This is a genomic window from Arthrobacter sp. AIWTK1, from assembly GCF_056680535.1.
Genome location: NZ_CM155287.1, coordinates 3,977,001 through 4,031,351 on the forward strand (window position 1 = coordinate 3,977,001; position 54,351 = coordinate 4,031,351).

Annotated in this window: 61 protein-coding genes and 1 pseudogene (2 of these 62 running past the window's edge); 29 read left to right on the forward strand and 33 right to left on the reverse strand. The window is 65.2% G+C overall.

Annotated features, from left to right (window positions below):
- Positions 1-81, forward strand: partial view of a hypothetical protein gene (locus AC1MDG_RS18275; protein WP_479805797.1) — the final stretch only. 237 nt of this gene lie to the left of the window's left edge; the window shows 81 of its 318 coding nt (coding positions 238-318); its start codon lies beyond the left edge, outside the window; its stop codon occupies positions 79-81.
- Positions 82-90: 9 nt separating this feature from the next.
- Here the strand turns inward: AC1MDG_RS18275 and AC1MDG_RS18280 are convergent, their stop codons facing one another.
- Entirely contained in the window at positions 91-1,011 is a 921-nt protein-coding gene (locus AC1MDG_RS18280; protein WP_479805798.1) for a DUF817 domain-containing protein, read from the reverse strand.
- Positions 1,012-1,092: 81 nt separating this feature from the next.
- Positions 1,093-1,866 carry an oxygenase MpaB family protein gene (locus AC1MDG_RS18285; protein WP_479805800.1) on the reverse strand — a complete coding sequence of 258 codons (774 nt, stop codon included), beginning with the start codon at positions 1,864-1,866 and terminating at the stop codon, positions 1,093-1,095.
- A gap of 65 nt (positions 1,867-1,931) precedes the next feature.
- Between AC1MDG_RS18285 and AC1MDG_RS18290 the strand changes: the two genes are divergently transcribed.
- The gene (locus AC1MDG_RS18290) at positions 1,932-2,408 is read left to right on the forward strand and encodes an NUDIX hydrolase (RefSeq protein WP_479805802.1); all 477 of its coding nucleotides are present in this window, start codon (positions 1,932-1,934) and stop codon (positions 2,406-2,408) included.
- A gap of 58 nt (positions 2,409-2,466) precedes the next feature.
- Here AC1MDG_RS18290 and AC1MDG_RS18295 read toward each other — a convergent pair whose 3' ends face one another.
- Both AC1MDG_RS18295 and AC1MDG_RS18300 read right to left on the reverse strand, forming a co-directional pair.
- A complete protein-coding gene (locus tag AC1MDG_RS18295) occupies positions 2,467-2,826 on the reverse strand; it encodes a TfoX/Sxy family protein (RefSeq protein ID WP_479805804.1) in 360 nt (119 codons plus the stop codon).
- A gap of 40 nt (positions 2,827-2,866) precedes the next feature.
- Positions 2,867-3,913: a hypothetical protein gene (locus AC1MDG_RS18300; protein ID WP_479805806.1), complete on the reverse strand. Its 1,047-nt coding sequence runs from the start codon at positions 3,911-3,913 to the stop codon at positions 2,867-2,869.
- 179 nt (positions 3,914-4,092) lie between these two features.
- Here AC1MDG_RS18300 and AC1MDG_RS18305 point away from each other — a divergent pair, with 179 nt between their 5' ends.
- Entirely contained in the window at positions 4,093-5,967 is a 1,875-nt protein-coding gene (locus tag AC1MDG_RS18305; protein ID WP_479805808.1) for a Na+/H+ antiporter, read from the forward strand.
- Between the two features lie 74 nt (positions 5,968-6,041).
- Here AC1MDG_RS18305 and AC1MDG_RS18310 read toward each other — a convergent pair whose 3' ends face one another.
- Complete coding sequence (locus tag AC1MDG_RS18310) at positions 6,042-6,818, reverse strand: ETEC_3214 domain-containing protein (RefSeq protein WP_479805809.1); 777 nt, start codon at positions 6,816-6,818, stop codon at positions 6,042-6,044.
- 294 nt (positions 6,819-7,112) lie between these two features.
- On the opposite strand from AC1MDG_RS18310, the gene AC1MDG_RS18315 reads away from it, so the two are divergent.
- Complete coding sequence (locus AC1MDG_RS18315; protein WP_479805811.1) at positions 7,113-7,685, forward strand: MOSC domain-containing protein; 573 nt, start codon at positions 7,113-7,115, stop codon at positions 7,683-7,685.
- Positions 7,686-7,756: 71 nt separating this feature from the next.
- On the opposite strand, the gene AC1MDG_RS18320 is transcribed toward AC1MDG_RS18315, so the two are convergent.
- From AC1MDG_RS18320 to AC1MDG_RS18335, 4 genes are all read right to left on the reverse strand, one after another.
- The gene (locus tag AC1MDG_RS18320; protein WP_479805813.1) at positions 7,757-8,020 is read right to left on the reverse strand and encodes a hypothetical protein; all 264 of its coding nucleotides are present in this window, start codon (positions 8,018-8,020) and stop codon (positions 7,757-7,759) included.
- Positions 8,017-8,820 (reverse strand): putative hydro-lyase, encoded by an 804-nt coding sequence (locus tag AC1MDG_RS18325; protein ID WP_479805815.1) that lies wholly within the window; start codon positions 8,818-8,820, stop codon positions 8,017-8,019. The genes AC1MDG_RS18320 and AC1MDG_RS18325 overlap by 4 nt, the downstream gene beginning before the upstream one ends.
- Entirely contained in the window at positions 8,817-10,178 is a 1,362-nt protein-coding gene (locus AC1MDG_RS18330; RefSeq protein ID WP_390251460.1) for an MFS transporter, read from the reverse strand. The genes AC1MDG_RS18325 and AC1MDG_RS18330 overlap by 4 nt, the downstream gene beginning before the upstream one ends.
- Before the next feature lie 371 nt (positions 10,179-10,549).
- Complete coding sequence (locus tag AC1MDG_RS18335; protein WP_479805817.1) at positions 10,550-11,146, reverse strand: adenylate kinase; 597 nt, start codon at positions 11,144-11,146, stop codon at positions 10,550-10,552.
- A 194-nt stretch (positions 11,147-11,340) separates the two neighbouring features.
- On the opposite strand from AC1MDG_RS18335, the gene AC1MDG_RS18340 reads away from it, so the two are divergent.
- Entirely contained in the window at positions 11,341-11,514 is a 174-nt protein-coding gene (locus AC1MDG_RS18340) for a CsbD family protein (RefSeq protein ID WP_043484246.1), read from the forward strand.
- Between the two features lie 123 nt (positions 11,515-11,637).
- Positions 11,638-11,886 carry a hypothetical protein gene (locus AC1MDG_RS18345; protein WP_479805819.1) on the forward strand — a complete coding sequence of 83 codons (249 nt, stop codon included), beginning with the start codon at positions 11,638-11,640 and terminating at the stop codon, positions 11,884-11,886.
- Positions 11,887-11,993: 107 nt separating this feature from the next.
- Here AC1MDG_RS18345 and AC1MDG_RS18350 read toward each other — a convergent pair whose 3' ends face one another.
- Positions 11,994-13,199 carry an acyl-CoA dehydrogenase family protein gene (locus AC1MDG_RS18350; protein WP_479805821.1) on the reverse strand — a complete coding sequence of 402 codons (1,206 nt, stop codon included), beginning with the start codon at positions 13,197-13,199 and terminating at the stop codon, positions 11,994-11,996.
- A 117-nt stretch (positions 13,200-13,316) separates the two neighbouring features.
- Positions 13,317-14,225 (reverse strand): LysR substrate-binding domain-containing protein, encoded by a 909-nt coding sequence (locus AC1MDG_RS18355; protein ID WP_209742352.1) that lies wholly within the window; start codon positions 14,223-14,225, stop codon positions 13,317-13,319.
- A 174-nt stretch (positions 14,226-14,399) separates the two neighbouring features.
- Between AC1MDG_RS18355 and AC1MDG_RS18360 the strand changes: the two genes are divergently transcribed.
- The 7 genes from AC1MDG_RS18360 (at position 14,400) to AC1MDG_RS18390 (ending at position 21,249) form a co-directional block, all read left to right on the forward strand.
- A complete protein-coding gene (locus tag AC1MDG_RS18360) occupies positions 14,400-15,650 on the forward strand; it encodes a CaiB/BaiF CoA transferase family protein (RefSeq protein WP_479805823.1) in 1,251 nt (416 codons plus the stop codon).
- The gene (locus AC1MDG_RS18365; protein WP_479805825.1) at positions 15,643-16,107 is read left to right on the forward strand and encodes an acyl-CoA thioesterase; all 465 of its coding nucleotides are present in this window, start codon (positions 15,643-15,645) and stop codon (positions 16,105-16,107) included. The genes AC1MDG_RS18360 and AC1MDG_RS18365 overlap by 8 nt, the downstream gene beginning before the upstream one ends.
- Entirely contained in the window at positions 16,104-17,300 is a 1,197-nt protein-coding gene (locus AC1MDG_RS18370; protein WP_479805827.1) for an acyl-CoA dehydrogenase family protein, read from the forward strand. The genes AC1MDG_RS18365 and AC1MDG_RS18370 overlap by 4 nt, the downstream gene beginning before the upstream one ends.
- Before the next feature lie 62 nt (positions 17,301-17,362).
- Positions 17,363-18,139 carry a 3-oxoacyl-ACP reductase FabG gene (gene fabG / locus AC1MDG_RS18375; protein ID WP_479805829.1) on the forward strand — a complete coding sequence of 259 codons (777 nt, stop codon included), beginning with the start codon at positions 17,363-17,365 and terminating at the stop codon, positions 18,137-18,139.
- On the forward strand, positions 18,139-19,332 hold the full coding sequence (locus tag AC1MDG_RS18380) for a thiolase family protein (protein WP_479805831.1): 1,194 nt from the start codon (positions 18,139-18,141) through the stop codon (positions 19,330-19,332). Before fabG ends, AC1MDG_RS18380 begins: the two co-directional genes overlap by 1 nt.
- Positions 19,333-19,785, forward strand: a complete 453-nt coding sequence (locus AC1MDG_RS18385) for a MaoC family dehydratase (protein ID WP_390251442.1) — start codon at positions 19,333-19,335, stop codon at positions 19,783-19,785.
- 87 nt (positions 19,786-19,872) lie between these two features.
- Positions 19,873-21,249 (forward strand): MFS transporter, encoded by a 1,377-nt coding sequence (locus AC1MDG_RS18390; RefSeq protein ID WP_479805832.1) that lies wholly within the window; start codon positions 19,873-19,875, stop codon positions 21,247-21,249.
- A gap of 170 nt (positions 21,250-21,419) precedes the next feature.
- Here AC1MDG_RS18390 and AC1MDG_RS18395 read toward each other — a convergent pair.
- From AC1MDG_RS18395 to AC1MDG_RS18420, 6 genes and pseudogenes are all read right to left on the reverse strand, one after another.
- Positions 21,420-22,740 (reverse strand): annotated as a pseudogene (locus AC1MDG_RS18395) (mannitol dehydrogenase family protein).
- A gap of 3 nt (positions 22,741-22,743) precedes the next feature.
- Positions 22,744-23,754: a carbohydrate kinase family protein gene (locus tag AC1MDG_RS18400; RefSeq protein ID WP_479805833.1), complete on the reverse strand. Its 1,011-nt coding sequence runs from the start codon at positions 23,752-23,754 to the stop codon at positions 22,744-22,746.
- Between the two features lie 2 nt (positions 23,755-23,756).
- Positions 23,757-24,818: an NAD(P)-dependent alcohol dehydrogenase gene (locus AC1MDG_RS18405; RefSeq protein ID WP_479805835.1), complete on the reverse strand. Its 1,062-nt coding sequence runs from the start codon at positions 24,816-24,818 to the stop codon at positions 23,757-23,759.
- Positions 24,819-24,853: 35 nt separating this feature from the next.
- Positions 24,854-25,771, reverse strand: a complete 918-nt coding sequence (locus AC1MDG_RS18410; protein ID WP_043484256.1) for a carbohydrate ABC transporter permease — start codon at positions 25,769-25,771, stop codon at positions 24,854-24,856.
- Positions 25,768-26,736, reverse strand: a complete 969-nt coding sequence (locus AC1MDG_RS18415; RefSeq protein WP_479805837.1) for a carbohydrate ABC transporter permease — start codon at positions 26,734-26,736, stop codon at positions 25,768-25,770. The genes AC1MDG_RS18410 and AC1MDG_RS18415 overlap by 4 nt, the downstream gene beginning before the upstream one ends.
- A gap of 26 nt (positions 26,737-26,762) precedes the next feature.
- Positions 26,763-28,109 (reverse strand): ABC transporter substrate-binding protein, encoded by a 1,347-nt coding sequence (locus AC1MDG_RS18420; RefSeq protein ID WP_479805839.1) that lies wholly within the window; start codon positions 28,107-28,109, stop codon positions 26,763-26,765.
- A gap of 287 nt (positions 28,110-28,396) precedes the next feature.
- Here AC1MDG_RS18420 and AC1MDG_RS18425 point away from each other — a divergent pair, with 287 nt between their 5' ends.
- The 4 genes from AC1MDG_RS18425 to AC1MDG_RS18440 all read left to right on the forward strand — a co-directional run bounded on the left by AC1MDG_RS18425 (position 28,397) and on the right by AC1MDG_RS18440 (position 31,070).
- Positions 28,397-29,320 (forward strand): AraC family transcriptional regulator, encoded by a 924-nt coding sequence (locus AC1MDG_RS18425; protein WP_479805840.1) that lies wholly within the window; start codon positions 28,397-28,399, stop codon positions 29,318-29,320.
- Positions 29,321-29,490: 170 nt separating this feature from the next.
- Positions 29,491-29,790: a DUF4193 domain-containing protein gene (locus tag AC1MDG_RS18430; RefSeq protein ID WP_043484261.1), complete on the forward strand. Its 300-nt coding sequence runs from the start codon at positions 29,491-29,493 to the stop codon at positions 29,788-29,790.
- Between the two features lie 60 nt (positions 29,791-29,850).
- A complete protein-coding gene (locus AC1MDG_RS18435) occupies positions 29,851-30,234 on the forward strand; it encodes an RNA-binding S4 domain-containing protein (protein ID WP_011693407.1) in 384 nt (127 codons plus the stop codon).
- A gap of 389 nt (positions 30,235-30,623) precedes the next feature.
- Positions 30,624-31,070: a hypothetical protein gene (locus AC1MDG_RS18440; protein WP_479805843.1), complete on the forward strand. Its 447-nt coding sequence runs from the start codon at positions 30,624-30,626 to the stop codon at positions 31,068-31,070.
- A 3-nt stretch (positions 31,071-31,073) separates the two neighbouring features.
- Here AC1MDG_RS18440 and AC1MDG_RS18445 read toward each other — a convergent pair whose 3' ends face one another.
- Positions 31,074-31,859: an alpha/beta fold hydrolase gene (locus AC1MDG_RS18445; protein ID WP_479805845.1), complete on the reverse strand. Its 786-nt coding sequence runs from the start codon at positions 31,857-31,859 to the stop codon at positions 31,074-31,076.
- Between the two features lie 153 nt (positions 31,860-32,012).
- Between AC1MDG_RS18445 and AC1MDG_RS18450 the strand changes: the two genes are divergently transcribed.
- The gene (locus tag AC1MDG_RS18450) at positions 32,013-32,405 is read left to right on the forward strand and encodes a VOC family protein (RefSeq protein WP_479805847.1); all 393 of its coding nucleotides are present in this window, start codon (positions 32,013-32,015) and stop codon (positions 32,403-32,405) included.
- Here the strand turns inward: AC1MDG_RS18450 and AC1MDG_RS18455 are convergent.
- Positions 32,402-33,175: a GOLPH3/VPS74 family protein gene (locus tag AC1MDG_RS18455; RefSeq protein WP_479805849.1), complete on the reverse strand. Its 774-nt coding sequence runs from the start codon at positions 33,173-33,175 to the stop codon at positions 32,402-32,404. The two genes, AC1MDG_RS18450 and AC1MDG_RS18455, sit on opposite strands and share 4 nt — an antisense overlap.
- Positions 33,176-33,283: 108 nt before the next feature.
- On the opposite strand from AC1MDG_RS18455, the gene AC1MDG_RS18460 reads away from it, so the two are divergent.
- The 4 genes from AC1MDG_RS18460 (at position 33,284) to AC1MDG_RS18475 (ending at position 35,515) form a co-directional block, all read left to right on the forward strand.
- Positions 33,284-33,412, forward strand: coding sequence for a hypothetical protein (locus AC1MDG_RS18460; RefSeq protein ID WP_479805851.1), 129 nt, complete (start codon positions 33,284-33,286; stop codon positions 33,410-33,412).
- A gap of 48 nt (positions 33,413-33,460) precedes the next feature.
- The gene (locus tag AC1MDG_RS18465; protein WP_479805853.1) at positions 33,461-34,516 is read left to right on the forward strand and encodes an iron-containing redox enzyme family protein; all 1,056 of its coding nucleotides are present in this window, start codon (positions 33,461-33,463) and stop codon (positions 34,514-34,516) included.
- Positions 34,517-34,533: 17 nt separating this feature from the next.
- Positions 34,534-34,764, forward strand: coding sequence for a CDGSH iron-sulfur domain-containing protein (locus tag AC1MDG_RS18470; RefSeq protein ID WP_479805855.1), 231 nt, complete (start codon positions 34,534-34,536; stop codon positions 34,762-34,764).
- 226 nt (positions 34,765-34,990) lie between these two features.
- Positions 34,991-35,515 (forward strand): flavodoxin domain-containing protein, encoded by a 525-nt coding sequence (locus tag AC1MDG_RS18475; RefSeq protein ID WP_479805857.1) that lies wholly within the window; start codon positions 34,991-34,993, stop codon positions 35,513-35,515.
- Between the two features lie 65 nt (positions 35,516-35,580).
- Here AC1MDG_RS18475 and AC1MDG_RS18480 read toward each other — a convergent pair whose 3' ends face one another.
- The 4 genes from AC1MDG_RS18480 to AC1MDG_RS18495 form a co-directional block, all read right to left on the reverse strand.
- Complete coding sequence (locus AC1MDG_RS18480) at positions 35,581-36,459, reverse strand: NAD(P)-dependent oxidoreductase (protein ID WP_479805859.1); 879 nt, start codon at positions 36,457-36,459, stop codon at positions 35,581-35,583.
- Between the two features lie 34 nt (positions 36,460-36,493).
- On the reverse strand, positions 36,494-38,413 hold the full coding sequence (locus tag AC1MDG_RS18485; protein WP_479805861.1) for a TRAP transporter large permease: 1,920 nt from the start codon (positions 38,411-38,413) through the stop codon (positions 36,494-36,496).
- Positions 38,414-38,497: 84 nt separating this feature from the next.
- Positions 38,498-39,529, reverse strand: coding sequence for a DctP family TRAP transporter solute-binding subunit (locus AC1MDG_RS18490; RefSeq protein WP_479805863.1), 1,032 nt, complete (start codon positions 39,527-39,529; stop codon positions 38,498-38,500).
- A gap of 92 nt (positions 39,530-39,621) precedes the next feature.
- A complete protein-coding gene (locus AC1MDG_RS18495; RefSeq protein ID WP_479805865.1) occupies positions 39,622-40,974 on the reverse strand; it encodes an NAD(P)H-dependent oxidoreductase in 1,353 nt (450 codons plus the stop codon).
- 250 nt (positions 40,975-41,224) lie between these two features.
- Between AC1MDG_RS18495 and AC1MDG_RS18500 the strand changes: the two genes are divergently transcribed.
- Complete coding sequence (locus AC1MDG_RS18500) at positions 41,225-42,259, forward strand: LacI family DNA-binding transcriptional regulator (protein ID WP_479805867.1); 1,035 nt, start codon at positions 41,225-41,227, stop codon at positions 42,257-42,259.
- 9 nt (positions 42,260-42,268) lie between these two features.
- Entirely contained in the window at positions 42,269-42,580 is a 312-nt protein-coding gene (locus AC1MDG_RS18505) for a putative quinol monooxygenase (RefSeq protein ID WP_479805869.1), read from the forward strand.
- 97 nt (positions 42,581-42,677) lie between these two features.
- Here AC1MDG_RS18505 and AC1MDG_RS18510 read toward each other — a convergent pair whose 3' ends face one another.
- From AC1MDG_RS18510 to AC1MDG_RS18525, 4 genes are all read right to left on the reverse strand, one after another.
- Entirely contained in the window at positions 42,678-43,460 is a 783-nt protein-coding gene (locus tag AC1MDG_RS18510; RefSeq protein ID WP_479805871.1) for a hypothetical protein, read from the reverse strand.
- A gap of 172 nt (positions 43,461-43,632) precedes the next feature.
- Positions 43,633-45,120 carry an HNH endonuclease signature motif containing protein gene (locus tag AC1MDG_RS18515; protein ID WP_479809136.1) on the reverse strand — a complete coding sequence of 496 codons (1,488 nt, stop codon included), beginning with the start codon at positions 45,118-45,120 and terminating at the stop codon, positions 43,633-43,635.
- A gap of 94 nt (positions 45,121-45,214) precedes the next feature.
- Complete coding sequence (locus AC1MDG_RS18520; RefSeq protein WP_479805872.1) at positions 45,215-46,090, reverse strand: aminoglycoside phosphotransferase family protein; 876 nt, start codon at positions 46,088-46,090, stop codon at positions 45,215-45,217.
- Positions 46,091-46,280: 190 nt separating this feature from the next.
- The gene (locus AC1MDG_RS18525; RefSeq protein ID WP_479805874.1) at positions 46,281-47,138 is read right to left on the reverse strand and encodes an amidohydrolase family protein; all 858 of its coding nucleotides are present in this window, start codon (positions 47,136-47,138) and stop codon (positions 46,281-46,283) included.
- A 75-nt stretch (positions 47,139-47,213) separates the two neighbouring features.
- Between AC1MDG_RS18525 and AC1MDG_RS18530 the strand changes: the two genes are divergently transcribed.
- Together AC1MDG_RS18530 and AC1MDG_RS18535 are read left to right on the forward strand one after the other, a co-directional pair.
- Positions 47,214-47,960 (forward strand): GntR family transcriptional regulator, encoded by a 747-nt coding sequence (locus tag AC1MDG_RS18530; protein WP_479805876.1) that lies wholly within the window; start codon positions 47,214-47,216, stop codon positions 47,958-47,960.
- 3 nt (positions 47,961-47,963) lie between these two features.
- The gene (locus AC1MDG_RS18535; RefSeq protein WP_479805878.1) at positions 47,964-49,235 is read left to right on the forward strand and encodes an SLC13 family permease; all 1,272 of its coding nucleotides are present in this window, start codon (positions 47,964-47,966) and stop codon (positions 49,233-49,235) included.
- A gap of 74 nt (positions 49,236-49,309) precedes the next feature.
- Here the strand turns inward: AC1MDG_RS18535 and AC1MDG_RS18540 are convergent, their stop codons facing one another.
- From AC1MDG_RS18540 to AC1MDG_RS18550, 3 genes are all read right to left on the reverse strand, one after another.
- Positions 49,310-49,636 carry a helix-turn-helix transcriptional regulator gene (locus tag AC1MDG_RS18540; protein WP_479805880.1) on the reverse strand — a complete coding sequence of 109 codons (327 nt, stop codon included), beginning with the start codon at positions 49,634-49,636 and terminating at the stop codon, positions 49,310-49,312.
- The gene (locus AC1MDG_RS18545) at positions 49,633-50,661 is read right to left on the reverse strand and encodes a TerC family protein (RefSeq protein ID WP_479805882.1); all 1,029 of its coding nucleotides are present in this window, start codon (positions 50,659-50,661) and stop codon (positions 49,633-49,635) included. Before AC1MDG_RS18545 ends, AC1MDG_RS18540 begins: the two co-directional genes overlap by 4 nt.
- 182 nt (positions 50,662-50,843) lie before the next feature.
- Complete coding sequence (locus tag AC1MDG_RS18550; RefSeq protein ID WP_479805884.1) at positions 50,844-51,140, reverse strand: hypothetical protein; 297 nt, start codon at positions 51,138-51,140, stop codon at positions 50,844-50,846.
- Between the two features lie 148 nt (positions 51,141-51,288).
- Here AC1MDG_RS18550 and AC1MDG_RS18555 point away from each other — a divergent pair, with 148 nt between their 5' ends.
- The gene (locus tag AC1MDG_RS18555) at positions 51,289-51,828 is read left to right on the forward strand and encodes a TspO/MBR family protein (RefSeq protein WP_479805886.1); all 540 of its coding nucleotides are present in this window, start codon (positions 51,289-51,291) and stop codon (positions 51,826-51,828) included.
- Positions 51,829-51,874: 46 nt separating this feature from the next.
- On the forward strand, positions 51,875-52,612 hold the full coding sequence (locus tag AC1MDG_RS18560) for a VOC family protein (protein ID WP_479805888.1): 738 nt from the start codon (positions 51,875-51,877) through the stop codon (positions 52,610-52,612).
- 6 nt (positions 52,613-52,618) lie between these two features.
- Here AC1MDG_RS18560 and AC1MDG_RS18565 read toward each other — a convergent pair whose 3' ends face one another.
- Complete coding sequence (locus AC1MDG_RS18565) at positions 52,619-53,365, reverse strand: GOLPH3/VPS74 family protein (protein WP_479805890.1); 747 nt, start codon at positions 53,363-53,365, stop codon at positions 52,619-52,621.
- A gap of 172 nt (positions 53,366-53,537) precedes the next feature.
- On the opposite strand from AC1MDG_RS18565, the gene AC1MDG_RS18570 reads away from it, so the two are divergent.
- Positions 53,538-53,786 (forward strand): hypothetical protein, encoded by a 249-nt coding sequence (locus AC1MDG_RS18570; RefSeq protein WP_479805892.1) that lies wholly within the window; start codon positions 53,538-53,540, stop codon positions 53,784-53,786.
- A gap of 36 nt (positions 53,787-53,822) precedes the next feature.
- Here AC1MDG_RS18570 and AC1MDG_RS18575 read toward each other — a convergent pair whose 3' ends face one another.
- On the reverse strand, positions 53,823-54,128 hold the full coding sequence (locus tag AC1MDG_RS18575) for a hypothetical protein (protein WP_479805894.1): 306 nt from the start codon (positions 54,126-54,128) through the stop codon (positions 53,823-53,825).
- Positions 54,129-54,256: 128 nt separating this feature from the next.
- On the reverse strand, positions 54,257-54,351 hold the 3' portion of the coding sequence (locus AC1MDG_RS18580; RefSeq protein ID WP_479805896.1) for an ATP-binding protein. 1,924 nt of this gene lie beyond the right edge of the window; the window shows 95 of its 2,019 coding nt (coding positions 1,925-2,019); its start codon lies off the right edge, out of view; its stop codon occupies positions 54,257-54,259.

A 54,351-nucleotide genomic window follows, 5' to 3' on the forward strand; every position in this document is an offset into this window, starting at 1 on the left:
TCCTCACCGTCCGAAGCGCAGGCCACCGCGGACGGGCTGGACACCTTCTTCGGCAAGGTGTTCTCCAATGCCGGGCTGTAGGGCCCGCCCTCAAAATGGAGTCCGTGTGCCCTCTCCACCCGGAACCAGATGCAGATTGGTTTCACCGGTGGCATCCTCCGTCGTCTCCGGCGGCTCGGGCTTGTACACCCAGGCCACCAGTACCACCGAGATGATCATCAGCAGGAACCACGAAACCAGTTTGTCGAGCGACACCATGTGCCACCCGTCCACCTGGCTGGGGTAGAGCCAGGCCCCCGACCAGGTGGCGATGTTCTCGGCAATCCAGATGAACAGCGCCACCAGCAGGAACGCCAGGACCAGCGGCATCCGGAATGTCCGGCGGAACACGCGGAAGTGCATGACGCACCGTCCGAAGACGATCACGACGGCTGCCAGAAGCACCCAGCGCGCGTCCCAGATGTAGTGATGGGTGAAGAAGTTCACGTAGATTGCCGCGGCAACGATCGCCGTGATCCACCGCCGCGGGTACCGGGCGAAGCGCAGGTCGAAGAGCCGGTAGACACGCACCATGTACGAACCGACGGCCGCGTACATGAAGCCGCTGAAGAGCGGGACCGCCCCGATGCGCAGGAACCCTTCGGCCTCATAGGACCACGAGCCGACGTCGGTCTTGAACAGCTCCATCACCGTCCCCACAATGTGGAACAGAACAATAACCCTCAGCTCGCGGACAGTTTCCAGGCGAGTGGCCACCATCAGGATCTGGATGGCGACGGCGGCGAGGGTCAGGAAGTCGTTCCTGGCCAAACCGGCGTCGTCCGGGTACCAAAGGCGTGCCGCCAGAAGCACGGCGAGGAGCGCGGCCCCGAAGATGCACGCCCAGCCCTGCTTGAGGCCGAAAACCACAAACTCGGTGAGCCTGGAGCGGGCGCCACCGGCAGGGCCCTTGTCCAGGAATTGGTGAGCACGCTCATCGATCAAGAGCTCTACGGACGTGAAACTCCGCACTGATACCTCGTTCCCCCGCCACGAGTGGCAACATTGGTTTTCTCCGCCGGACGTGGGCCCGGCCACGGGCCCTTACAGAATCTATGCCGTGCCGAGCCGGCCCAGGCAGTAGTCCTTGGGCCAGTGTCGGACCCGCCGCGGCAGCCGCGGATAGACCACCGAGGACCACCGCATGGTGCGGTCGAACCAGCGGCCGTGCCGTTCGCTCCAGGGCAGTCCGACCCCCCGCCGAAGCTGGTCCGGCAGGAGGCCTGCGGTGATGAAGCGCGCCAGCGGCATGACCACGCGCTGCCAAAGCCGGGGATCACGCGGATAGAGCAGGCTGCGCGCCACCCCTGACGTCACGTCGTCGGCCTCCAGCCCCTGCAGACACCCCTCCCAGTAGCTGCCGAACGCCTCGCGGTCCGCGGGCCACAGGTCGGCGGGAAGCTGCAGTGCCGTGCCGAGCCTCGCGTAGTCCCGGTACATGAAGTCTGCGGCTTCGTCGTCCAGCGCACCGTAGATTCTTTCGTAGACCGTGACGGCGGTGTCGTACAGGGTTGCCACCACCCAGAGCTGGGCGTGCGCATCGAAGGCGCTGTAGCCAGCGGAGCCGGCGTCGGGCTTGCGGCGGACGGGGCCGTGGGCGCGGTTCACGCTGCGGCGCACTGCTGCCACCTGGGCCTCGGTCCCGTACACCACGGCATACACGTAGGTGAGGGTGGCGCGAAGCCGTTCGAGCGGGCGATCCGCGAAATTGCTGTGCTCGGCAACCCCGTGACCCACCGCCGGGTTCGCGATCTGCAGCAGGATAGCCCGCCCTGCCCCGGCCAGCAGAACGCCCTCTGCTCCCATGTCGGCAAGTCGACGCACCATGCCCACACACTACCCGAGAGCCCACCCTCGGCGGCGGCGGCGTTAGCCTTGGAACAGGAGGCGCCATGACGGTTCGAAGCGCAGGCATATTGCTGTACCGGTGGAACCCCGCGGCCCGGCTGGAGGTCTGGATAGCCCACATGGGCGGACCTTTCTGGGCCCGCAAGGACGAGCACGCGTGGTCCGTCCCGAAGGGCGAATACCCGGAGGATGAGGACGCCCTGACGGCGGCCCGGCGCGAGTTCGCAGAGGAAATGGGCACTCCTGCCCCGCCGGCCGACTACATCGAACTGGGCTCCTTCCGGCAGCCGTCAGGCAAGGTCATCACCGTATTCGCAGCCGAGTGGGATTTCCGGCCCGAACAGATCGCCAGCAACACGTTCCCGCTGGAATGGCCCAGGGGGTCCGGCATCATCAAGCACTACCCCGAGATCGACGACGCCCGCTGGTTCAACGAGCCGGAGGCGCGCAGCAAGCTCGTGAAAGGCCAGCTTCCCATCCTTGACACGCTCGTTCAGCGCCTCCGGGACAGCGCTTCCTGAGGGGACGCGGACTCACGGGGCAGCGTACGACGGCGGGACGTCCCGCCGTCGTCGTTCATTACTTTTTCGGCGTGGGACTCTTCGGCGCTTTGGGCGGCAGCCCGGCGACATAGGCGAGTGCCCGGGCCAGCCACGGCTCGATCTCTTCGGGCGGGCCCTGGACCGGGAGCCCCACATAGCCGCCCATGGGCCGTTCAGCCGAGATGAACGGGAGGGTTTCCCGGCTCGTCATCACCTCGTCGCGGTCAGCGTCAGCGAGCTTCAGGCCCAGGGTGGAGCCGTAAAGCCCCGCGAACATGTTTCCGTTGACGAAGGCGCCGAGGTTCCCGAACATCGGTTTGATGTCGATGCCCGGCAGCCCTGCCATCAGCGACCTGAACTGCTCTTTGTCAGCCTCAGTGGGCTTTGCCATTTCCATGAGGGCACCTTCCGGTCCGGGGCCATCATTATCGCCCCGTCTACTCCTTGAAAGGGACCCTTTCCCAGGACAGGACGCCGGGCCCGGGCGCGCTGTTTGCCGCCACGGTGAACCTCACGTAATTCGTGGCGTTGGCCGAGCCGTCCACGGTGATGCGCTGCAGGTCATCCGCAGCTTGCTGGCCATAGATCGTCAGCCAGGGCGAGCCTTCTGCAAGGGGCTGGTTTTCGGCGTAGACGTGGCTGTCGCCGTTGATGAGGTAGACCGGGCCGTCAAAGCGGTTCGTTTCCTCGGTAATCGTCCTGACGATCTCGCGGAAGCCCGAGACCGAGTCCGGGTTGGCGGTGGCCGCGTCGAGCAGTGAAGGGTCGAACATGTCCGCCTGCGTCATGAGGACCACAGCCCTGTCGTTGCGCCGGGTCGCGTCACTGAAGGTGTCCCGCACCTGTTCCAGGACGGCTTGCGTCCGGTGGTCCACCTCGGCCTGCTGCTCTGGGGTGACTGCCGTTTCGCCGATGCCGGTCCACGGCAGGAGCGAGTTGTTGCTGCCCTGGACGTTCACCACGGAAAATGCCACACGGTTCCTGGTGAAGCGGACATTCTCCGGCAGCCCAAGTGCTTCCTGGCTCGTGACGGGCATCGTCCGGCCGAGGGTTTTTCCCGGAGCGTCGAAGAAGACCTCCCGAAGCTTGTCCAGCCGCTCCAGGGGGTTGTACGCGCCGTTGTTCCCCCGGTGGCAGTCCACCCACTCGTTGTCGCCGGGCGTGTAGACCAGCGGATGTTCGAAGGAGTCGAACTCGGAGCGGATGTACGCGAAGTACTCGTCCGAACAAACGGACGACCCGTTCTTGATGTCGCCCACGTGGGCGACAAAATCCAGGCCGCGGTCGGCGTTGATGTCCTGGATGCGGGAAGGGAACTTTGCGATCTCGGCGTCGCCGTAGGGGATGTCGCCGATGACACCGAAGCTGAATGCCTGCTGGCTGGAAGGGTCATCGCTCGCGTGGGCGGCGGCAACCGACGGGGCTGCGATCCCGGTCAGGGACAAGAGTGCCACGACGGCGGTGACAGCGGTTTTCACGAGCACAGAGGTTCTCCTTGGTGCGGCTCAACGGGTTTCGGCTCAGGCGGTCACGCGCTGAACGAGGGTGCGTGAACAGCGTGCCCGCCACGGAATAACGCGCAAGGACCGCACGGTGTCGGTGCCGTGAACGGAAAGTGTGGCCACACCGTCCTGCCCCTTTTATCGCCTGAGAGAATGACCCCATGGAGATCGCCCTGGGACTGTTGGTTCTCGTGGCCGTTGTCTGCGCCGGCAGCGCGCTGGGCCGGAAGCTCAACGTGTCTGTTCCCCTGCTGCTGGTGCTGGCCGGCGTCGCGGGTTCCTTCCTCCCCTTCGTCCCCGCCATTGAGCTGAACCCGGAACTGGTCCTCGTCGGGCTGCTGCCGCCGTTGTTGTACGCGGCCGCGCTGCGGACCTCGCTCTTCGACTTCGGCTCCAACCGCCGCGCCATCGCGTTGCTTTCGGTGGGCTACGTCATCTTCGGAACGCTTGCCGTCGGTTTCGTGGTGTGGTGGCTGTTCCCGGAAATCCCGCTGGCCGCGGCGATCGCCCTCGGCGCCGTCGTCGCGCCGCCCGACGCCGTGGCCGCGACCGCCATTGCCCGGAAAGTGGGCATGCCCCGCCGGATCGTCACCATCCTTGAGGGCGAGTCCCTGGTCAACGACGCCACCGCTTTGGTCTGCCTCCGCGCCGCCATCGCGGCGATTGCCGGGTCCGTGTCTGCGGCCGGGATTGCCGGCGGCTTCCTGCTCGCGGCCGGCGGCGGGTTGGTGGTGGGCCTGGCAGCCGCCTATGTGCTGACCGAGCTCCGGAAGCGGATCCGGAACGTCGCGATCAACACCTCGACGTCGCTGATGGCCCCGTTCATCGCGTACCTCCCGGCCGAGGCGATCCACGCCTCCGGTGTGCTCGCCGTCGTCGTCACCGGGCTGGTGATGGGGACCAAGGCGCCGTCCATGCCCAACGGCGCGGCCCGGCTAAGCCAGCGCAGCAACTGGAACACGGTGCAGTTCCTGCTGGAAAACTCCGTGTTCCTGCTGATCGGCCTGCAGGTCCGGACCATCATCGAGGGCGTCCAGGACGATTCGCTGGGCGCCGGCCGGATCTGGGCCGGCTGCGCCGTGATCCTGCTGGCAGTGCTGCTGCTCCGGCCGGTGTGGGTGTTCCCGGCGACGTACCTGCCCCGGCTGATCCCGGCTGTGCGGCGGAACGATCCGGCGCCCCCGTGGCAGTTCGCGGCGATCGTGTCCTGGGCGGGGATGCGCGGGGTGGTGACGCTGGCCGCGGTGCTGGTGCTGCCTGCGGAACTCGAGCACCGTCCGGTGCTGATCCTGGCGGCCATGGTGGTGGTCGGCGGGACCCTGACACTGCAAGGCTTCACCCTGCCGGCGCTGGTCCGGCTGCTCGGCGTGCAGGGACCGGACCAGCGCGAGGATGCCCTGAACCAGGCCTCCCTGATGCAGTTGGCCACCGCTGCCGGGGTGCAGCGGCTGCAGGAACTGCGCACCGACAACGACCCGCCGGAAGTCGTGGCGATGCTTAAGCGGCGCACCCAGGAGCGCGGGCTGGCAGCCTGGGAGCGGCTGGGCCGGCCGACGTCGGAGGCCGCGACACCGAGCCAGCGTTACGCCCAGCTGCGGCTTGCCATGCTGGACGCTGAACGGGCGAAGGTGCTGGAGCTGCGGCGCGGCGGCGAGTACGCCCACGAGGTACTCAGCGAGGTTTTGGAGCGGCTGGACGTTGAGGAGTCCATGCTGGACGTCTCGCTGGATGAGGCGGACGCATCCGGGGAGGGCGGCGGGGAGGGCATCGCGCGTCCGGGCGGGGTCTGCGGCCACCTCGAATCCGCACACTCACCGGAGGTCCCGCGCGACCCCTTCTGCGGGGACTGCCGCCGGGAAGGTACGACGCCGGTCCACCTCAGGATGTGCCTGGCCTGCGGAAACGTGGGGTGCTGCGACTCCTCCCCCGGCACGCACGCGTCCAGGCACTTCGAGGCCACCGGCCACCCGGTGATGCGGAGCATCGAGCCGGGTGAGGACTGGCGCTGGTGCTACGAGGACGACCTGCTGGGGTGACGGTCCGGGTGCACTTACTAGGCTGCTTTGTAAGGAAGCACGTGAGTCTCCTGTCCCGGCCGAGCTGCACCTCATCAGCCGAATGTTCTGGTGCCGCTCTCGTTGAGGTACCGGGGTGGCAGGTCGAAGTGGTACGGAGAGGCGATGCCTATTATTGTTTCGAAATCCAAGAAACCGTCCTCCGGATAAGCCTCTGAGTAAAAATTGGGCGCCACGGAGTGTCTGTATGAGCGCACAGCATCCGGCGCCTCGCCCAGGGTTCCGGTAAATTCCTGGTTGTAACTTCCGTCTGCACGGGGCAGAGCGGTGGGTCCGCACGCTCCGTTGACGCCGTACGCGTAAGCGCGGTTGGAGCTCGCGGTTGCCGGAATTCGGACTGCCATTTCCGCGTTCAGTCGAACGCTGCTGCCAGTTGCGCCGGGAGAGTACTTTAGGCTGCCCGACGTGGTGATGACGGCGTCCAAAGAGTCCAGCGGTTTCGTCTGCAGCTGGAGGGTTCGGCCGTCGGGCGTATGGAAGGACGGCTGGAATTCTGGATTGCATGACAGGACCGAATAGACCATGGTTCGGTTGCTCTCAGGTGGCGTTAGAGTGCTGACCACAAACTGATCCTTCATGTAGAGACGCTCGGTTAGGACCGGCGTCGAGGTGCTGTGGACCCGGATGAGGGTGGGAGGACCGAGCTCGGAGTCGAACCGAGCGACGCTGTGTCCGGCGTTGAGCTCGCCCAGCATTTTGTAGTTTTTTTCGTTTGGCCAAAGGGTGTCCTTGGCTTGGGGCAGCCAAGCCAAGATGGCAATCAGCGAGGCAACGATCGCCGTAAGGCCGCCTCCTATTTCAAACAGGACCAATGCCTTCGATTTCCTCGCAACATTGCCACTCAGTTCTCGGGGAGGTCGCGAGGGCTTTGGTGGACCTGCGTCTGCTGTGGGATCTGCGGCGGCATTGGGGGGCTGCGTTGGGTTGGGCATCGGTGCACCTTTGGCTCTAGTTACAACCGAATATTCATTGATCAAATCGAGCGAGAAACTCCCCAGTACCTCCGAATCATGCTCCTGTTGGACTGCCGGGGCAAGATCCGGCCGGCCGGCTGGCATTCTCAGTTGGATCGGTGCGCCGGCCCGCCCGTCAGATAGTTTTGAGGCATGACGGCAAGCTACAGGTACAACGTTGAGGTTCTGCACCTTCTTGTGTCGCCGGCGCATGCCTACTTTGGCCGCGCACGCGAGGGGGTGGCGGACGTCCCCACCACCGACGCCGACCAAGTGGAGATGGTGGCCGGCAAGGGCATCGTGGGTGACAGGTTCTTCGGCAAGGCCGCCCACATGGACGCTGCCGTCACCCTTTTCGCCGTCGAGGCACTTGAGGCCATGGCCGTGGAGCTGGGGGCCGCACCATTTGATCCGCTGCTGACGCGGCGCAACGTGGTCCTTCGAGGCGCCCACTTGGCGCCGTTGCTGGGCGGGGAGTTTGCGCTGGAATCGCGCGGGGATGTGGTCCGGCTGAAGGCGGGGCGGCCCGCCAACCCCTGCGCCTGGATGGACCAGATGCTGGCGCCCGGCGCGCACAAGGCCATGCGCGGGCGGGGCGGCGTGCGCTGCCAGGTTATTTCAGGCGGCGTCCTGCACCGGGGACCGGCGGTGCTTGTCAGCCCCGTGCCCCTCGACCCCGAAAGTGCAGGCACTCCCACGCTGCTGCGAGCGTCGCGGCTGCCGTAGCAGGCCCCCAACGCAACGCAGGCGGACGACGGCGGGAGGTCCCGTCGTCGTCCGCTTGCCGTTTGGTGCCCTTACAGTCTGTGATGCTCCGGAGCTGCCCACCGGGCCTCACCGGTTTCGGCTTTGCTGGCCGGCAGGCCTACGTAACTCCAAACGCAGGGCCGGCCGGAATCGCTCGGGAAGAGCTGGCCTTCGAACAGTGAGATGCTCGCTCCTGCCGGGCTCTGCCAGACGCCGGTCAGTTCGCAGTGCGTGCCGGTGGCCTGACGCCGCGGCGCCGCCAGGTTGATGATCCTGCGGGCCCGCGCTTCGGCAACGGGAAGCCTCTTTTTCACGATGACGCTCCTGCCGGTTCCCGGTAGTTGCTTTCGGGAACATCGGTGATGAACATGTGCCCGGGGGCGTGGCTGATGGCAAAGGACGGCCTGGACGCCATCACGGCGCTCTGCGGGGTCACCCCGCAGGCCCAGAAGACCGGTACTTCGCCTGGCCGGATGTCCACCGCGTCGCCGAAGTCGGGCCGGTTGATGTCAGCGATGCCGAGGTCTTCAGGCGATCCGACGTGGACCGGGCTGCCGTGGACCTTCGGCACTTCCGACGTCACCCTGATGGCAGTTTCGACCAGCCCGGGCAGCATCGGGCGCATGGAGACCACCATCGGACCGTGGATGCGTCCCGCCGGGGTGCACTCAATGTTCGTGCGGTACATGGGCACGTTGCGGCCGGTTTCGGTGTGCCGCAGCGGGATGCCCTCGCCGGCGAGCGCGGCTTCGAAGGTGAAGCTGCAGCCGATGAGTACGCCCACCATGTCCTCCCGCCAGAGCGACGTCACGTCGGTGAGTTCGTCGGCAAGCTCGCCCTCCACCCACACCCGGTAGGCGGGGATGTCACTGCGGATGTCCGACCCCGCGGCGAGGACGCTCTCGTACCGTCCCGCCGGTATGATGTCGATGACGGGGCAGGCCTTGGGATTGAGCCGGCAGAACTCAAGGAATTCGTCGGCGTAGCCGGCCGGCACCGCAATCAGGTTCGCCTGGGTGTAGCCGTCGCTCCAACCGGAGGTGGGGGTGACCAGGCCGTTGCGGAATTTCAGGCGTGCATCGGAGGGCGCCATGAGGGCGGTGTCCTGGTTCATCGGGCCACGGCCTCAGCGGGTTCCACCGTGGACTGCAGGTACTCCTCGTCCTCGGCAACGTTGGAGTCCCGCCCCAGTGCCAGGCCCACCAGGGTCAACAGGCACGCGACGCTGAGGTACATGGCAACCGGGACCCAGCTGTGGAAAGTGCTCAGCAGCAGAGTGAACATGAACGGTGCAATGGCACCGCCGATGATTCCCGCGAACGTGTAGGCCAGCGAGCTGCCGGTGGAGCGAAGACGCGGCGAGAACTGTTCAACCACGAACGCTGCCTGTGGGCCGTACATGAACGAGTGGCAGAGCAGGCCCAGGACCGTTCCCACGATCAGCATGACCGGGGACCGTCCTTCGAGGACGATGAAGAACAAGTACGCCCACACCGCGGCGGCCACTGCTGCGATGCCATAGACCAACCGGCGGTTGATGCGGTCCGAGATGGCCCCGGCAAGCGGCATGGTGAACAGCTGGAGGGCGGAACCGATGAGCACAGCCACCAGGACCTGGCCGCGGTCGAAGCCGAGCTCCTGGATGCCGTAAGTGAGGGTGAAGACCGTGCACAGAGCGTAGGTGACATCCGGGCCGATCCGGCTGAGCATGGCCGCGATGAGGGGCCGGCGCTGGGTGGTCAGGACTTCCCGGATCGGGGCCTTGGGCTTGTCTCCCCTGGCTTCCATGGCCTTGAAGATGGGGGTGTCCTCAAGCTTGAGCCGGATCCAGAGCCCGAAGGCCACCAGCAGCGCCGAGATAAGGAACGCGATCCTCCAGCCGTAGTCCAGGAAGGCCTGCTCCGAGAGGGTCAGGGTCAGGACGGCGAGCGCGCCGTTGGCCATCAGGTTGCCGGCGGGCGGGCCGATCTGCGCGGCAGAGGCCCAGAATCCGCGGCGGTTGGGGTCACCGAATTCGCTGGAGAGCAGCACTGCCCCGCCCCATTCGCCGCCGACGCCGACGCCCTGGGCGAAGCGGAGGAAGACCAGGATGGCGGGGGCGATGACGCCGATGTTGTCGTACGTGGGCAGCAGGCCGATGAGGAACGTGGCGACGCCGATGAGCATCAGCGTGATGACCAGGATCTTCTTGCGGCCGATCTCGTCCCCGAGCCTGCCGAAGATGATGCCGCCGACGGGCCGGGAGATGTAGCCTACGGCGTAGGTGGAGAAGGCCAGCAGGGTTCCCGTGACCGGATCCGAGGCCGGGAAGAAGATCAGCGGGAAAACGATCGCGGCCGCGGCGGAGTAGACGGCGAAGTCGTAGAACTCCAGCGCGGTTCCTGTCAGGCTGGCGGCGAATGCCTTGTACATGCTCTTGCGCCCTATAACGGGTTTTGGGTCACCGGGAGCCATTACTGATGGAGTGGCCATGTGTATCCTCCGTGAAAAATGCGGATGTCATCCGTGTGCGGGCGGATGGTGCTGGGGCGCCTTCTCTGTCCGGGCTCGCGGAGTTGCAAGCGGGGCATGAGGGCGAATGTGCGACGACCGCGAGGGGGGCTGCGGATGTCGAGGTGATGAGCGATCGTTGGATCGTTGAACAATCCGAACTGTTGAACAATCTACGCGACGTAGATCACACCGTCAAGGGTTAATCGCGATTCCGCAGTAGCGGCGAAATGCCTGCCCCGAGGCCAAACGCAAGCGGTCGACGGCGGGAAGTCCCGCCGTCGACCACTTGCGTTTGGTGCCGCTTTCCCTACACGACAGGGTGCCCGGCTATGAAAGATTCCCGGCCCGGATCACCGGTCGCTCGCTGCCGAAACCCTGCTGGGGTTATGGATGGCGTCCATGACCCTGGCAGTGACTTCATCGATGCCGCCGACGCCGTCCACCCGGGTCAGGATGGTGCGCCGGGCGTATGCCGCCACCACGGGTTCGGTCTGCTGGTGGTACAGGTCCAGCCGGTGGCGGATAACGGCCTCGTTGTCGTCGCTGCGGCCGGTATCCCGGGCGCGGCCCAGGAGGCGCTTGACGAGTTCCTCATCGTCGGCGGTCAACTGCAGGACGACGTCCAGCGTCACCTCTCGCGCAGCCAGGATGCCGTCGAGGTAGTCGACCTGGGCGGCGGTGCGGGGATAGCCGTCCAGCAGGAAGCCGGTTTCGACGTCGTCCTGGCTGAGGCGGCTGCGCACCATCTCGTTGGTGACGCTGTCCGGCACGAAATCGCCGGCGTCCATGTACTTCCTGGCTTCGGTACCAAGCGGCGTACCGCCCTTCACATGGGCACGGAAGATGTCGCCCGTGGAGATCGCAGCAATACCCAGGCCTTCCGAAACGCGCTCCGCCTGCGTTCCTTTGCCCGAGCCGGGCGGGCCGATAATCAACATTCTCGTCATGCGGTTAACCCTTCGCTGTGCGTCGTTGAAAACGTGCCCCCATGCTAAGGCTTCAAAGGTTGCAACCAGGCTGCATCGGCAACTGAGCACCAATCAAATCAGCATGCTTACTATTTGGGGTAGATCGGGTTTACCATGAAGTTGTAGGCCACCGGCGGATCGCCGGCGGCAACCAAACCGGAGGGAGTAACACCATGGGTCTGGGAGACAAGATCGATAACGCTGCCGAGAAGCTTGGCGGCAAGGGCAAGGAAGCTGCCGGAGAAGCCAAGAACGATCCGGGCCTGAAGGCCGAAGGTCAGGCTGATCAAAGCAAAGCGGACCTGAAGCAGGCGGGCGAGAAGGTCAAGGACGCCTTCAAGGAGTAAAACCGTCAGCAAAGGAAGGGTGCCACTCCAGTGCGGGCGGCACCCTTCCTTGTCACCCCAGGCTGCAACGGGTACGGGCAGCAAGCATCCGGAGCAAATGTCCGGCTCTTGACAGGAAGTCCAGTGGATCCGACCACCGTTGCCGGGTACGCACTCATTTACGTGGCAGCAATAGCGGGGATAGTTGCCCTTTTGTTGCCCATCCTGATCCTGTTTCTCCTGCTCCTCCTGGTGACGGGAGCCATTGGAATTGTTCTTCTCATAGTGAAGACCCTCACGGTCGGACTCATCAGGGGCATCACCGCACTCTTCACAAGTTCGCGCGACCGACACCGGCCCAGGAGCCACGGCGATGAACTGGTGTCGCATTAGCCGCCAGACCGCTCGTCAACGCCCCAACCAGCCCCCTGGTGATAACCCGTCACACCGACACTGCGCGTGCGGTCCATGTGTACCGCGGTCAGAGCAGCCGCGGCCGGTCACCCTTGACGGAACGCAGAGATGCCCGTGATGCGTTGGCCCAGGATCAGCGTATGGACTTCGTCCGTACCTTCATAGGTGCGCACGGATTCGAGGTTGTTGGCATGCCGAAGCGGCGAGTAGTCCAGCGTGATGCCGTTGCCGCCGAGCAGAGTGCGGGCCTCCCGGCAGATGGCGATGGCCTCGCGGACATTGTTCAGCTTGCCGACTGAGATCTGGACCGGCTCCAAGGCGCCGGCGTCCTTGAGCCGCCCGGTGTGCAGGGCAAGAAGCGTGCCCTTCTGGATTTCCAGCAGCATATTGACGAGCTTCTCCTGCGTGAGCTGGTACCCGGAGAGGGGCTTGCCGAACTGCAGTCGCTCCTGCGAGTACGCGAGGGCGGTTTCGTACGAGTCCCTTGCCGCGCCCATGGCACCCCAGATGATGCCGTAGCGGGCTTCGTTGAGGCAGGAGAACGGGCCGCTCAGCCCCCGGGCGCGCGGAAGCAGCGCCGCGCCCGGGAGCCGGACGTCGTCCAGGGTGATGTCGCATTGGATGGAGGCACGCATCGACAGCTTCGAACCGATGGGTGTCGCGGTGAAACCGGGCGTGTCCGTGGGCACGATGAAGCCGCGGACGCCCTCACTGGTATTGGCCCAGATGACCGCGATCTGGGCCACAGAGGCAAGCCCAATCCAGCGTTTGGCGCCGTTGATGACCCAGCCGCCGCTTCCGTCGGGAACCGCGAAGGTAGCCATGCTGGACGGGTCGGAGCCGGCGCTAGGTTCGGTAAGCCCGAAGCAACCGATCCTTTCTCCCCGAGCCATCGCCGGGAGGTGCTCTTTCTTCTGCTCCTCGGACCCCCACTTGTGGATGGCACTCATAGCAAGGGAGCCCTGGACGCTAACGAAGGTCCGGAGTCCGGAATCCCCTGCTTCCAGTTCCATTGCGGCGAGACCGTATTCGACTGCGCTGCGGCCCGGGCAGCCGTAGCCCTCCAGATGCATCCCAAGGACCCCGAGGTTCCCGAGTTCGGGGACGAGTTCCAAGGGGAAGTGTGCATCCTCGTACCAGCCGGCCATATTGGGGCGGATGCGTTCGTTCACAAACTCCCGGACAGTGCTGCGCAGTTGCAGCTCAGCCGGACTGAGCAGGCTGTCCAGGTTCAGCACGTCGTCGTGCACCAGGGTGGTTTCGGATACGGTCACAGTGTGTTCTCCTGGCATGTGCTGGGCCGCTGGGGGCGGCGCTGGCTCTAAGGGCTGGCGATCTCCGACCACTGTGCCAGCTGGATTGCGTAAGATCCAATACCGTATTCTGCGACCACTGATGTCCTGGACGCATCAATAAGCGGCGTTGCCCGGCGACGGCAAGACGTCTTCCGAGAGTCGAAGGACCTCTCTCAGCGCCGGGCTGGTGTTGTCTTTTCGCCAAACCAGTCGCAGCTGGATGACATCGGCCGGGTCGTCCAATGGCAGGAAAGTGACCCCGGGGTGGCTGAAGTTTTCCGGGACAGACGAGACCGTCAGGGCAACGCCGATTTCGGCCGCCACGAGTGCCATGAGCGTGTGGGAATCCGGGGCGACCTGCACAATTTCGGCGGCGAATCCGGCCGCGCTTGACAGCCTCCGAAGATGGTCGTGGAGGATCGCCCCAGGGTGCTCTGGCAGGGTGACGAACGGCTGATCTGCAAGGTCCGCCATGTGCAGTGAAGCGCGGTCGCTCAGGGGATGGTTGTCATACAGGGCCACCACCAGCCGCTCGCTGGCCACGATCCGGGATTCCAGGACCGCCGGGATGAAGTTCCATCGCCCCAGACCTACTTCCATGGCGCCGCTCAAGACCTTGTCCATGGCCGGCAGGGCGAAGTTGGAGCTGGACAGTTCAAAATCGATTCCGGGATGCGTCTCCCGGACGCGCTTGGCGAGCTTGCCCACCATCACGTGTGAGGACACGCCGGCGAAAGCGACCCGCACCCGCCCGGTTTCGCCGCGGCCCACCGAGGCGACCGCGAGGGCCGAACGGCGGCAGGCTTCCAGTATGTCTCGGGCCGGCGCCAGCAACGCCTCCCCCTCCGGCGTGAGCCGGACCGTCCGGGTGCTCCGAATAAAGAGAGGCGCCTTAAGTTCGTGCTCCAGTCGCTGGATGGACCGGCTCAGGGGCGGCTGGGCCATGTGGAGCCGGAGCGCGGCCCTGCCGAAGTGCAACTCCTCAGCCAGGGCGAGGAAGATGCGAATCTGTTGTATTTCCATGGCCCCGGTCAGCTCCCGCTCAGGTCAACGTCATTGTTCATATGCCCAAGATACCCACCGCTGCGAAATAGGCATTGATGGCGGTGGGGTATCACTCCCACACCTAATGCGTATTGGACGCGAATCAATCCGCTTGCAAAGGTGGTGATGCAGACCACACACCGGAGGATTTAAATGACACAACCGAGCAGTGAAGCGGCGGCTGAAGGGCCCAATCGTCCTGCCGAAGGCGGAATCCGCCCAGGCGTTGACGTCCTGGGCCGCGAAGGCACCGGGCCCCTGGCCGGCGTCGTCGTCGCGGATTTCAGCCGGGTTTTGGCCGGCCCTTACGCCACCATGCTCTTGGCTGACATGGGCGCCACTGTGATCAAGGTCGAAGGCCTTGACGGCGACGACACCCGGACCTACATGCCCCCGGTCCGAGACGGCGAGGCCACCTTCTTCCTGGCGGTGAACCGCAACAAGCACTCCATCGCCCTGGACCTAAAAGATCCGCAGGACTTGGACGTGGCGCGTTCACTCATCCGCTCCGCCGACGTGATGATCGAGAACTTTAAGCCCGGCAACATGGCGCGGCTGGGTTTGGACTATGCCGCCGCCGCGGAGCTGAAGCCGGATATAATCTATGCCTCCATCACCGGGTTCGGCACCGGGTCCGGTGCGCACATTCCGGGATATGACTTACTCGTGCAGGCCGCCTCGGGGATGATGAGTCTGACTGGGGACCAGGACACGCAGCCTTACCGGGCCGGCATTGCCCTCTTTGACGTCATTACCGGCCTGCATGCGGCCATCGGCATCCTCGGGGCCCTGCACCATAAAGACCAGACCGGCGAGGGCCAGTTGGTGGAGCTGAACCTCCTGTCCTCGGCTTTGTCTGGCATGGTAAACCAGTCCGCGGCATACGTCACGGGTGGTGTGGTGCCGACCCGCATGGGTAATGAGCACCCCAGCATGTACCCGTACGCGCCGATGCAGACAGGCGACGGCATGCTCATCGTCGCGACCGGTAACGATGCCCAGTTCGTCCGGCTGTGCGGGGCGCTGGCGATCCCTGAAGTGGCCCGGGACCCGAAGTTCGCCAAGACCCGGCAACGCAATGCGCACCGTGATGAACTCCGGGACATCCTCCACGCGCGGCTGGCCACTCAGTCCGCCGCGCGGTGGTTCAGCGAGCTCTCTGCCGCCGGGCTGCCGTGCGCGCCGATCCAGGACGTAGGCGGCGGCATCGAGTTCGCCGAACAACTGGGACTGCAACCGGTGGTGTTGGCCGGCAGCGGGTCGCGAAAGATTCCGACGGTGCGGCATCCGGTCGAGTACTCCCGCACTCCCGTGGACTACGCGCTGGCCCCACCGGAGCTCAACGAAAGCTCCGAGTTGGTCCGCAACTGGCTGCTGCACCAGAAGGCGTTAGCCCATGCCTGAGGCATACCGGACCCGGATCCGCCCGCGATGGTCGGATCAGGATCTCAATGGACACGTCAATCATGCTGCCGTCGTGACACTGCTGGAGGAGTCGAGGATCCAGTGGCGGGCCACCCTGCCGGGAAGCCGCTCCGCAGGAGCGACCCCCACGGTGGTGGCTGCCTTCGAACTGAACTATCGGAGGCCGGTCCACCACGGCGAAGACCTTGACGTCGAACTCACGGTCAGCAGGATCGGCACCAGCTCCTTCAGCCTCGCATTCAGCGGCGCTCAGAACGGCGCAGTCGCCGTGGACGGCAGGACAGTGATTGTTTCAGTCTGGCCGGAGACCGGCACGGCACGGCCGCTGGCGGAACACGAACGGCGCTGGCTCGCCCAATACCAGCCCACGCAAGCAAGCACGGAACCCCGTCAACCGCAGATTCCCGACGACACACCCCTGGAGCTGACCCAATGACACCGCAAATGGCCGAACAAGGCACCGACTTCTACCTCATGGACGATTTCCTCACCGCTGAGGACCGGGCCCTCCGGCTGAAGGTCCGCAGCTTCGTCGACAAAGACCTGCTGCCCGTCATCAACGGCTACTGGGAACGGGCCGAGTTCCCGTTCGAGATGATTCCCAAACTCGCCGCCCTCGGCATCGTGGGAACCACTATCACCGGCTACGGCTGCCCCGGCCTGAGCAGGCTTGCCGCCGGGATCGTCGCCGCAGAAGTCTCCCGCGGCGACGGTTCCGTGAACACTTTCCTCGGTGTGCAGTCCGGCCTGGCGATGGGAACCATCAACATGCTTGGCAGCGAAGAGCAAAAGCGGCGCTGGCTCCCCGCCATGGCGACGCTGGATAAGATAGGCGCCTTCGCCCTGACCGAACCTGATCACGGTTCCGATTCCGTGGCCCTGGAGACCAGCGCCCGGCGGGACGGTGACAGCTACATCATCACCGGCCGCAAGCGGTGGATCGGCAACGCCAGCATGGCCGACGTCGTCATCATCTTCGCCCGGGACGAAGAGGATGCCAAGGTCAAGGCGTTCGTGATGGAGCGCAACGACGACGGCAGCTATCCGGACGGGTACTCCACTGATGTCATCACCGGCAAGATCGGCAAGCGGGCGATTCTCCAGCCGGACATCACCCTCAACAACCTCAGGGTGCCGGCGGACAACCGGCTCACTGGCTGCCGCTCCTTCAAGGACGTCACCCGTGTACTCACGTCCACTCGCAGCGGAGCGTCCTGGGAATCCCTCGGCCACGCCATGGCAGCCTACGAGATCGCGGTGGACTACGCGAAAACCCGGCAACAGTTCGGCAAACCGATCGGCAGCTTCCAGCTTGTCCAGAACAAACTGGCCAACATGCTCGCCGAACTGACGGCCATGCAACTGATATGTTTCCGGCTCGCCGTCCTGGCTGAGGACGGCCGGATGACCGGACCAATGGCCTCGCTGGCCAAGATGCACACGGCGCAGAAGGCGCGATGGATCTGTTCCGAGGCGCGGGACATGCTCGGCGGCAACGGCGTGCTACTGGAGAACCACGTCGCGCGGCACATGACCGACATGGAAGTCGTCTCCACTTACGAGGGCACCGACTCCATCCAATCCCTCCTCGTGGGCCGCGAGATCACCGGCCTCTCCGCTTTCAGCTAGGTCCGGGCCGGGCAGCCGCCACACAGTCATCAGTCACATTCCACGCAAGCGAAGGAAACACCATGAGCAATTTCACCAACCGGGTGGCAGTTGTCACCGGCGGCGCGCAGGGCATCGGGGCCGCCACTGCGCTGAAGCTGGCCACCGGAGGCGCCACCGTCATCGTCCTGGACCTCAACGAGGACGGCGCCAAGGGCACTGCGCAGCGGATCTCGGAGCACCCGCGGGTGCTCGCGACCGGCGGTAGAGCCGTCGCTGCCGGCTGCGACGTCACGGATGAGGCGACCGTGGACCGGGTCTTCGATGAAATTCACCGGGAGTTCGGAAGGCTGGACATCCTGGTCAACAACGCGGGCATTACCCGCGACAACCTGTTCTTCAAGATGGACCGGCCGGACTGGGACTCGGTCCTGACCACCAACCTCACGAGCGCCTACCTGTGCTCCCGTGCCGCCCAGCGGTACATGGTCCCCGCGAAGTACGGGAAAATCGTCTCGCTGAGCAGCCGCAGCGCGCTGGGCAACCGGGGCCAGGCCAACTATGCCGCCGCGAAGGCCGGCATCCAGGGCCTCACGGCGACACTCGCCATCGAACTCGGCCCCTTCAACATCACAGTGAACGCCGTGGCCCCCGGCTATATCGCCACCTCGATGACCGCGGCAACGGCCGAGCGCGTGGGCAGCAGCCCGGCTGAACACCAGGAGGCGGTGGCAGCCCGCACCCCGCTGGGCCGCGTGGGCCAGCCGGAGGAAGTGGCCGCCGCCGTGGCCTTCTTCGCCGGCGACGATTCCTCTTACGTCTCCGGCCAGACGCTCTACATCAACGGCGGGGCCCGCTGATGCCCGAGGCATTCCTGGTCGGCGGCGTCCGCACCCCGGTGGGCCGTCACGGGGGCGTTCTCGCCACGGTCCGGCCCGACGATCTGGCCGCACTCGTTCTGCAGGCCGCAGTGGCCCGGGCCGGCGTCGATCCTGCCAGCCTTGACGAGGTCATCCTGGGCTGCGTAAACCAGGCCGGGGAGGACAACCGGAACATTGCCCGAATGGCGGTGCTGCTGGCCGGGCTGCCCGACGCCGTCCCCGCTGTCACGGTCAACCGGCTGTGCGCCTCAGGTCTGACAGCCATCAGCATGGCGGCCCAGTCGGTGCGCAACGGCGACGCCGACCTCGTGGTTGCCGGCGGTGTCGAGTCCATGACCCGCGCCCCGTGGGTGCTGGCTAAGCCGGAGAAGGCCTTCGCCAAACCTGGGGAGCTGGCGGACACCTCGATCGGTGCGCGCTTCGTGAACCCGCGGATGGACACCAATGCCCGGCAATCGATGCCCGAAACCGCTGAAGAAGTGGCCAGCCGCGAAGGGATCTCCCGCGCCGACGCGGACAGCTTCGCGCTGCGCTCGCACGAACTGGCCGTGGCCGCGATCGACGCCGGCCGCTTCAGTGACGAAATCGTCCCCGTCCCGGTCACCGGCCGGCGCGGGGAAGTAACGCTCGTGGACACCGACGAGGGGCCCCGGCGCGGGTCTACCGCCGACGCGCTGGCCGGCCTCCGGCCGATCGTGAAGCCCGACGGGATCGTAACCGCGGGCAACTCCAGTTCGCTCAACGACGGCGCCTCCGCAGTCGTGGTCGCCAGCGGCGAAGCCGTGGCACGCTATGGCCTGACGCCGCGGGCGCGCATTGTCACAAGCCAGGCCGCCGGCGTCGCCCCGGAAGTGATGGGCATCGGCCCGGTCCCGGCCACCCGGAAGGCGCTGGCCAAGGCAGGCTGGAGCCTGGACGGCGTAGGTGCGGTCGAACTCAACGAGGCCTTTGCAGCGCAGTCACTGGCCTGCATGCGGCTGCTCGGGATGGATGCCGGCACGGTCAACAACGACGGCGGCGCGATCGCCCTCGGACATCCGCTGGGCTCCTCCGGATCCCGTATCGTCGTTACGCTGCTGGGCCGGATGGAGCGCGAAAACGCCGCCCGAGGCCTGGCCACAATGTGCGTCGGCCTAGGCCAAGGCGTGGCCATGCTGCTGGAAAGGGTTTAGATGAGACTGTTCGAGGACGCCGCCGAGCTGGCAAACATGACAGGGCAGGAAATCGGGGTGAGCGGCTGGCACACCTTGGACCAATCCCAGATCCAGGCCTTTGCCGATGCCACCCTGGACCAGCAGTGGATCCATACCGATCCGGGGCGGGCCGCTGCCGGACCGTTCGGCGCCACGGTGGCCCATGGGTATCTCAGCCTGTCAATGCTGCCGTATCTGGCCAGCCAGGTCTACCAGGTCCAAGGGGCGGCGATGATCATCAACTATGGCCTGAACCGGGTCAGGTTTCCGGCGCCGGCCAGGGTGAACTCGCGAATCAGGGACAGGTTGACACTGGCCTCGGTGACCGAAACGGCACACGGCCGGCAGTTGCAGTTCCAGCACCTCGTCGAGTTGGAAGGTTCCGAAAAACCGGCCTGCATCGCGGAGACTGTCTCCCTGCTCCGGAGCTGAACCAACTCCGATATCACCTTGCACCACCATCCGAACAACGACGTTACGGCCGAGCCTGCGTGCAGGCTCGTCACGAGGAGAAACTCCGTGGTCACTGAAAACCCAAACCTGAAATACGCCGAGGCGAGCACTCAGGGCACTGCCCTGCATCCGGAAGTGTCACCGGCCGAACTGCGCCGCACCTCGGTCTCATCTTTCCTGGGCTCTGCCTTGGAGTACATGGATTTCACGCTCTACACGCTGGCCGCAGCGCTGGTCTTCGGACCGCTCTTCTTCCCCAACACAGACCCGGCCATGGCACTGATGGCCAGCTTTGCCGCCTTCGGTTCCGGGTTCCTTGTCAGGCCTCTGGGCGGGATCTACTTCGGCTATCTCGGGGACAAGTACGGGCGGAAAACTGTTCTGGTCATTACCGTCGGGATGATGGGGATCGCCACCCTGGGGATGGGTCTGCTCCCCACTTTCGCCCAGATCGGCATTGTCGCCCCCATCCTCCTCGTGCTTCTGCGGCTCATCCAGGGCTTCGGTGCGGGCGCCGAATTGTCCGGGGCCTCGCTGCTGCTGGTTGAATCCGCCCCCATCGGCAAACGCGGTTTCTACGGCGCTGTGGTGGCACTGGGGACAGCGACCGGTGTGCTTCTGGCCAGCGGCCTGTGGCTGCTGCTATCGCAGATGCCGAAGGAAGAATTCCTTGCCTGGGGGTGGCGCATTCCCTTCCTACTGAGCGTGGGCACCACCCTGGTGGCGCTGTACCTGCGGCGCAGCATCAGCGAATCGCCGGTCTTCGAGTCGGTCAAGGCCCGGCGCGAGGCGGCGCGCGCCGAGACCAGGCAGCAAAGCGTCTGGCGTGACGCGGCGGACGCCAAGAAGTCATTCCTGGTCTCACTGGGCATTAAGCTCGGTGAGAACGGCTCGGTCTACCTCGTCAAGGGCTTCCTTATCGGCTGGACGGTGTCAGTGGTGAAAATGGACGCCAACCTGGTCACGACCGGCGTGACGCTCGGCTCGATCCTGGGCGTCGCCACAGTTCTGCTGACCGGCAAGCTCACGGACCGGTTCGGCCGGCGCAGGGTCTGGCTCTGGCTCTCCGGCTTCCAGTTCGCCTTCACCATCCCCGCGATGCTGATGATTGAAACCCGGAACCCCGTGCTGGTGGCCCTCGTCTTCGTCATCTTCGTCGGCGGTCCGCTGCCTAACATGTACGGCGTGGAGTCCACTTGGTTGGTGGAGATGTTCGGGTCCAAGCGCCGCTTCTCCTTCATGACGACAGTCAAGGAGATTGGCGCCGTCCTTTCCGGCGGGCTGGGGCCCATTATGGCCGCCGCCGTCGTTGCTGCTACCGGGCCGGGCTGGATCCCGGTCGCCGGCATCCTGATGATCTACGCCGCGATCGGCTGGGTGGCCGGATTCTTCGCTCCGGAAACCCGCGACCGGGATCTCAATTCGGAGGCCGACGCCTTCTGAACCCACTCGCCGGCCGAGGTCCTGCGCGGACAGCACAGTGACAGCAGTGCTGAGCCGAAGGTTGAGATGCCAAAGTCCATAGTTTGTTGAATATTCAATGTTCTGGCTTCATTCCACCACGAACGTGATGACGACGGCGGGACCTCCCGCCGTCGTCCGTTTGCGTTGACCTACGAACGGGACCGCAGGGATTCCAGCGTTCCCCGGGCACCGGCGCGGTGGAGATCGCCCAGTGCCCGGAGGTAGGTGACAACGACAGGGTTGTCCACCAAATCGCCGAAGACTTCACGGTTGGAGATAAACGCGAGCGGTTCATCGCGCTGCCCGGCGGCGGCCGCCATGAGAGGCTCTTTCAACCGGTCGACAACGTCGATGGGGTTTCCCTGTTCGTCGGTTCCCTCGTCATACCGGGCCCAGCTGGCAGCGATCGCCGCGGCCCGGCGGACCTCCCCGCCCTTTTCGAGGTTAATGCGGATCACCGGGACCAGCCATTTGGGGATCCGGTCCGGACTTTCCGCGCATAGCCTGGCCAGGGTGTCCCGCACATGCTCGTTGGAGAACCGCTCAATGAGAGTCCGCTTGTAGGCGTCAAGGTCGATGCCGGGGACGGGCTGGAGCGCCGGAGTGGCTTCCTTGTCCATGTAATCCAGCAGGAATTGCGCGAACAAACTGTCCTGGGCCACCTCGTGGGCGTAGCGGTAGCCTGCGAGGTAGCCGAAGTAGCACATGCCCTGGTGGCTGGCGTTGAGCAGGCGCAGCTTCATCAGTTCGTATTGTTCGACGTCCTCGAGAAGCTGGACGCCGGCGTCTTCGAACGCCGGCCGGCCGAGGCTGAAGTGGACCTCAAGGACCCCACCGTTCGAACGGTTCACACACCACGGGCCACGCGTCCTCGACGTCGAATTCCTCGGCGATTGCCTCACGGTCGGCGTCGGGGGTTACGGGGGTGATGCGGTCCACCATGCTGGCGAGCTCTTCGGTGACGAGTCCGAAGGTCGTCCTCGGTGCAGCTCCGGGTTGGAGGTCGTGGACAACGTCGGGGTTGCCGGCGTCGAAGTCGCCCGTGACATGGTGGAAGTTGTAGCCGCCCTCGGTGTCTGTTAGCGACACAATCCGGACGGCGTCGGACGCCATTTTCTCGATGACGGCTTCGGGATCGTCGGGCGCGAAGAGGTACTCGATGATCGAGCCGATGACGCGGCCTTCCCGGGTTCCGTCGGGGTGCTTCACCACCAGGGTGTACAGGCAGTCCTGGCTGTCCATCACCTGCTTCATCCGGGCATCGCCGGGCAGGACGCCCACCCCGCAGATGGACCAGTCGTGGGCCTGTCCGGCGTTCATCAGCCGGTCCAGGTACATGGCCTGGTGAGCGCGGTGGAATCCGCCCACGCCGAAGTGGACGATGCCGGCGGTCAGGCCGGAACGGTCGTAGGAGGGTACCGCCAGGGAATCAGGCAGTCCGGCAAGGACGCCGGGCTCGAGTGCAGGCATTGTCTAACCTTCCGATGCAGTGAGGGACCCGGTCAAGGAACCCAGTTCGGCTAATGTGGGCGGGTTGGCACCCGGGCGTGAACAGGTGATGGCGGCGGCCCTGTTGGCATACGCGGCCAGGGCGTGCAGCTCCCCCGGATCCAGGTCAGCCAGTCTGGATCGCGCGGCGGCTCCCAGCGCGTCCAGCCGGGCCAGCCCGCCGATCAGGCCGGCCATGAAGGAGTCTCCGGCCCCGACGGTGTCCGCCACGGTGACGGGTTCGGCGGCCATTTCCACGCGGCCGCGCCGGGTCATGACCACCGGCCCGTCCGCGCCACGGGTCAGGGCCACGAGGGCCGGCCCAAGCTCCAGCCACGCTGCCATCGACTCCTCCGGCGTCCTCTCCGGATAGAGCCAGGCCAGGTCCTCATCGCTGGCCTTGACCACGTCACTGGCCGCCACGAAGAGTTCCGCCTGCGTGCGCGCCGCCGCCGCATCGGGGCTGAGCCCCGGCCGGCAATTGGGGTCGTAGCTGACGGTCGCGTGCTCCCGGGCCGCCTTCACCAGGGTAAGCGTGGCGTGGTCCCCCGGCGCGAGCGCGGCAGCAATCGACCCCGTATGGACGTGGATGGAACCCTCGACGGCGGCCAGGGCCGGAAGGGACGCGCCGTTGATGTCCCAGCTGACGTCGAAGGCGTACGTTGCGGCGCCGCCGGGATTGAGCGTGGCGGTCGCCGTTGAGGTGGGTGCGCTGCCGCCCCTGATCACTGTGATGCCGTTGGACTCCAGGTGCTCTTCGATCATGAGCCCGTACCGGTCATCGGCGTAGTGCGTCACGAGGTTCGTCGCCGGGCCCAGCCGCGCAACCCCCACCGCCACGTTGAGGGGGCTCCCGCCCGGGTGCTCCTGCGGGGAACCCGCCCGGGTTTGCCCCGCCCGGGTGGAGCCCGCCCGGGTTGGCCCTGCCTGGGTGGAGGCGGCGCGGTGCGGATCGTTGATGATATCGACGAGGGACTCGCCAATGACGGTGATCATGGTCACCGGCCCGGGTAGACCATGGCTTTGAGCTGCCCGGGCTGCTTGCCGGCCTTGAGCGCCTCCTCGGAGTCAGCGAGGGCGAACCTGCCGGTGACCAGAATGTCCAGGTCCACTTTTCCGTCGGCAATCAGCTGGATGGCCAGCGGCCAGGTGTTCGTGTAACGGAACACGCCGGAGAGCCAGATCTCCCGGTTCTGGATGTACGAAACGGGGAGCTCGACGTCGTCCGCCCCGAGCCCCACGAGGATGACCCTCCCGGCCGGTCCCACAGCTTTGATGCCGGAACGGACAGCCTGGGGCGCGCCGGAAGCGTCAATGAACGCATCGACGTCGAGCCCCTCCACGCTGTCGGCCCTCGCGTTGACCGCGTGCGTGGCGCCGTGTTCCAGGGCGAAGGCCAGACGGTCCTCGGCAATGTCCGAGATGTAGATTTCGGCGGCACCGAAGGCGCGGGCCGCCTGCGCGGCGATGATGCCGATGGGGCCGGCTCCGGCGATCAGCACCCGGCTGCCGGGCTTGATCTCGGCGCGCTCACAGGCCCAGAGCCCCACGGAGAGCGGTTCGATGAGGGCGGCCGCTTCGTCGCTGACGCTGTCCGGGATGTCGTACGCGAAGTCGCTCTGGATGGTTACGTACTCGGCGAAGGCGCCATCGATCGGTGGCGTGGCGTAGAACTCGATGTCCGGGCACAGGTTGTACCTGCCGGCCTTGCACTGCTTGCAGGTGCGGCACGGGCGCTGGGGTTCGACGGCGACCCGCTGGCCGATGCGGGCAGCGTCCACGGAGCTTCCGACGGCGGCGATCCGGCCGGAGAGCTCGTGGCCCAGGACCAGCGGGTGGTCCACCACGTAGTCGCCGATCCGCCCGTGCTCGTAGTAGTGGACGTCGCTGCCGCAGACACCGACGGCGGCCACCTGGACCAGGACCTGGTCGGCGTCGAGCTGCGGGACGGGCAGGGTCTCCAGGGCCATGTCGCCCTGGCGCTTCAGGACGGCGGCGCGCATGGTGGCAGGCAGGTCGGCGTGCGCGTGGGTGCTGGACTGGGCGGTTGGTGTTGTCATCTGGGTAATCCTCTGGGAATCGAAGGGACAGCGGGCTATTTCACGGCGCCGAGGGAGAGACCCTGGACGAGCTTGTCCTGGGCGGCAAAGCCGGCGAACAGCACCGGGAGCGAAATGACGACGGCGGCGGCGCAGACCTTGGCGAGGAAGAGGCCCTGGCCGGAGACGAAGCCGGTCAGGAAGACCGGGGCGGTGCCCGCCACCACGCCGGTGAGGACCCGGGCCAGGAGCAGTTCGTTCCAGCTGAAGATGAAGCAGATCAGGGCGGTCGCGGCGATGCCGGGCATCGCGACGGGGGCGATGATCTTGCGCAGGATGAGGAGGAGGCCCGCGCCGTCGATCTGGGCGGCTTCCAGCATTTCCTCTGGCACCTCGGCCAGGAACGAGCGCATCATCCACACCGCGATGGGCAGGTTCATGGAGGTGTACATCAGGATCAGGAACCAGATGTTGTCCAGGGCTCCGACGGTCCGGGCGAAGAGGTAAAGCGGCAGGATCGCAGCCACCACGGGCATCATCTTCGTGGAGAGGAAGAAGAACATCACGTCGGTCCACTTCTTCACCGGCCGGATGGACAGGGCGTAGGCAGCCGGGATGGCCAGGGCCAGGACGAGGACCGTGGACAGGATGGAGGCGGTGGCGGAATTGATCAGCGACGGCCAGGGGCTGACGCCGGAGGTTTCGCCGAAGAACTCCTTGTAGGCGTCCAGGGTGAGGTTCGCGGCGATGGACGGCGGGTTGGTGGCCGCGTCCGTTTCGGAGTGGAAGGACGTGAGGATCATCCACACGACGGGCGCCGCGAAGAGCAACGCCAGGAGCCAGGCCGCAATGCCGGCGCCGGTGCTGTTGCGGGTGGGGTCCATCCGGGTCTTGCCGCGCCGGCGCGGGCCGGCGTTCAGGGCGGTCGGCCCGGAAAGGGATTCACTGGGTGCGGCCGGGGTGAGGGTGCTCATCGAGCTGCCTCCTTCTTGAAGAGCGAGAATACGGTGCGGAGTGCGAAGGTCGCCACGATGATGGTGCCGATGACCACCACGACGCCGGCGGCTGATGCCAGGCCGTATTCGTTGGCGAAGTAGAACGTCTGGTAGATGGCGTAGGGCAGGTTGGCGGTGCCCAGTCCCCCTGCGGTGAGGGTGAAGACGGCGTCGAAGTTCTGCACGATGTAGATCGCGCCGAGCAGGCCGCCCAGCTCCAGGTACTGGCGCAGGTGCGGCAGCGTGAGGTGCCGGAAAATTGCCCACGGCGTGGCGCCGTCCATCTGGGCCGCTTCCACGGTGTCCATGGGACGTGACTGCAGGCCTGCGAGCAGGATGAGCATCATGAAGGGGGTCCACTGCCAGACCAGCGAGACGATGACCGCCATCAGGGGTGCCTGGGAGAGCAGGTCCAGCTGGGGCGGCGTGACGCTGCCGAAGAGGGACCAGATCCAGGTCAGGATGCCGTTGATCAACCCGTACGCGGGGTTGAGGAGGGCATGCTTCCAGATGAGGGCGGCGGCCACAGGGACCACCAGGAACGGCGCGATCAGCAGGGTGCGTGCCAGTCCGCGGCCGATGAACTTCTTGTCCAGCAGCAGCGCCAGGCCCAGGCCGATGAGCAGGCTCGCCAGGACGACGGCGACGGTAAGGAGGATGGTGGTGAAGATCGCCTGGCGCAGGTCCGGGTCGGTGAGGACCGTGACGTAGTTTTCCAGGCCGGCGAATGCCGTCTTGTCCGGGCTCAGGCTGTTCCAGTTCAGGAACGAGATGATCAGCGTCACCACGAACGGGAGCTGGGTGACGATGATGAGGAAGACCAGGGCCGGGAGCAGCGGCGCGCGCCGTGCCCAGGCCAGGGCGCGATCACGCGACTTGGCGTTCCTGGATGGTTTGGCTGCGGTGTGTCCCGATCGGGAGATACGCGCCGTTGCGGTAGTCATGGGATTCTCCTGCGGTTTGGTTGGTGCTACTTGTACTTATTGCCGATTTTTTGGGCGGCTTCCTGGCCCTTGGCCAGCGCGTCCGCTACGGATCCCTGGCCGGCGATGACGGAACTGACACCCTGTGAGACGTTGGTGCCTAGCGCAGCGAACTCGGGAATGCCCACGAACTGGATGCCGACGGCGGGCCGCTCCTGGGCGCCGGGGTTCTTCGGGTCGGCGTTCTCAATGGCGAAGCGTTCGGCCTTGAAGAACGGGGCCGCCTTCTGGAACTCGGCATTCTCGTAGGTGGAGATGCGCTTGCCGGAGGGGACCTTCGCCCAGCCGAGCTTGGACGCCACGAGTTCCTCATACTCCTTGGAGCTGGCCCAGGCGATGAACTTCCCGGCAGCATCCTGCTTCTTGGAGGCGGCCTGCACGGCCCAGGACCAGGTCCACAACCAGCCGGAGGACTTGGTTTCCTTCACGGGGGCCTGGGCGTAGCCGATCTTCCCCTTGACGGGTGATGCCCCGGCTTCCAGCGCCCCGGCGGCGGAGGTGGCGTCGTACCACATGGCCACCTTGCTCTGGCTCATGTTGTTCAGGCACTCGGTGAATCCGGCCTGGGCGGCGCCTGCCTCACCGTGTTCGCGGACCAGCTTGGTGTAGAACTCGGTGGCTGCGGTGAATTCCGGGCTGTTGACCTGGGCGTTCCAGTCCTTGTCGAACCAGGTGCCGCCGAAGGTGTTCACCACGGTGGTCAGCGGCGCGAAGACCTGGCCCCAGCCGGGCTGGCCGCGCAGGCAGATGCCCTTCATCCCGGGGGCTGCGCCGTCCACCTTTGCCGCGATGTCCGCGACCTCATCCCAGGTGGGCTTCTCCGGCATGGTCAGGCCCTTGGCGTCCAGGATGTCCTTCCGGTACATCAGGAAGGACGATTCGCCGTAGAACGGTTCGCCGTAGAGCTTGCCGTCGGTGCCGGTGAGGGACGCCGTGTAGGCCGGCAGGATGTCGTCCTGGTCAAACCCGGCGTCCTTGGCCACGTTGTCCAGTGGAGCGAGCCATCCGTTGGCGGAATAGAACGGGATCTCGTAGTTGGACAGGGAGGCAACATCGTACTGGCCGGCCTGGCTGGAGAATTCCTGGCTGATCTTGGCGCGGACGTCGTTCTCCGGCAGGATCGTGTAGTTGACCTTGACGCCGGTCTCCTTGGTGAAATTCTCCGCGGTGAGCCGCTGCAGGTCCTCCATCTGGGGGTTGTTCACCATCAGGACGTTGATGCTGTTCGGGTCACCGGCGGAGTTGCCTCCGCCAGCACCTGCACAGGCTGTGGCGCTCAGGGCGACGCACAGGGCGCCGGCTGCCAGAGCGGCAACGCGAGTTTTTGGGCGCATTAAGGACTCCTTTGTACTTCAGGGGGTGCACAGCCGCTGTACTTCGACTGCTGCGTCGAGGTACCGGACTGGGGCGGGGCCTGCCATCGGGTATCCGTGGTGCCGCGCTGATGTTCCTCAACTTTAGGCGTGTGCGGTAGCGCACAACTAGCGCCCTGGTTGCCAGTTTCTGATACTTATTTTCCTGGCGGTTCCCGGCTGTTCGCCTCCGGCAGGGGCTAACCTAAGGAAAAGGCTGCTGCGAGCTGTCCATTTTTCATAACCCACGGATCCCACGGAGAACCACCATGAGTGCCGCCGAACCCACCGACGGAGCCACCGCCAGGCTGGCCGAAAGGCTGCTGGGGATGCGGGCCAACAGGGAGGTCATCCCGCCTGATCCCAACCACTCGGTCCGGTGGCACCAGCACGACTACCCCAGCCCCGTGGCGCGGTGGAACTACCATCCCGAGTACGAGATCCACCTGATCCGGAAGGGCACCGGGAAGTTCATCGTGGGAGACCACATCGGCACCTTCGAGGCAGGCCACGTGTCCCTGGTCGGCTCCGGTCTGCCGCACGACTGGGTGAGCGACCTTGAGCCCGGCGAAGTGCTGGCGAACCGGGATGCCGTCATCCAGTTCGACGGAAAATGGGTCGAACAGGCCGCCGCGTTGGTCCCCGAGATGGCGGAGGTCAGGCCCCTGCTGGAGCAGTCCGCACGCGGGATCGAGTTCCTGGGCCGGTCCGCGGGCAAGGCGGCCGCATCCATCGAGGCGATGGGCACCTCCACCGGGCTGGAACGGCTACACCACCTCTTTGAACTGTTTGCTGTCCTTGCCCATGCGCCCGCGGAAGAGCGGCGGTATCTTGCCGATGAGTGGTTCCGGCCGCAGCTGGACGGCCAGGCCGCGGCCGTGGTGGACATCATCCTGGAGTACGTGTTTACCAACCACGCCGGAAACGTCAAGATGTCCGAGGCCGCAGCGCTGGTGGGAATGCCGGAGCCCACCTTCTCGAAGTACTTCAAGCGCGCCACCGGCCAGAACTTCAGCGACCTGGTCCGCAAACTTCGGCTGGCGCACGCACGGCGCCTGCTGGAGCGCAGCGACAAGGCGATCTCCGAGATCTGCTACGAAGTCGGATTCTCCAACCTGTCCAACTTCAACCGGCACTTCGTCAACGACGCCGGCGAGACCCCGCGGCAGTACCGGCAACGGGTCCAAAGCTGACCGCCTTCCGCCCTCCGCAAGCGGACGACGACGGGACTTCCCGGCGTCGTCCGCTTGCGTTTGGCGCCACACCGGAAGCCCTTTTATGTTCCCGCCGGAGTGGCTAAGATGTGTTTTCTTTAGACGGTACGCAGACGCCGTCTTCGTCTTCTCCAGGAAGAGACCGGCACATGGCAACCGACTACGATGCGCCCAGGGTGTCCACTGAGGACGAGTCAAACGAAGCGGCCGACGTCCTCAAACCCGAGCGCTCTGCCACGCAAACGTCCCAGATCGACGTCGACGAGTCCGATCTGGCCGACTCCTTCGAGCTCCCGGGAGCTGACCTGTCCCATGAGGAACTCCTGGTGCAGATCATCCCTGTCCAGAAAGACGAGTTCACCTGCATGTCGTGCTTCCTGGTCCACCACCGCAGCCAGCTGGCCCGCGAGAAGGACGGCATGAAGTACTGCAAGGATTGTGAAGGGTAGGTCCCGCCTGCTGCTGGACGGCCGCTGGACGATCGCGTCCCGCTATACTCGGCTGCAGTCATGAGCAGCCTTCCGTCAGCCCCCGCCACAGTCCGTATTGATGCCTGGCTGTGGGCCATCCGTGCCTACAAGACCCGCTCTGCGGCCACTGCCGCCTGCCGGGCCGGGCACGTCCGGCTCAACGGAAACCCCGCCAAGGCCTCGCAATCGCTGGTTCCGGGCGACACCGTCCGGGTCCGCCAGCCGGGTTACGAACGGATCCTTGAGGTCCGGCGGCTGATCGCCAAGCGCGTGGGCGCCGAGGCGGCCGCACACTGCTTCACCGACCACACCCCGCCCAGGCCGGTGGCGCCCGCACTCGGTCTTCCGCAACGCGACCGCGGAACCGGGCGGCCCACCAAAAAGGACCGCCGCGAAATGGAACGCCTGCGCGGCCCGGCCTAGCTAAAGCACGGGTGCGGGCCACCTGAACCACTGGTATGACTCCCGGGAGCCATGCGCCCAACACGGCCAGCGCACTAATCCAGGTTGTTCTCCGCCGTTTCCGGCCCGCACCGTTTAATTCTACGAACTGCTGGAAAGCGGACGACGGCGGCACCTCCCGCCGTCGTCCGTTTGCGTTGCCGACGGCATCGGGCGCGCTTTGCAGTGGCTATTGTCACGCAGGCAGGCCGTGAGTAATGTACGGCAAACCGGACTCTAAGCCGCATCAGGCGGCCCCGGAACGGCGCTGTCGTCAGGGGCTACGCCCCGTACATATAAGACGCCCGGTCACCGCACTGGCCGACCATGCGGAACGCAGGACGCCACGCTTCCATTCAAGGGAGAACCTGATGTTAGGCACCAGAAGCTGCCTCGCCGCTGCTCTTGCAGCAACCCTCGTGACCATAGCCAGCCCCGCGCAGGCAGCCCCCGCCACGCTCGTGAGCGCGGGGCCGGGAATCCTCGTGGCCGACGGCGCCGCGGTGGATGTTCCCGTCACCTTCGTGTGCGACACCGACCCCGCCTTGATCATCGCAATACCCGTGGTCCAAGTTACCCAAAGAGTCAGCGACGGACGGCTCGCCGGCGGCGGCGGAAGCGATCAGCTCAGCTGCACCAAGCAGTCCCAAACAGTCACCATACGGGTCATTCCAAATATGATGGCGTTCAACGAAGGTGCCGCCGCGGCTTCGGTCTACCTGCGAACCTGCAGCGCGCAATTCCAATGCTCCATCGTCATCATCAACACCGAAATAACGCTCGCCAATCCCGCCGGCGAAGAACAGGGACAGAGCTAAGCCTTACCCGTCGAGGAACCGCAGCAGTAACGGGACGGTGGCGTGCATCGTGCGGAGATCCCCGCCGCTGGCGGCCTGCTCGCCGAGGTAGTCGCCGTGGCCGCCGGGGACGATCAGCAGGCGTGCGCCGGGGACGGCACCGGCCATCTGAGCGGCATACGCTGCGGTGACGATGTCCCGATCGCCGGACACCACCAGGGTGGAGGCTGTGATGGTGCCCAGTTCGCTGTCGGACCATCCGGGAAACTCCGCGATACGCCGGTGGTCCAGCTCGAAGAGCCGCTCGAGGTGGCCGGGTTCGGGGTTGAGCAGACGGTCGGCGTCCTTGTAGGTGTCGGGCATGTCATCGAGCGTGGCGTTCGCCATGCCGTCCCAGAACTCGTCCGGCACCGCGTCGCGGCTCGCAAAGGTGGAGGCCGCGATGAGGCGCCGGACAGCGGCGGGCCGCCTCAGCGCCAGGGCGATGGCGGTGTGGCCGCCGGCGCTGAAGCCCAGCACGTCCACAGTTTCCACGGCGAGCTGGTCCAGGACGGCGAGGATGTCTCCGGCGGAGTTCTCGGCAGTGAGCGGTCGGCTGGTGGGCTGGGTGCGGCCGTGGCCCTCCTCTTCAACGGCAATCACCTGGCGCTGTTCGGCGAGCAGCGGGATGAGTTCGCTGAAGTTGGTTCCGATGGTGGAGCCGCCGCCCGGGATGAGGAGCAGGGGCGGCCGGCCGGGCACCGCCTCACCGTGGACCTCGTAATACATGCGAAGGCCGTTGTTGTCCGCGAAGCCGTGGGTGAAGGTCACACGGCATCCTAACTCTGTGGGCTTCCGGCGGAAAGGGTTTGATGCGGGCGGCTCCACTGTCCCCGCATGCATTCAAACTGGTGGTAGGGATCCATCCGGTTCCTGCTGTACCTCATCGAGTATTCGCGCACGATTTTCGGAGAGGAGCTAGAAATGCCCAACGACCTTACGGACATGGTCAGTGTCCGCTACATGGTGGACGACGTCGGGGCCGCCGTCGACTTCTACACAAAGCACCTCGGATTCACCGTCAGGATGAGCGCCGCACCGGCGTTTGCCGACGTCGCCCGGGGCAGGCTGCGGCTGCTGCTGAGCGGTCCCACCAGTTCGGCGGGCCGGCCGATGCCGGACGGCGCGGTGCCGTCACCGGGCGGGTGGAACCGCATCCACCTCATCGTGGGCGATATTGCGGCCGAGGTTGAGCGGCTGCGCGCAGCCGGCCTCACGTTCCGGAACGACATTGTCACCGGCCCGGGCGGCCAGCAGATCCTGCTCGTGGATCCGGCCGGGAACGTCGTCGAGTTGTTCCAGCCAGCCGGCGACTAGCGGGGCGCGGCCGAGAGCGGTGCTTCTGCCTCCGCCAGCCTGATCATGCGCAGTTCGTCCGCCACCGCACGGGCAGGCCAGTAGTCTTTTGCCAGCTCTTTTGCCCGGCGGCGGTCCGCTTCCGGGAAGAGCCTGGCCAACAGACCGGCCGCCTCGAGCAGGGCGATCAGTGCCGTGGTCCTGGCGTCTGTTGCTTTGGTCTCCGCGCGCACGGCCCCGGTTGGCGGCGCAGGTGTTGACGTCGCAGTTGACGGCGCGGCATCGGTTGGCGCCGCATCCGTTGGCGCGGCATCCGCCGGCTCGAGGCCGAGTGCGGCTTGGATCCTTTTCAGGACCGCCGCTTCGGGGCCGTGGTCCTTCTCCGGATACCGCACGGTCTTGAACAGGCCGAGGTGCTTCTCGCCGACCTGGTCCACGATGCCACGTGACGCCATTCCTTCATATACGCGCTGCACTTCCGCGCGCCCCTCCAGCATGGAGACCCACCGCTTGGGAGTGTGGGGCCGGGACTTGTGACGGATGAGCTCCAGCTGGTGCTGCAAATCCGTTTGCGGCGCGGTGCCGGTAGCCCTGACGTGCTTCCCCTGCAGCCCGATCGCGCCGGTCAGTTCCAGTTCGGCCAATATTGCGCCCGCCAAAGTGGTCCTGAGAATGTAGGCCGGCACTTCGGGTTCGCCGTCCGTGTCGTTCGTTGCCAAAAGGAGGAAAGCCTGGGGAAGGCTCAACTCCGCGGCCTTCGGTTCCTCCGCCTGAGGTGTTTCAGCATCCATACGATCATGGTGGCCCACTTAGGCGGCCACCACAATGCGTGCGGTTAAGGCCGGGCCCGGCCACCTGCCGCGCATCCCAAATAACAAGTATGCTTAGTATCCGCCACCATGAAGGGACCCATCGCCGTGAAGAAACTGCTCATCGCTTTCCTCCCCACCATCATCAACCGCTTCCTGCGCGCCCGCCGGGCCAGGCAGAACCCCGCCGCCAACCCCCGCAACCGAAACCGGCTCTGACCCTGTCCGCGGCAGTGCCCGCCTCACCTGAGAATCCCTAGGAGAACCATGCACATCCCCGAACAACGGGGTCCGGTCAGCGCCGCCCTGCTCGATACCCTCGCCGGCCAGCCGGACCAGAACGCAGCAGCCCTTACCGGCCTGCAGGCACTCGTCTCCGCGCAGCTGGCCGGGACCGGGGACGTCATCGAGGACGAGGACCTCCAATTGGCCCTTTTCTGTCTCTACGAGCTGCACTACGGCGGGCTGGACGGCGTAGATGACGGCTGGGAGTGGAATCCGGGCCTGATCGCCGCCCGGCGGCTCCTGGAGCACCCGTTCGAGAAGGCGTTGCGGACAGCGGCCCGGGCTGAGGGCCCCGAGGCTCCCCCGGTCGTCACCGGAGGTCCCGTCAGTGACGCCGTGGCCGCCGCGCTGTTTGCCCTCGCGGCTGCGGAGGCCGGGCCCAGTCTTTCGAAGCACGTTGCGAAGAAGGCCAGCCGTGGCCAGCTCCGGGAATTCCTCGTCCACAAATCCCTGTACCAGCTCAAGGAAGCGGATCCTCACACGTGGGCCATCCCCCGCCTCTCCGGCCGCGCAAAAGCCGCCCTGGTGGAGATCCAGGCCGACGAATACGGCGGCGGCCGCGCGGACCGGATGCACAGCGCCCTCTTCGCCAGGACAATGCGTTCCCTCGGCCTCGATGACCGTTACGGCGCCTACATTGATGCAGTGCCCGCGATCGCCCTTGCGTCGGTAAACATGATGTCCCTCTTCGGATTGAACCGCCGCCTCCGCGGCGCCATTTCCGGGCATCTGGCGATCTACGAGATGACGTCCTCCCGGCCCAACCAGCTCTATGGCAACGGTTTCCGCCGCCACAATTTCGACGCGGCAGCGACGGCCTACTTCGATGAGCACGTGGAGGCCGACGCCGTCCACGAGCAGATCGCAGGCCGGGATCTCGCGGGAGGCCTGGTGGAGGCAGAACCGGACCTGCTCTCCGACGTGCTGTTCGGGGCGACGGCGGCCATTGCCCTGGACACCAGGCTCACCCTTCGCATCCTCGAGGCCTGGGAGAACGGGCGGACGTCGCTCCGCACGGACCTCCTCGAGGCCGCATGACCACGCAGGAAGGGCACATGAACCAGGAACCCGCTGAAGGTTCGATCGTCGTCTGCCCGGACGGGCCCCTACTGGTTCGTGGCGACTTCGAGATTGTCACGCCTTCAGGTGAGCCCGTGCCGAGGCAGCGCCGGACGGTGGCGCTCTGCCGGTGCGGGGCGTCAGCGATCAAACCGTACTGCGACGGAACACACAAGCTGATCAAGTTCCGCACCGCTCCTGCCGGCCAGGCCGATGCCGGGACCTAGGCACTGCTTCAGCGCGCACATCGGCGCTAATTGCAAAAGATGAACGGACGGCGGCGGGATTCCCCGCCGTCGTCCGTTTGATCGAGGATTAGCCGCCGCCCGGTCCGGGACGTTCGACCCTACGGCTGCGGCCGCGGGCGTGCGCAGACTGGTGTGACCAGGCCCGTGGTTCAGCGACGGCGATACCCCTCTTCGCGCGCGGGCCGGCAGCACAAGGAGGCCAATCGTGGCCAATATTTATCTTCCCTACGGGACCACCGAGGGACAGACAGCCAAGATCGCCGAGTACATCGCGGAGGTGGTCCGGGCACACGGTCACAACGCGGAAACGGCGGACATCAAGCAGGCAGCAGACACTATTCCGGAAGGGTACGACGCCGTAATCGTCGGCGCGTCAGTCCATTTGGGCAAGCACGAAGACTACGTCCGTGACTTCGTGCGGAAGAACAGTGATGCCCTGCAAAGCCTCCCGTCCGCACTGTTCTCCGTCAGCCTGGCCGCACACGGGGACACCGGGAACGCGGAGAGCTACGTCGAGAAATTCGAGCATGAAACGGGCTGGCGTCCTGCGCACGTGGGGCTCTTCGGAGGGGCGCTGCTCTACACGCAGTACGGGTTCCTCAAGCGCCACATGATGAAGAAGATCGCCAGTGACAAGGGCACCCTGGACACGGACACGTCGCACGACTACGTGTATACCGAATGGGACGGCGTCAGGCGGTTTGCAGAGGATTTTGTGAACGGATTGTGAGCGGACGACGGCGGAACTTCCCGCCGTCGTCCGTTTGCGTTTGATGCCGTTCCCCTGGCTGGAGACTAAGAGACGATGGCCCGGTAGATCCCGGTATGGTCCAGGTCGCCATAACCTTCATCGATCATGAGTTGGAAGGCCTTTCGGATGCTGTCGGCGAGCGGCAGCTTTATCTCGCATTCCGCCGCAATTTCGGCAATGAAGTTCAGGTCTTTGAGTTGGTTCTTCGCTGACCCGCCGCCCTCGAAGTCCTGGTCGATCCATCGCCGTCCCTTTTGCCGTAGGACCTCTGAATTGGCAAGGCCGCCGGCAAGGATGGTTTGCACCTTTTCGAGGTCAAGTCCGGCAGTGCTTGCAAGGGCCATCGCTTCGGCCAGGGCCGTTACCGTGGCGGCAACCACGATCTGGTTGCACGCCTTCACAGTTGATCCTGCGCCTGTGAGGCCGAAGCGGACCACCGTGGAACTGTACAGCCCGAAGAGCGGCGTGAGTCCCTTTACAACTTCGGGCGGTCCGCCAACCATGATGCTCAACCGGCCCTCTTCGGCACCGATGGTTCCGCCACTGAGTGGTGCATCCACGACGGTCACCCCCCAGTTACGCAGGCAGTCATCGGCGAACTCTGCAACCGCCACCGGTGATACCGTCCCGTGAACCACCAGGACGGGGTGCTCAATACCGGCGCTCCTCCATCCTGCCAGCAGGCCTTCTTCGCCAGGAAGTAGAGCTGCAACCTGGGGCAGGTCCGGCAATACGGTCAGCACGACTTCCCTCGCGGCGGCGGCGGGGGCTGCTGCGACGGTACCTCCCCCGATCGCGCGGGCTTTTTCCGGTGTGCGGTTCCAGAGAACAAGGGGCACCTGGCCGGCGAGGATGTTCCGGGCGATCGGGGCTCCCATGGGCCCCGTGCCGATGAGGGCCACGGAGCCGCGGAAGCCAGGCATTTTTTTCCCATTCATTGCGGGTGGTGTCATGTGCTTAGAAGGGGATCAGTCCGGCGAGGGCGGGAAGGAATGTGCTGAACCACGGGACTGCGGCAAGCACGAGGAGCCCGAGGAACACGGCGATGAGGTAGGGCCAGAAGTGCTTCAGGCTCTTCTCCACGGTTTCATGTGCGGTGGCGCAGGCGACGTAGAAGCCGACGCCGGCGGGCGGTGCGAACGAGCCGATACCCATGGAGATGATCAGCACCATCGCGTACTGCACGGGGTTGACGCCGAAGTCGACGGCGATCGGCAGGAGCAGGGGCGCGAAGATCAGTACTGCGGGGAGGCCTTCAAGGAGCTGTCCCATGATGATCAGCAGGACGATGGTGAACAGCATAAAGAGCAGTGGTGAGTCGCCGAGCCCCGACATGAGGTCGTGGATCTGCTGGGAGACACCTGCAAGCGCGAGGGTCTGGGCCAGCGGCGACGCCGCCGCGATGATGAACAGCACCATTCCTGCCGTCGTCGTCGTTTCCCGCAGCGTGTCACCCAGCAGCCGCTTGCTGCCGCGCCGGTAAGCGGCGGCGAGGATGAAGGCGTAGGCGACGGCCACGGACGACACTTCGGTGGGTGTGGCGAATCCGCTGAGGATGCCCACCACCATGCCCACAGGCAGCAGAAGAGTGGGAATTGCGAAGAAGGTTGCCGACCCTCGTTCACGCCAGCTGGATTTGGGGCTGGCGACGCCGCCCTGTTTGCGGGCGCGGAAGAAGACGAGCGCCATGACACAGAGGGCCAGGAAGGCGGCCGGAACAAATCCCGCCAGGAACAGCGTGGTGGTGGAGATGGTGGTGATGGATCCGAGGATCAGGAGCACGATGCTCGGCGGGATGGTTTCGCCCATGATGGCCGAGGCCGACAGGACGGCGACCACTTCGCCGCGGGGGTACTTGCGTTCTTCGAGCATGCCGCGCATCGTGGTGCCCACTGCTGCGACGTCGGCCACCTTGGAGCCGGAGATGCCGGAGAAGATGTACATGGTCACCACGACCACCTGGAGAAGGCCGCCGCGCAGGTGACCGATCAGCGCGTCGACGAGCTTGGCCAGCGGGAGGGTCAAACCGGCGGAGTTCATGACCGTGCCGGCGAGGATGAAGAACGGGATTGCCAGAAGGACGAAGCCCTTGGCCCCCGAAGCCATTCCGATGGGGATGGCGCTGACTTCGGAAATGCCGCCCAAATAAAGGTAGATCCCGGATGCCAGTGCAAGGACGAATGCGATGGGCAAGCCCAGGAACAACAGCATGAACAACAGCAGGAGGACCACGCCGAGAAGGACGTTGGGGGTGGCGTAGTAGAACAGCGGCTGGGCCACAAGGACGAGAACAATCAGTCCGGCAGCGATTCCCGCAGCAGTGAGTGCCGGCCGGCGGTCCTGGCGCCACAGCTTGAGGAGGGCGAACCAGGCGATAAGCACCATGCCGACTGAGAAAGGCAGTGAGACCCAGAAAACGGGGAGCTGCAGGATCGGCGTCTTTTCCTCGATCTGCTGGACAAGGGTGGGAACGAACAGTGCAAACGCCCCTGCGCTCATGACGAAGACCAGCCAGTCAACCAGTGCGGCCAGGTAAGGCTTCCATGCAGCCGGGAGGCGCATGATGAGGGCCTGGACGGACATGTGCGCACCTTTGGGGTACGCGATGGCGCCGCCGATGAAAGCGATGGTCAGCAGCGCGATTTCGGAGACTTCCTGGGTCCAGAGCACGGAATCGCCGGTGACGACCCTCACCATGATGTTAAGCAGGATCACGACGAGCTCCGCGAGGATGGCAGCGCCCACAACCCATTCGAGCGTTTTGTCGAGCCACAGGGCACCGCTCCAACGCGGGGGGACATGGCCGTGGTGGAGTATCTCTTCCGCGTCCGAGGGGAGGACCTCCTCGAGTTCCTCGGGCGTAGTGATGTTTTTCATGGGCTTCCAGACTGTCGACATTGAGAGTGGGACTTTTCCTTGCGGGTGGCCCGGGGAGCATTCGGCTCCCCGGGCCGGCGGGGGCTACTTGGTGGTGGTGAAAGCGATGGCCTGGTCGAAGAAGTCCTTGCCGATCAGCTGGGAGAAGGTTGGGTAAAGGCTCTTGGAAGCCGCTTTGAATTCCTCCAGGCCGGAGGCGCTGAGCTCGTTGGATTTCATGCCCTTGGCGGTGAGTTCCTCGAGCTGCTTCTTGGACTGCTCGGCGTCGTAGCCGGTCTTGAAGGTGGCGGTTTCCTCAGAGGCGTCCGTGAGGGCCTTCTTTTGCTCATCGGTGAGGGTGTCCCACTTCTTCGAGGAGAGGGCGAGTACCCAGGCGTCGTTGATGTGGTTGGTCATCGAAATGTACTTCTGGACTTCTGAGAACTTGTTCGTCCACGGCACCTCAATCGGGTTTTCCTGGCCGTTGATTGTTCCGGTCTGCAGACCGGTGAAGACCTCAGAGAATGCCATGGTGGTGGGGCTGGCGCCGAGCTTGCTGAAGTAGTCGGTCCACAACGGGTTGCCGGGGACCCTGATCTTCAGTCCCTTCAGATCCGAGGGCTGTTCGATGGGTCGAACCGAGTTCGTGATTTCCCGGCCGGTCCGGGTGAGGAAGGAAAGCGCGACAGTGTCTTTGGCGGCAAGCTTTTCCTTCAGCGCCTGGCCCGGCTTTCCTGCCAGGAACGCTGCTTCCTCGGTGGTGTCTTTGAACAGGAACGGAATGCTGATGGCGTTCATTTCAGGTACGACGGCGGCGTAGACGGACGTCGACAGGATGAGTGCATCGAGGGAACCGCCCTGCAGGCGTGTCACAGCCGCATTCTGGTCTCCACTGAAGCTCGTTCCGTTGGGGACTACGGTGACAGTCACGGACCCGTTGGACGTCTTCTTGACCTGTTCGGCGAAATGCTGGGCCGAGACCCCGACGGAGGACGTGAGCGGATCGGGGATGGAGAGCTGGATCTTGGCCACGGGTGCTCCAGTCCCGCCGGAGGCCCCGGAGGCGCATCCGGCGAGGACTGAGGCGGCGAGGGTGCATGCCAGCACTCCGGTGAGGGCGCGGGTCTTGGATTTCATGTGATGCCTTTCTTCATTGGAAGGAGTCTTGGTCCGGAGGCGTGAACGACGTCGGCTGAAGTTCATTGAAGCGCCCGGTTTGGTGCGGGGGGTCAGACGTTGATTGCGAATTCCGCGACGAGCGCTTCGGTTTCCCGGCGAACCTCCAGGGCCTGCGCGAGGGAGTCGTCCATGATGACGTCGTCCCAGCCCACGATCCCGCCCTTGGCTACGTCGTTCCGCAGTTCCACGTGGTGGGCCAAAGCAACCGGGAGGGCGCCGGTTGCGACGGAGTGCTTGGCCGAAACCAGCTGGCCCCAGACGGTGTACCCGCCTTCGCCGTCGAGGAATTCGCCGGCTTTGAGGTCCTTCTTTGCTGTCGCGACAACGTCGCCGAAGAAACCGATCGGCGACCCTGTGGAGATGCCGCGGAGAGCCGCGTTGGCGATGGACATGTTCAGTTCGAGGCCCACGTAGTGGTAGGGGCGGTAGAGCGCGGCGTACTGGCCGGTGGGGTCCGGGTGCCACGGGTACTCAGTAAAGCAGCCGGAAACGTAGGCGTTGGTGGCCTTGACCACAACAAACACGCCCTCCTGGGTGTTGTGCGGGATCCACGTGCCGTCTCGCTTGACGCTGGACATGACGTCGACGGTGCCCTCGTGGGCGAGGACTCCCCCGGCGTCAGCGGGACGGCAGATGGTGGCGATCTCTTCAACGTCCCCCGGCGTAAACGTCAGCCCGGCGTCCGAAGGCACCAGTCCGGCGCCGTTGGCAACGGCGGCCATCTCGATGGAGGCCTTGGTGCCGTCACGGAAGGAGGTGTGCATGTTCGGGTTCAGCTGCCCGGAATCGGTGAGTTCCTTGGAGAACTCCCAGTTCTCCCAGACATTGTCCGGGTTCATCTCGTGATAGTGCTCAAGGAACTTTGCGCCCTTGCCGGCACAGACAACGTCGAAGCCGCTGGTGCGTGCCCAGTCGACAAGTTCCATGATGAGGGCCGGCTGGTCGCCGTAAGCCATTGAATAGACCACGCCGGCGGCTTCTGCGCGCCTGGCCAGGGCAGGACCCGCGAGAGCATCTGCCTCCACCGTGACCATGATGATGTGCTTCTTCGTCTCAATGGCACGCAGTGCATGCTTCACTCCGACGATAGGGTTGCCCGTCGCTTCGACAATGACGTCGATGTCCACATCAAAGAGCTCGTCCGCGTTGGCAACGATGGTCGTGGAGCGGTCCCTGAGGGCAGTGGAGATGTCCGGCGCGATCTGGCTCTTTGGCCATCCGACCAGGTCGAATGCGCCCTCGGCGCGCTTGACGTTGATGTCGGCGATCGCGACCACGTGGATGCCCGGGATGTTGTTTGCCTGGGCCAGGTACATGGTGCCGTAGCGGCCAGCTCCGATAAGCCCGACTCGAATCGGGCGGCCATCTTGCTCGCGGTCGCTAAGAAGCTTGTGGAGGTTCATGGGGATCTCTCTGATTGACGTTCCGCGCCGAGAAGGGGCTCTCCACCTGACGGGCGGAGCAACTTCTTCGTCGCAAACTGGAATTTTAGGACCGGAGTGGAACCGGTTCCACTTTTGTACCAGTCGGTGATAGGCTGTGTCAACAGTCACACCGGAAACGCAAACGAAGGTTTCTCGGGAAGCATGCCAGGGCTAACGCACAGCTCTTGGTGATCGCATGCCGGGTCAGGACCCTCACCGAGGAGGAGAAGTGAAGAAGGCACCAACTATTCGCGATGTCGCGACGGCGGCCGGAGTTTCAGTCTCCGTGGTGTCCAGGGTCCTCAACCCTGACTCGGGCCCGGTGGCACCGGTCAAGCGCGAAACGGTGTTACGGGTCATCGATGAACTCGGGTACCGGCCCCGTGCCGCCGCCCGTGAACTCAGCGTCGGCCATACCCCCACGATTGGCCTGGTGGTAGCAGACCTGGCCAACCCGTTTTTTGCGCAGCTAGCCGACCGCGTCGTCTGGGAAGCCCGCAGCCACGGCGTGCAGGTGATGGTGATGACCACCCAGGAAGACCCCCACCTCGAAGCCGACAGCCTGGACACACTCCTTGACCGTTCCGTGGGCGGGGTCATTGCCACCCCCACCGGAGCAAACATTGAGAAGTGGGCACGCCTCCAGTCCCTGGGTGTAAACGTAGTCTTCGTCGACCGCACCATTCCGGAACTCGAAGGCGTGGATCTTGTGAGCATCGAAAACGTGGATTCGGCCCGACGCGCCACCGAACACCTGCTCGGCCTCGGACACAGGCGTATTGGCCTCATTACCGGGCCCGTCAGCACCTCGACGGGGCGGTCCAGGATCGAGGGCTACCGGACCGCGCACAGCAACTTCTCGATCAACGTGGACCCCCAGCTCATCCGGGATGTAGCGTTTCGGGGAGACGGCGGGGGTGATGCAGTAGGGTCCCTTCTCGCCCTGCCGGACCGCCCCACCGCGCTCATTGTGGCCAACACCGCCCAGGTTCAGAGCTCCGTTCGACGCCTCGTCCAGATCGGCGTGCGGATACCCGATGACCTGTCCGTCATCGTCTTTGACGACAATCCTTGGACAGAACTGACCAGCCCGCCATTGAGCGTGATCCGTCAGCCGATCGACATGCTCGCGGTGCACTCGTTGGAGTTGGTCCTGGGAAGGATGCAGGGCCGGCTCCCTGCCGCCCCCCGCACGATTGAAGTTAAGGCTGACTTCGTCCCACGCAGCAGTTGCTCACCTCTCACCCTCTCCCCTATCAGCTAAGGAAATACCATGACCGTCATTGTTACCGCCGTGTTCACGCCCAAGGAAGGAGCATTCAGCGAGGTAGCTGAAGCCCTTTCCCCCGCCATCGCCGAAGTCCATCAGGAACCCGGATGCCTGCTGTACGCCATTCATGAAGCGCCCAACGGCCAGATCGTCATGATTGAAAAGTGGGAAAGCGCAGAACTGCTCGACGCCCACGGTGAGGGGGAGGCCGTCAAACGCCTCAATGCCTCGCTCGAGGGGCTCTTGGCAGAACCCGTGGAGGTCACGCGATTGGTGCCGATCCCCGCCGGGACTTCCCACCAAGGCGCACTCTAAGTAGTACCCGCAACGAGCCACGGACGACGGCGGGAGTGCCCGCCGTCGTCCGCTTGCGTTTGACCTGGGAAATATCCTTGAATCCGGTGGTCGGCCGCTACTCCGGCAGGCTGCCGGCGTCGTTGGAGGGCCCGATACGGCGACGCCGCAGCTGTTGACCGGGCACTGACTGTGGGTCTGACAGCGGGGCGTGTTCCCGCCCTCGTCCGGCCAGCTCGCTAAACCGGTCAACAGCCTGCTGGGCCGCCGCCTGCAGGTCCGGATCCAGCGAGGCGGCCCGGGCATAGCTGCCCACGGCAGTGAGGGCGTCGGTTAGCAGCCGGGCGGGAACCTCGCCGGACCTGCGCTGCAGAAGAATGGCCTCGCGATCAGCCGCCAGCGTGTCAGCCATGGTGCCCACGGTGATGCGCTGCCACACGTCCGGGATGCTCTCCACGCTTGCCAGCCTTTCGCGCAGCGGCCATGATGCGACGAACCGGGCAACCCACGCCCCGTGCCGAATGTCGTGCCGCTTTTTCTGCCGCCGGTCCTGCCAATTGAGGTAAGAACTGACGAGGACGGCCAAAGGCACGGTGATTCCCAGCACCACAAGCGCCCAATCCGCTTCCCCCGGGTGGGGGCCGTCTGCCGCGTCCCTGTATACGGACCACATCGCGCCTGCGGTACAGCACATCAGGATCCACGTGACAGCCACGATGCCCCGGGTGCGTTTCTGTGATGTGGTGGCGTGCTGGACGGGGGCTGGTTCAGCGACGATGAGGGCTTGAGCGGCAGTGAGCCCGGTGTTCAACAATCTGGATGTCCCGGCACCCTGGAAACCGGATTCGTGCGGCACTTCCAGGTACACCGGGGGTAATCCCTGCGTTTCCTGTGCAGGCACAGTAGTTCCGTCGTCCATGTCTCCCCCAATAAGGCCGTCCGGATTGGACTCTTGAGTATAGGGTCCGCTGTGGGCTGTCCTCGGCATTAGCCTCCGGTGGTTGCCTGGCGGCGTAGGGGCAGCCTGAAAGCGGGCAGGACCGTGCACCGGGCAGTGCCGTGCAGGGGCGATCCTAGGCCGCGATGAAGAGGGCCCAGTCTGGGAAGGGGTCCGCGGGTAGTGGTGGCCCGGTCTCTCCGGGGCCGGGGGCGCCGGCGCGTATGTCCGCTCCGGCGCGTATGTCCGGCCAGTCGGGCGGTTCCCAGTCCGGTTCCCAGTCCGGTGCCCACCCGGAGGCACCGGCAAGTATTTCCGGCCAGTGTGGTGGTTCCCAGTCCTGTTGTTCGCTGGGGTAGGAGCGTCCGGCGGGTGAGATCCAGCCCGGTGGCTGGTCACGGGTCGCGCCGACCGGTCTCCATGCTGTGGTGTGTTTGAGTCGGTGGTGCTTCCGGCAGGGCTGGGAGAGGTTGCTGACGCCGGTGCCGCCTCCCTCGGACCAGGCCAGCAGATGGTCCGCTTCGTTATCCAGGGAGGGGTTGTTGCAGCCGGGAAAAGGGCACCGGCCGTCCCGAAGCCGCAGCCATTGGCGCATCGCTTTCGGAACCGGGTAGCTGGTGCGTCCGATCTCCAGCGGCGCCCCGTTGCGCGGGTCGGTCAGCACCCGCAGGAACGATCCGGCACCGTCCGCGACCAGCCGGCGGGCCATGGACGGCGGAACGGGACCATACCCGTCCAGGATGGCCGGTTCCGTCCCGGCACCCAGGAGCGAGAACACCGGAACCGTCACCAATACCTGCGCCTTCGGTGACGGGGTACCGTCGGCCACCCCGGCCAGCAGCCAGTCCGCGGCGACGTCCGCACGGAGCTGGGTCAGGGTCCGGGACTCGGCCGGGCCCTGCAGGGCCCGCGCCGCGTCCGTGGCACGGGCCCACACACCCGCCGCCACCTCCGCAGTCACATAGGCCGAGAGCCAGGCCATGCCGTCCCGGTCCGGGACAAATTCCAGCCGACGGTCCGTCACGCCCTTGCGGTGGCGCGTTTCGATGCTGACCGGATGGTGCCGCTCACGCCAGCTGCGCGCCTTGGCCCGGAACCTGCCCGGCACCAGCTCCCCGGCCGGGCAGCCACGCGCAGCAAAAGGGGCCCCGGGGTCCAGGAAATGAGCCTCCAACGCAGCAGCCGTGGCGGGGTCCAGGCCGGATGTTTCATCACACATCACCCGGGCGTGCTGCCACGAAATACTCCCCGACCCCAGCGCGGACAGCGTCAGCGGCAACCCGGTGGTCAGGGCGGCTGACTCCGCCAACAACGCCGCCGCCGATCGTTCACTCACCGTCAGGACACAGGCGACCTCTGCCGTCACCGCCATTTCCCGGGCGGTGCGCTCCTGCGGGGAAACGGCCGGCGCCGCCAACGCCGCAGCCGCACTCGCGTAGCCGGCGGCGAAGTGCACCTTCACCGCGGCCAGCATGGCTTCCAGGCCGCCGACCCCCGCCAGTCCGTCCAGGCACGCGTCCGCCTCGTCCCGGAGAGGGTCAGCACCGGCAGAGCCCACGGCCCCGCCCGCGTTCCCGGCCCCGCGACCGGCACATCCAGCCAACGCAGCAAGGGAAGCCGCCATGGCCTCCAACGTCTCCGCAACCACCCTGCCCTCCATACCCACAGCATGACAGCAGGCACCGACAATAAAGCGGGCCTCAGAGTGGCAGGCGACGTCAGCCTTCCAGGATCTGCCTGATCCCAAACTCGCCCACGGCAAACATCCGCGGATTATCGTCCGAGTTGCTCAGCATGGCGGTGGACAGGATGAGAGCCCAGCCCCGGGCCCTCAGCCAGGTGTCGCTTTCCACTGCGGAGCCAAAGGCGTCCATGAACCGGCGGCGGGCGCCGGCGTCGAACATCAACCACCCCACGGCGAGGTCGACAGCCGGGTCCCCTGCCCCGACGTCGCCGAAATCGATGACGCCGGCCAGCGAGCCGTCGTCCGCCAGCAGGATATTGCCCGGGTGGAGGTCCCCGTGGAGCATCATCGCCGGACCGTCCCAGGTTTTAGCGGCACAGGCCTGCGCCCACACCGCTCTGAGCGCTTCTGCCTGTGGGTAGCGGTTGCGGTCCCGGAGACGTTCAACCACCGCGGAGCCGCGGTCCGCCAGGGGCACGCCGCGGAAAGGATTCACCGGGACGCCGGTTTCGGCGGGCATGTGGAGGGACCGGAGGAATTCGGCTAGGCCTTCGGCGGCCGGCCCGCGGTCTGCCGGGCCGACGTCCGCCGCGGCCGCTCCGGGGACCCACCGCACGATGCTCCACGGCCACGGAAAGTCCGACGTCGGCCGGCCGGCGTGGACGGGGACAGGAACCGCAACCGGGGAGCGGCGGGCTATGACGGGAAGGTAGCGCTGCTCATGCAGTATCAGCGCAACGGCCTCCGCCCTGCGGGGCAGCCGGACGGCCAGGTCGTCGCCGAGCCGGAACGTCGCGTTGTCCCAGCCATTCGCGACCCGCGTAAGAGGGCGATCGCCGAGGTCGGGCCGCTGGTCCCGGACCAGGAGCTGGACGATCGCGTCACTCACTTCCAGCGTGGCTGGTGGCATTCCGGCCATTCAGAGCTCCGCCTTCCATGGTCCGTGCGATGCAGCCTGGTCCACTCCCTTGTTCGAATATAGTTCAGGTGGCCGAGAGCAGATGGGGCGTCAAGCCAAGCGGACGACGGCGGGACGTCCCGCCGTCGTCCGTTGCATTTGGTCCCGCTCCCCGAAAGCGGCAGTGGCCTTATCCGATAAATCACCCGCACGGACCCTGCAGAGCCGGCTCGGGCAGGCGGTCATCGGAGGCCTCAGGCCATCCCAGAAGCGCCTGCGCGTTGGTTGTCATCATGCGCCGGAGCTGGTCTTCGCCTGCCAATCCCTGGGCCCATGCCAGGATTTCGTCGTACGTGTAATCTTCGTGGCGGGTGAACGGCCAGTCGCTGCCGAAGACGAGCCTGTCAGCGGAACCTCGCTCCAGGAGCTCGGCAAACATCGATCCGGCCTGCTGGCGGGAGGACCGATAAGGGCCGGAGACTTTGACCCAGACGTGTTCGAGCGCAGCGAGGTCCTGCACAGCCCGAATGGCTTCGGGATATTCCGGTTGAGGGAGTCCGAGGTGGTCGATGACCAGCTTTCCGGGCCAAGCTCGAATTGCCGGGGCGAGATGGAGCCATTGCTGCCCTGACGCCTGGATCTCCAGGTGCCAGCCATGTTTGGCCATCGAGGCGCCCGCGGCTTGCCATGCAGGCAGGAAGAGGTCCGGAACGGCCTGGCCGATCAGATTCAGCCGGACGCCGCGGACCCCTACCCCATGGAGGTATCCGACTCTCTCCTCGGAGAGTTCGGCGTCAACACCGTCGGGCGACACCACAATGACTCCCCGGAGCCTGTCCGGCGCGACCTCCAGGGCAGCCAGGAGATAGCTGTTGTCGGATCCAAGAAAGCTCGGCTGGACAAGGACGCCACGCCCCACGCCATTGGCTCTCAGCACAGTGAGGTACTGATCCAAGGTGGCGTCGTAGTCCGGCACGTACCGGGCATCAGCCACAGCGGTAAGCGCAGGCTCGAAGATGTGCGCGTGGGTGTCGATTGAGGAAGCGGGCAATCCAGGCATGCACTCACTGTAGCTGAAACAACTAAACCTTTATAGGACTAGACCTATAAAGGAATTTATCCTAGGCTGTGAGGCATGACACAAGCTTCCAGCTCCCCCGCATTGGCACAGACCGACCAGCGCCTGCCTCTGCACGCACGGGTCAAAGACGACCTGATCCGCCGCGTCCGGGCAAACGAGTGGGGCAGCACCACACCGCTGCCGCCCGAGTCTGCTTTGGCTGAGGAGTACGGCATTTCTGTGGGCACGCTGCGGCGCGTCCTGGCGGAGCTCGCCGCCGAGGGGCTCCTGGAGCGACACCAAGGACGCGGCACCTACGTCCGCCGGGCTACGTTCCAGCACTCCTTGTTCCGGTTCTTCCGGATGCACGGAGGGACCGGCCAGACGCCCGGCAGCCACATCTTGGACCGGAACACTCAGGACGCGCCGGCCGAGATCGCCAAGGCCCTGAACGTTGAGGAAAGCTCCCCGGTCCTGCACCTGCACCGCTTGCGCCTGTGGGATGACACCCCTTTCCTCGTCGAAGACATCTGGCTTCCGCTCCCGCAGTTTCAGCCGATCGCCCACATCGCCCTCGATGAGCTCGGAAGCCTGCTGTATCCGGAATACGAAAGCCGGATCGGTCTCATCATCGGCTCGGCGACCGAGGAACTTTCGGTCACCCAGGCAACCGGCGAACAGGCGGCGCTATTGAACTGCCAGGCCGGAGACCCGCTCGTCAGAATCAACCGCATCGCACGCACCCATACCGGCGACGTCGCCGAGTACCGCGAGTCCTATGGGCTGGCATCCTCATTCCGTTATCAAGTGGAGATCAACTAAGCCATGCACGAACTCGTGGCCGTATCAGGCCTAATCCTCATCTTCGCCCTCTCAATGTGGCGCAAAATCAACATGGGCGCCGTTGCCCTGGTTGTCGCCTTTCTGCTGGGCGTCCTGTACTTCGGCCAGACAGCGTCCGGGATCGCGTCCGGATTCCCCGGGAGCCTCCTGATCACGCTGCTGGGCGTGACATATCTCTTCGGTATGGCCCGGGCAAACGGCACCATCGACCAGATCGTCGGAGGCGCCGTGGGAGCTGTGCGCGGTCGCGTCGCGCTCGTTCCATGGGTGTTCTTCATTCTGGCTGCCGTCATCACCGGCTCCGGAGCACTCTCCGCAGCCACAAACGCCATCCTCATCCCTGTTGGCTTGGCGTTCGCTCAGCGGTACCGGATCAATCCGTTGCTGGTGGGCCTCTGCATCATCAACGGCACCAACGCCGGCGGGTTCTCCCCCATCGCCGTTTACTACACCATCGTTGACGGCGTGCTGGACAAAGTCGGCATCTCGGTCGATCCCGGCCAGCTGTTCCTCTGGACCTTCATCGCCAACGTGGTTATCAACGCCGTCGCGTTCATCCTGCTGGGAGGACCCGAGCTGATGCGCCGCGGACGCGAAGAAGAGACCGCGGATGCCACCACGTCCTATCTCGGCGGCGGCACCGCGACCATCGTAAAAACTGCAACGTGGACTGCCCAAAAAATAGTCACCGTGGCGCTCATGGTCAGCATTCTTGTCGGCGCCCTGGGCTTCAAACTCGACGTCGGGTTCCTGGCCCTCGCAGCCGCCGTTATCCTCTCAGCCCTGTACCCGCAGCATTCCAAGGAGGCCCTCGGTCACATCGGCTGGAACGTCATCCTGCTGATCGGCGGAATCGTGACCTACATCAGCATGCTGGAAACCGCCGGTGTCATCAAGGAACTCGCGAACTCCGTCGCAGGTATCGGCACCCCGCTCCTCGCGGCCCTGATGATGCTGGTCGTCGCAGGCGTAGTATCTGCCTTCGCCTCCACCAACGCCATGTTCGTGGTGCTCGTTCCGCTCGCAGCGCCCCTGCTCACCGCAGGCTCTATCGGAGTTCTGGGCTTCGTGATCGCGCTCTGCATCGCAGCATCCGCTGTCGATTCCAGCCCCTTCTCCACCGGCGGCGCGCTGGTGGTTGCCAATACCGAGGAAGAAAAGCGGGATCAGACCTTCCGCGGAATGATGATCTGGGGAATGTCCATGATCGTCGCAGCACCCCTGCTGGCATGGCTCCTGTTCGTGGTGATCTAGCACCAGGATCCTCAAGCGGACGACGGCGGGACGTCCCGCCGTCGTCCGCTTGCGTTTGGGACCGGGCAGCGTTCTTACGGTGCCGGATCGGAGAACAGGCGGATCAGCCCGTCGATTTCGCGGGCTGCCTCGGTGGGATGCCGGAAATGCTGGTGCGGCTCAATGTTGTAGAAGGTGCGGCGTCCCACCCGGGTGCGATGCAGGTACCCGCAGCTTTCGAGGTCCTTCAGGATTAGGAGCGCTGCCCGCGGCGTGATGCCGACCTGGTCGGCGATGTCCGCCACCCGGATTCCGGGGTCGGCCGCCACGGCCAGCAGCACGTGCCCGTGGTTCGTGAGGAAGGTCCACCCGGGCCGCCCGGAAGCGGGCGGGCCGGGTTGGGATGCTTCCTCCGGATTCACGTCCGTGCCGATTTCTTGGCGGGGCGCCGCCACAAGGGTTCCAGCGCTTCGATTTCCTCCGCCGAGGCGGTTCCGAAGGGCGGGTTCGGCGGTGCAGAGAGCGCCTGGCGTGCCTGCCCGCGGGTGGCCCAGAGGCTGGCCGCTACGGATACGCCCAGGATCGTGGCGATGATCGCGAGGGACACCGGGGTGGGGATGTAGTAAATGTCGATCTTGAGGAACATCTTGATGCCCACCCAGATCAGGACGAGTGCCAGGCCGATCTTGAGGTAGATGAACCGGTGGATCAGGTCGGCAAGGAGGAAGTACATGGCCCGGAGCCCAAGGATGGCGAAGGCGTTGGCGGTGAAGACCAGGAACACTTCGTCCGTGACCGCGAAGATCGCCGGAATGGAGTCCACCGCGAAAATGATGTCCGTGACCTCCACCAGGACCAGGACAGCCAGCAACGGTGTGGCCAGGAGGGCGCCGCGCTTGCGGATCAGGAACCGCTGGCCGTGGAAGTCCTCGGTCATGGGCACCCGCCGGCGGAAGAGCGCCAAGGCCTTAGATTTCTCCGGGTCCAGGTGTTCGTTGCGGTGGCGGATCATCTGGTAGCCGGTGTAGAGCAGGAAGGCCGCGAAGAGGTACAGCACCCATCCGGCGCTGGCGATGATGGCGGAGCCGGCCGCGATGAATATGCCGCGGAACACCAGGGCACCCAGCACACCGAAGAACAGAACGCGGTGCTGGTACTCCCGGGGCACCGCGAAGTACGTGAAGATGATGGCCCAGATGAACACGTTGTCCACGGCGAGGGACTTCTCGATCAGGTAGCCGGCGAAGTACTGCTGGCCGAACTCGGCCCCGTAGATCCGCCACACGAGCGCACCGAAACCAACGCCGAAGGCAACCCAAACAGCTGACCACAGGGCCGCCTCCCGGACGCCGATCACGTGCGCCTTGCGGTGTGCGAAAAGGTCCACGGCCAGCATGAGGACAATAAAGCCAAGAACGGCCAACCAGGCCCATAGGGGAACGTTCATCAGACAAACCCGCTTCCAGTCAGTTCAACCAACTGGAGGTCTTTCCCGGTCTTCTGGGACCTGCCCCGCCGGGCCGTTCAGGGACGGCCGGACTGACGACGGAACATTTGGGGGATACTCCCCTCCGTAGGAAATAGTGAAACATATTTCACCTGTCGCGACAATGGGCGAGCTGGTGCTACTCAGGCCGGGGGACGTGGCTGGACGTGGAGTGCCTCCAGATAGTCCTCGTCGTACTTGTCGTCCCGGAGGTCATCGTTCGGGAATCCACCGGGAAGGGTGCCCTGACCCAGTCCGGCCAGCAGGACGTGCTCAAGCCGCGCTTCGGTGTTCATGGCTGCTGCCTGGACGGTTCCGGCGGCCGGGCCCGGTATCTTGGCGTTGGCCATCTCATCGATTCCGGCCACGCTGGCGGCGACCAGGAAAAACGCGGCGACGGCGGCCAGCCCGGGAACTGTTCTCCTTCTCCATGCGCTCATACCCTGATCGTGGTCCACCCACATGGGCAAAAGGCACCGATTGCCTATGGGGAGGCTGTGAAAGCCGACACGACGGCGGACGGTCGACGACGGGCGGTCCCGCCGTCGTGGTTTGACGGAAAGGCCCGCAGTTGTTCACAGTAAGTCAGTGCTCTTGAACGTTGAACAAAGCGCCCCGGGCACTCGTGCCCCCGGCGCGCGGCCGCCGCAGCGGCAGATCGCGGCCCTCCTCGGTTTCCTGGCGGCGTCGTGGGCGGTGTCGCTGCTGGGCTCACTGCCGATCAGGTTGAACGGCTCCTGGTACGCGGCGGCGGACAAGGCACCGTGGACCCCGCCGGGATGGATGTTCAGCTCGGCATGGCTGGTTCTTTATGCGGCCATGGCGGTGGCGGCGTGGCAGGTGTGGCGGCAGCAGCGATTTCCGCGCCGGGAAGCGCTCAAGGTCTATGGCGGACTGCTACTGCTGAATCTCTCGTGGCCGCTGGTGTTCTTCGGCATGTACCCGATGCTGGGCACGGCCGCCCTGTGGCTGGCGCTGCTGCTGATCGCAGCCCACGCCGTGCTTGCCACGTTCGCGGTGCTGCACTTCGGGCCGATCAGTACGACGGCGGGGGTGCTGATGCTGCCCTACGTTTCGTGGCTGGTGTTCTCGGCCAGCCTGAACCTGTACGCGGCCCTGAACAACTAAGGCTTGCCTCCCGCTTCGGGTGTTCGCTGGTATAGGGTCTGGCGGTATGGCATTGCGACTTGTCCAGGTGAACTTCAAGGCTCGGGATGACGCAGCGCTCGGCCGGTTTTGGGCGGAGGCGCTCGGCTGGGGTGTTTCCAGCGAAGGGCCCGGCGTGACCAATGTTGAACCCGTGGGCTTCGTTTGGCCGGACCCCGTCGCGGTCTGCGTCGATGTGGTCACCGTCCCGGACCCCGACACGGTGCAGTACCGGGCGCACCTCGATCTCGCCACCACCTCCGCGGCCCACCAGGCGGAGCTTGTCGCGCGGCTGAAGGGGCTCGGTGCGGCGCCCGCCGATGAGGGCCAGGGTGATGGTCCGTGGACAGCGCTGGCCGACCCGGAGGGAAACCTGTTCCGCGTGCTGGAGCCCCGATCGATCTACCGGGACACCGGGCCGATCGCCGCGGTGGTGGTCAACTGCGCGGACCCGCGGGCCATGGCTCGGTTTTGGAGCGAGGCGGTGGACTGGACCCTGCACGAAGTGACCGACCATCATGCGAGGCTGCGATCGGCCAAGGGCGTGGGACCGTATCTTGAGTTCCTTCGCACGCCCGTTTTGAAGACCTTCTGCGGCCGTGTCCATCTCGACCTGATGCCGTACCCCGGTGATGATCAGGCGGCAGAGGTGGCCCGGCTGCGGGATCTGGGAGCCACGGACGCCGACGTAGGCCAGGGCGATGTGCCCTGGGTCTGCCTGGCCGACTCAGAGGGCAACGAGTTCTGCGTCCTCGCCCCGCGCTGACGAGGGTCACAAGGTTGCAGCTTCTTCCTCCGCCAGCCTGATCAATCGGAGTTCGTCCTCTACGGCGCGGGTCGGCCAGTAGTCCCTCGCCAGCTCATTTGCCCGGCTTCTATCCGCTTCCGGGAAGAGCTTGCCGAACAGTCCCGCCGCCTGAAGAAGGGCGATCAGCGCCGTGGTCCTGACATCGGGCGTCGTGGCCTCGGGGGCCTTGGATTCAGACTTCGCAGCATCGACCGCCCCGGCACTTGTCGTCCCGGCGTCGGCCGCCGCAGAGTCAGGCACTTTGAGGTCGGATGGCGCACCGCTAAGCGCCGCTTCGATCCTCTTCAGGAGTGCTTCCTCCGGAGCGTGGTCCTTGTGCGGGTACCGCACGGCACGAAACCGGCCCAGGTGCTTTTCGCCGACATGTTCCACCAGGCCCTGTTCGGCCATTCCCTCGTAAACACGCTGCACTTCAGCCCGGCTCTCCAGCACGGAGATCCACCACTTAGGAGTGCGGGCCCGGGATTTGCCGCGAATGAGCTCCAGCTCGTCCTGGAAGTCCGCAGTGGGGGCAGTGCCGGTAGCCCTGACATGCTTCCCCTCCAACTCAATGGCGCCGAGCAGGTCCAGCTCAGCCAATATTGCCCCTGCCACGGTGGTCCTGAGGGCGAATACGGGCACTTCAGGTTTGCCGTTTTTGTCGTTCGTTGCCAAGAGGAGGAAAGCTTGGGGAAGGCTCAGCTCCGCCGGCTTCGGGGTTTCAGCGTTCATAGCATCATGGTGTCCCTGTTGGGCTCCCACCACAATAAGGAATTGCACTTCCCGCTACCGCCGTATTCGACGCCGTGGTACGTTCAGCGTGATCAGGACGTCCTCATGCTGTCCCTATCCAGCCCGGCTCCTGGCGCAACCCCAGAAAGCGTAGGCAACGATGCCAACTCTAATGATCACCCACGAGGTCGACGATGTTGAGCACTGGCTCAGCTCGTCAAAAAGAGAAGAAGTATTCGGGCCGCTGGGCATCACGGTTCGAACGTTCATTGACCCGGTCAAGAGCCACCGCGTAGGCCTGATCGTACAAGTCCCCGACATGGAAACATTTCAGCGAATTATGGAGTCCGAAACGGCAGCCGAAGCGATGAAATCAGACGGCGTCCGTCCGGAAACAATCCTGACCCTCGTCGAGCCCTAGGTGGACAGCCCCGGATCAAGATGGTCCGTCCTGCGGTCAGTCCGCGCCCTGACCCTCGCGGGCCGTCTCCTCCAGGATCCTGGCTGTGGGGGCTGCGGTCATCAGCTGCCCTATCACCTCCGGCTTGTCCCACACATCGCTGCGGAGCCGTCCCAGAAAGGTGTTCGCGGAGTCCTCGGTGTCGAAGTCAAGGAGCACGGCCACGTTGTTCCGGTCCTCCGTATCCCGGAACAGGCGGACAGACCTGGCACCCGAGGCCGCGCGGCCTGCAGGATCACTGTCGAATACTTTTTTGAAAGCCTCGTAGTCCCGGACTGGATAGCTGATCTGCAAGGTGAACATCGTCGTTCCTTTCGCTCGGGCTGGGGGAGCTCAAACATAGGCCTTTCGGTGCCATCCCGGTAGGGCCGAAGGGCTGCGCCGAGCAGGAAGGTGACGGAGGCTTAGGCCCTGCGTCCTGCCCGGGCACCTCACCCCAGGAACGTGCGGTGGATGTCGCTTCCGTAGCGGCGGATGATGTCCCGCTTGGCGTTCCTGAAGGCGTCGAGGTCCCCGGCGTGGCCGT

Coding starts and splice junctions, on each gene's coding strand:
- AC1MDG_RS18285 (WP_479805800.1), bottom strand. CDS start 1,866: ATGGTGCGTCGACTTGCCGACATGGGAGCAGAGGGCGTTCTGCTGGCC.
- AC1MDG_RS18290 (WP_479805802.1), top strand. CDS start 1,932: ATGACGGTTCGAAGCGCAGGCATATTGCTGTACCGGTGGAACCCCGCG.
- AC1MDG_RS18295 (WP_479805804.1), bottom strand. CDS start 2,826: ATGGAAATGGCAAAGCCCACTGAGGCTGACAAAGAGCAGTTCAGGTCG.
- AC1MDG_RS18305 (WP_479805808.1), top strand. CDS start 4,093: ATGGAGATCGCCCTGGGACTGTTGGTTCTCGTGGCCGTTGTCTGCGCC.
- AC1MDG_RS18315 (WP_479805811.1), top strand. CDS start 7,113: ATGACGGCAAGCTACAGGTACAACGTTGAGGTTCTGCACCTTCTTGTG.
- AC1MDG_RS18325 (WP_479805815.1), bottom strand. CDS start 8,820: ATGAACCAGGACACCGCCCTCATGGCGCCCTCCGATGCACGCCTGAAA.
- AC1MDG_RS18330 (WP_390251460.1), bottom strand. CDS start 10,178: ATGGCCACTCCATCAGTAATGGCTCCCGGTGACCCAAAACCCGTTATA.
- AC1MDG_RS18335 (WP_479805817.1), bottom strand. CDS start 11,146: ATGACGAGAATGTTGATTATCGGCCCGCCCGGCTCGGGCAAAGGAACG.
- AC1MDG_RS18340 (WP_043484246.1), top strand. CDS start 11,341: ATGGGTCTGGGAGACAAGATCGATAACGCTGCCGAGAAGCTTGGCGGC.
- AC1MDG_RS18350 (WP_479805821.1), bottom strand. CDS start 13,199: ATGCCAGGAGAACACACTGTGACCGTATCCGAAACCACCCTGGTGCAC.
- AC1MDG_RS18355 (WP_209742352.1), bottom strand. CDS start 14,225: ATGGAAATACAACAGATTCGCATCTTCCTCGCCCTGGCTGAGGAGTTG.
- AC1MDG_RS18360 (WP_479805823.1), top strand. CDS start 14,400: ATGACACAACCGAGCAGTGAAGCGGCGGCTGAAGGGCCCAATCGTCCT.
- AC1MDG_RS18365 (WP_479805825.1), top strand. CDS start 15,643: ATGCCTGAGGCATACCGGACCCGGATCCGCCCGCGATGGTCGGATCAG.
- AC1MDG_RS18370 (WP_479805827.1), top strand. CDS start 16,104: ATGACACCGCAAATGGCCGAACAAGGCACCGACTTCTACCTCATGGAC.
- fabG (WP_479805829.1), top strand. CDS start 17,363: ATGAGCAATTTCACCAACCGGGTGGCAGTTGTCACCGGCGGCGCGCAG.
- AC1MDG_RS18380 (WP_479805831.1), top strand. CDS start 18,139: ATGCCCGAGGCATTCCTGGTCGGCGGCGTCCGCACCCCGGTGGGCCGT.
- AC1MDG_RS18385 (WP_390251442.1), top strand. CDS start 19,333: ATGAGACTGTTCGAGGACGCCGCCGAGCTGGCAAACATGACAGGGCAG.
- AC1MDG_RS18400 (WP_479805833.1), bottom strand. CDS start 23,754: ATGATCACCGTCATTGGCGAGTCCCTCGTCGATATCATCAACGATCCG.
- AC1MDG_RS18405 (WP_479805835.1), bottom strand. CDS start 24,818: ATGACAACACCAACCGCCCAGTCCAGCACCCACGCGCACGCCGACCTG.
- AC1MDG_RS18410 (WP_043484256.1), bottom strand. CDS start 25,771: ATGAGCACCCTCACCCCGGCCGCACCCAGTGAATCCCTTTCCGGGCCG.
- AC1MDG_RS18415 (WP_479805837.1), bottom strand. CDS start 26,736: ATGACTACCGCAACGGCGCGTATCTCCCGATCGGGACACACCGCAGCC.
- AC1MDG_RS18420 (WP_479805839.1), bottom strand. CDS start 28,109: ATGCGCCCAAAAACTCGCGTTGCCGCTCTGGCAGCCGGCGCCCTGTGC.
- AC1MDG_RS18425 (WP_479805840.1), top strand. CDS start 28,397: ATGAGTGCCGCCGAACCCACCGACGGAGCCACCGCCAGGCTGGCCGAA.
- AC1MDG_RS18430 (WP_043484261.1), top strand. CDS start 29,491: ATGGCAACCGACTACGATGCGCCCAGGGTGTCCACTGAGGACGAGTCA.
- AC1MDG_RS18435 (WP_011693407.1), top strand. CDS start 29,851: ATGAGCAGCCTTCCGTCAGCCCCCGCCACAGTCCGTATTGATGCCTGG.
- AC1MDG_RS18440 (WP_479805843.1), top strand. CDS start 30,624: ATGTTAGGCACCAGAAGCTGCCTCGCCGCTGCTCTTGCAGCAACCCTC.
- AC1MDG_RS18450 (WP_479805847.1), top strand. CDS start 32,013: ATGCCCAACGACCTTACGGACATGGTCAGTGTCCGCTACATGGTGGAC.
- AC1MDG_RS18455 (WP_479805849.1), bottom strand. CDS start 33,175: ATGGATGCTGAAACACCTCAGGCGGAGGAACCGAAGGCCGCGGAGTTG.
- AC1MDG_RS18460 (WP_479805851.1), top strand. CDS start 33,284: ATGAAGGGACCCATCGCCGTGAAGAAACTGCTCATCGCTTTCCTCCCC.
- AC1MDG_RS18465 (WP_479805853.1), top strand. CDS start 33,461: ATGCACATCCCCGAACAACGGGGTCCGGTCAGCGCCGCCCTGCTCGAT.
- AC1MDG_RS18470 (WP_479805855.1), top strand. CDS start 34,534: ATGAACCAGGAACCCGCTGAAGGTTCGATCGTCGTCTGCCCGGACGGG.
- AC1MDG_RS18480 (WP_479805859.1), bottom strand. CDS start 36,459: ATGCCTGGCTTCCGCGGCTCCGTGGCCCTCATCGGCACGGGGCCCATG.
- AC1MDG_RS18485 (WP_479805861.1), bottom strand. CDS start 38,413: ATGAAAAACATCACTACGCCCGAGGAACTCGAGGAGGTCCTCCCCTCG.
- AC1MDG_RS18490 (WP_479805863.1), bottom strand. CDS start 39,529: ATGAAATCCAAGACCCGCGCCCTCACCGGAGTGCTGGCATGCACCCTC.
- AC1MDG_RS18495 (WP_479805865.1), bottom strand. CDS start 40,974: ATGAACCTCCACAAGCTTCTTAGCGACCGCGAGCAAGATGGCCGCCCG.
- AC1MDG_RS18505 (WP_479805869.1), top strand. CDS start 42,269: ATGACCGTCATTGTTACCGCCGTGTTCACGCCCAAGGAAGGAGCATTC.
- AC1MDG_RS18515 (WP_479809136.1), bottom strand. CDS start 45,120: ATGGCGGCTTCCCTTGCTGCGTTGGCTGGATGTGCCGGTCGCGGGGCC.
- AC1MDG_RS18520 (WP_479805872.1), bottom strand. CDS start 46,090: ATGCCACCAGCCACGCTGGAAGTGAGTGACGCGATCGTCCAGCTCCTG.
- AC1MDG_RS18525 (WP_479805874.1), bottom strand. CDS start 47,138: ATGCCTGGATTGCCCGCTTCCTCAATCGACACCCACGCGCACATCTTC.
- AC1MDG_RS18530 (WP_479805876.1), top strand. CDS start 47,214: ATGACACAAGCTTCCAGCTCCCCCGCATTGGCACAGACCGACCAGCGC.
- AC1MDG_RS18535 (WP_479805878.1), top strand. CDS start 47,964: ATGCACGAACTCGTGGCCGTATCAGGCCTAATCCTCATCTTCGCCCTC.
- AC1MDG_RS18545 (WP_479805882.1), bottom strand. CDS start 50,661: ATGAACGTTCCCCTATGGGCCTGGTTGGCCGTTCTTGGCTTTATTGTC.
- AC1MDG_RS18550 (WP_479805884.1), bottom strand. CDS start 51,140: ATGAGCGCATGGAGAAGGAGAACAGTTCCCGGGCTGGCCGCCGTCGCC.
- AC1MDG_RS18560 (WP_479805888.1), top strand. CDS start 51,875: ATGGCATTGCGACTTGTCCAGGTGAACTTCAAGGCTCGGGATGACGCA.
- AC1MDG_RS18565 (WP_479805890.1), bottom strand. CDS start 53,365: ATGAACGCTGAAACCCCGAAGCCGGCGGAGCTGAGCCTTCCCCAAGCT.
- AC1MDG_RS18570 (WP_479805892.1), top strand. CDS start 53,538: ATGATCACCCACGAGGTCGACGATGTTGAGCACTGGCTCAGCTCGTCA.
- AC1MDG_RS18575 (WP_479805894.1), bottom strand. CDS start 54,128: ATGTTCACCTTGCAGATCAGCTATCCAGTCCGGGACTACGAGGCTTTC.